The 47,265-nt window shown below is 71.6% G+C and carries 49 protein-coding genes, 1 tRNA gene and 1 pseudogene; 20 read left to right on the top strand and 31 right to left on the bottom strand.

The genetic code is table 11. From position 1 onward, the window contains the following. Nucleotides 1-45: 45 nt before the first annotated feature. From ACWD4A_RS23470 to ACWD4A_RS23480, 3 genes are all read right to left on the bottom strand, one after another. Nucleotides 46-234: a hypothetical protein gene (locus ACWD4A_RS23470; RefSeq protein ID WP_451196939.1), complete on the bottom strand. Its 189-nt coding sequence runs from the start codon at nucleotides 232-234 to the stop codon at nucleotides 46-48. Between the two features lie 99 nt (nucleotides 235-333). Next, complete coding sequence (locus tag ACWD4A_RS23475; protein WP_451196941.1) at nucleotides 334-1,221, bottom strand: SDR family oxidoreductase; 888 nt, start codon at nucleotides 1,219-1,221, stop codon at nucleotides 334-336. Continuing rightward, a complete protein-coding gene (locus ACWD4A_RS23480; RefSeq protein WP_451196942.1) occupies nucleotides 1,218-2,750 on the bottom strand; it encodes a flavin-containing monooxygenase in 1,533 nt (510 codons plus the stop codon). The genes ACWD4A_RS23475 and ACWD4A_RS23480 overlap by 4 nt, the downstream gene beginning before the upstream one ends. 158 nt (nucleotides 2,751-2,908) lie before the next feature. Here ACWD4A_RS23480 and ACWD4A_RS23485 point away from each other — a divergent pair, with 158 nt between their 5' ends. Then, entirely contained in the window at nucleotides 2,909-3,592 is a 684-nt protein-coding gene (locus tag ACWD4A_RS23485; RefSeq protein WP_451196943.1) for a MerR family transcriptional regulator, read from the top strand. Here ACWD4A_RS23485 and ACWD4A_RS23490 read toward each other — a convergent pair. Both ACWD4A_RS23490 and ACWD4A_RS23495 read right to left on the bottom strand, forming a co-directional pair. Further along, nucleotides 3,589-4,059, bottom strand: a complete 471-nt coding sequence (locus ACWD4A_RS23490) for an NUDIX domain-containing protein (protein ID WP_451196944.1) — start codon at nucleotides 4,057-4,059, stop codon at nucleotides 3,589-3,591. The genes ACWD4A_RS23485 and ACWD4A_RS23490 overlap by 4 nt on opposite strands. 4 nt (nucleotides 4,060-4,063) lie before the next feature. Continuing rightward, on the bottom strand, nucleotides 4,064-4,804 hold the full coding sequence (locus ACWD4A_RS23495) for a helix-turn-helix domain-containing protein (protein WP_451196945.1): 741 nt from the start codon (nucleotides 4,802-4,804) through the stop codon (nucleotides 4,064-4,066). A gap of 119 nt (nucleotides 4,805-4,923) precedes the next feature. On the opposite strand from ACWD4A_RS23495, the gene ACWD4A_RS23500 reads away from it, so the two are divergent. From ACWD4A_RS23500 to ACWD4A_RS23510, 3 genes are read left to right on the top strand one after another with little or no spacing between them, the layout of a single operon-like run. Further along, nucleotides 4,924-5,172, top strand: coding sequence for a hypothetical protein (locus tag ACWD4A_RS23500; RefSeq protein ID WP_451196946.1), 249 nt, complete (start codon nucleotides 4,924-4,926; stop codon nucleotides 5,170-5,172). Between the two features lie 54 nt (nucleotides 5,173-5,226). Then, nucleotides 5,227-5,361, top strand: a complete 135-nt coding sequence (locus tag ACWD4A_RS23505) for a hypothetical protein (RefSeq protein WP_451196947.1) — start codon at nucleotides 5,227-5,229, stop codon at nucleotides 5,359-5,361. Between the two features lie 3 nt (nucleotides 5,362-5,364). Further along, nucleotides 5,365-5,553: a hypothetical protein gene (locus tag ACWD4A_RS23510; protein ID WP_451196948.1), complete on the top strand. Its 189-nt coding sequence runs from the start codon at nucleotides 5,365-5,367 to the stop codon at nucleotides 5,551-5,553. Nucleotides 5,554-5,600: 47 nt separating this feature from the next. Here ACWD4A_RS23510 and ACWD4A_RS23515 read toward each other — a convergent pair whose 3' ends face one another. Further along, complete coding sequence (locus ACWD4A_RS23515; protein ID WP_451196950.1) at nucleotides 5,601-6,392, bottom strand: exodeoxyribonuclease III; 792 nt, start codon at nucleotides 6,390-6,392, stop codon at nucleotides 5,601-5,603. Between the two features lie 67 nt (nucleotides 6,393-6,459). On the opposite strand from ACWD4A_RS23515, the gene ACWD4A_RS23520 reads away from it, so the two are divergent. Continuing rightward, complete coding sequence (locus ACWD4A_RS23520; RefSeq protein ID WP_451196952.1) at nucleotides 6,460-6,948, top strand: GNAT family N-acetyltransferase; 489 nt, start codon at nucleotides 6,460-6,462, stop codon at nucleotides 6,946-6,948. Between the two features lie 229 nt (nucleotides 6,949-7,177). Here the strand turns inward: ACWD4A_RS23520 and ACWD4A_RS23525 are convergent, their stop codons facing one another. The 3 genes from ACWD4A_RS23525 to ACWD4A_RS23535 all read right to left on the bottom strand — a co-directional run bounded on the left by ACWD4A_RS23525 (nucleotide 7,178) and on the right by ACWD4A_RS23535 (nucleotide 9,432). Next, entirely contained in the window at nucleotides 7,178-7,675 is a 498-nt protein-coding gene (locus tag ACWD4A_RS23525) for a DUF1269 domain-containing protein (RefSeq protein WP_451196953.1), read from the bottom strand. A gap of 94 nt (nucleotides 7,676-7,769) precedes the next feature. Then, on the bottom strand, nucleotides 7,770-9,011 hold the full coding sequence (locus ACWD4A_RS23530) for an ATP-binding protein (RefSeq protein ID WP_451196955.1): 1,242 nt from the start codon (nucleotides 9,009-9,011) through the stop codon (nucleotides 7,770-7,772). 19 nt (nucleotides 9,012-9,030) lie between these two features. After that, on the bottom strand, nucleotides 9,031-9,432 hold the full coding sequence (locus tag ACWD4A_RS23535; protein WP_451196957.1) for a hypothetical protein: 402 nt from the start codon (nucleotides 9,430-9,432) through the stop codon (nucleotides 9,031-9,033). Between the two features lie 318 nt (nucleotides 9,433-9,750). Between ACWD4A_RS23535 and ACWD4A_RS23540 the strand changes: the two genes are divergently transcribed. Beyond that, on the top strand, nucleotides 9,751-11,931 hold the full coding sequence (locus ACWD4A_RS23540; RefSeq protein ID WP_451196959.1) for an alpha-N-acetylglucosaminidase: 2,181 nt from the start codon (nucleotides 9,751-9,753) through the stop codon (nucleotides 11,929-11,931). Nucleotides 11,932-11,985: 54 nt separating this feature from the next. On the opposite strand, the gene ACWD4A_RS23545 is transcribed toward ACWD4A_RS23540, so the two are convergent. The 8 genes from ACWD4A_RS23545 to galU all read right to left on the bottom strand — a co-directional run bounded on the left by ACWD4A_RS23545 (nucleotide 11,986) and on the right by galU (nucleotide 18,756). Then, nucleotides 11,986-13,119, bottom strand: coding sequence for a nucleotide disphospho-sugar-binding domain-containing protein (locus ACWD4A_RS23545; protein WP_451196960.1), 1,134 nt, complete (start codon nucleotides 13,117-13,119; stop codon nucleotides 11,986-11,988). A gap of 226 nt (nucleotides 13,120-13,345) precedes the next feature. Next, nucleotides 13,346-13,419 (bottom strand) — tRNA-Ala (locus ACWD4A_RS23550). 72 nt (nucleotides 13,420-13,491) lie between these two features. Then, nucleotides 13,492-14,541 (bottom strand): divisome protein SepX/GlpR, encoded by a 1,050-nt coding sequence (sepX, locus tag ACWD4A_RS23555; protein ID WP_451196962.1) that lies wholly within the window; start codon nucleotides 14,539-14,541, stop codon nucleotides 13,492-13,494. Between the two features lie 151 nt (nucleotides 14,542-14,692). Continuing rightward, nucleotides 14,693-15,316, bottom strand: a complete 624-nt coding sequence (locus ACWD4A_RS23560; RefSeq protein WP_451196963.1) for a GNAT family N-acetyltransferase — start codon at nucleotides 15,314-15,316, stop codon at nucleotides 14,693-14,695. Continuing rightward, nucleotides 15,313-15,918, bottom strand: a complete 606-nt coding sequence (locus tag ACWD4A_RS23565) for a MogA/MoaB family molybdenum cofactor biosynthesis protein (protein WP_451196964.1) — start codon at nucleotides 15,916-15,918, stop codon at nucleotides 15,313-15,315. The genes ACWD4A_RS23560 and ACWD4A_RS23565 overlap by 4 nt, the downstream gene beginning before the upstream one ends. Continuing rightward, nucleotides 15,915-16,448, bottom strand: coding sequence for a cyclic pyranopterin monophosphate synthase MoaC (gene moaC, locus ACWD4A_RS23570; RefSeq protein ID WP_451196966.1), 534 nt, complete (start codon nucleotides 16,446-16,448; stop codon nucleotides 15,915-15,917). Before moaC ends, ACWD4A_RS23565 begins: the two co-directional genes overlap by 4 nt. A 66-nt stretch (nucleotides 16,449-16,514) precedes the next feature. Beyond that, complete coding sequence (gene glp, locus ACWD4A_RS23575; RefSeq protein ID WP_451197005.1) at nucleotides 16,515-17,777, bottom strand: molybdotransferase-like divisome protein Glp; 1,263 nt, start codon at nucleotides 17,775-17,777, stop codon at nucleotides 16,515-16,517. Nucleotides 17,778-17,853: 76 nt separating this feature from the next. Further along, entirely contained in the window at nucleotides 17,854-18,756 is a 903-nt protein-coding gene (gene galU / locus ACWD4A_RS23580; RefSeq protein WP_451196967.1) for a UTP--glucose-1-phosphate uridylyltransferase GalU, read from the bottom strand. Between the two features lie 51 nt (nucleotides 18,757-18,807). On the opposite strand from galU, the gene ACWD4A_RS23585 reads away from it, so the two are divergent. Further along, on the top strand, nucleotides 18,808-19,434 hold the full coding sequence (locus ACWD4A_RS23585; RefSeq protein WP_451196968.1) for a 5-formyltetrahydrofolate cyclo-ligase: 627 nt from the start codon (nucleotides 18,808-18,810) through the stop codon (nucleotides 19,432-19,434). Nucleotides 19,435-19,643: 209 nt separating this feature from the next. Here ACWD4A_RS23585 and ACWD4A_RS23590 read toward each other — a convergent pair whose 3' ends face one another. Next, a complete protein-coding gene (locus ACWD4A_RS23590; protein WP_451196969.1) occupies nucleotides 19,644-22,598 on the bottom strand; it encodes a penicillin acylase family protein in 2,955 nt (984 codons plus the stop codon). A gap of 231 nt (nucleotides 22,599-22,829) precedes the next feature. Between ACWD4A_RS23590 and ACWD4A_RS23595 the strand changes: the two genes are divergently transcribed. The 6 genes from ACWD4A_RS23595 to mscL all read left to right on the top strand — a co-directional run bounded on the left by ACWD4A_RS23595 (nucleotide 22,830) and on the right by mscL (nucleotide 28,320). Next, nucleotides 22,830-24,329, top strand: coding sequence for a potassium/proton antiporter (locus ACWD4A_RS23595; protein ID WP_451197007.1), 1,500 nt, complete (start codon nucleotides 22,830-22,832; stop codon nucleotides 24,327-24,329). A gap of 201 nt (nucleotides 24,330-24,530) precedes the next feature. Beyond that, nucleotides 24,531-25,808 carry an MFS transporter gene (locus ACWD4A_RS23600; RefSeq protein WP_451196971.1) on the top strand — a complete coding sequence of 426 codons (1,278 nt, stop codon included), beginning with the start codon at nucleotides 24,531-24,533 and terminating at the stop codon, nucleotides 25,806-25,808. Nucleotides 25,809-25,874: 66 nt separating this feature from the next. Beyond that, nucleotides 25,875-26,195: an FmdB family zinc ribbon protein gene (locus tag ACWD4A_RS23605; protein ID WP_451196972.1), complete on the top strand. Its 321-nt coding sequence runs from the start codon at nucleotides 25,875-25,877 to the stop codon at nucleotides 26,193-26,195. Between the two features lie 88 nt (nucleotides 26,196-26,283). Then, the gene (locus ACWD4A_RS23610) at nucleotides 26,284-27,135 is read left to right on the top strand and encodes an S-methyl-5'-thioadenosine phosphorylase (protein ID WP_451196973.1); all 852 of its coding nucleotides are present in this window, start codon (nucleotides 26,284-26,286) and stop codon (nucleotides 27,133-27,135) included. A 492-nt stretch (nucleotides 27,136-27,627) separates the two neighbouring features. Then, the gene (locus ACWD4A_RS23615) at nucleotides 27,628-27,753 is read left to right on the top strand and encodes a hypothetical protein (protein ID WP_451196975.1); all 126 of its coding nucleotides are present in this window, start codon (nucleotides 27,628-27,630) and stop codon (nucleotides 27,751-27,753) included. 93 nt (nucleotides 27,754-27,846) lie between these two features. Further along, the gene (gene mscL / locus ACWD4A_RS23620; protein ID WP_451196977.1) at nucleotides 27,847-28,320 is read left to right on the top strand and encodes a large conductance mechanosensitive channel protein MscL; all 474 of its coding nucleotides are present in this window, start codon (nucleotides 27,847-27,849) and stop codon (nucleotides 28,318-28,320) included. Nucleotides 28,321-28,324: 4 nt separating this feature from the next. Here mscL and ACWD4A_RS23625 read toward each other — a convergent pair whose 3' ends face one another. Beyond that, on the bottom strand, nucleotides 28,325-28,510 hold the full coding sequence (locus tag ACWD4A_RS23625; RefSeq protein WP_451196978.1) for a hypothetical protein: 186 nt from the start codon (nucleotides 28,508-28,510) through the stop codon (nucleotides 28,325-28,327). 164 nt (nucleotides 28,511-28,674) lie between these two features. On the opposite strand from ACWD4A_RS23625, the gene ACWD4A_RS23630 reads away from it, so the two are divergent. Together ACWD4A_RS23630 and ACWD4A_RS23635 are read left to right on the top strand one after the other, a co-directional pair. Continuing rightward, entirely contained in the window at nucleotides 28,675-29,853 is a 1,179-nt protein-coding gene (locus ACWD4A_RS23630; protein ID WP_451196979.1) for a low temperature requirement protein A, read from the top strand. Between the two features lie 13 nt (nucleotides 29,854-29,866). Further along, entirely contained in the window at nucleotides 29,867-30,994 is a 1,128-nt protein-coding gene (locus ACWD4A_RS23635) for a P1 family peptidase (RefSeq protein WP_451196981.1), read from the top strand. A gap of 163 nt (nucleotides 30,995-31,157) precedes the next feature. Here the strand turns inward: ACWD4A_RS23635 and ACWD4A_RS23640 are convergent, their stop codons facing one another. The 9 genes and pseudogenes from ACWD4A_RS23640 to ACWD4A_RS23680 all read right to left on the bottom strand — a co-directional run bounded on the left by ACWD4A_RS23640 (nucleotide 31,158) and on the right by ACWD4A_RS23680 (nucleotide 38,979). Further along, on the bottom strand, nucleotides 31,158-31,919 hold the full coding sequence (locus ACWD4A_RS23640; protein WP_451197009.1) for a class I SAM-dependent DNA methyltransferase: 762 nt from the start codon (nucleotides 31,917-31,919) through the stop codon (nucleotides 31,158-31,160). 89 nt (nucleotides 31,920-32,008) lie between these two features. Continuing rightward, nucleotides 32,009-32,977: a transporter gene (locus ACWD4A_RS23645; protein WP_451196982.1), complete on the bottom strand. Its 969-nt coding sequence runs from the start codon at nucleotides 32,975-32,977 to the stop codon at nucleotides 32,009-32,011. 440 nt (nucleotides 32,978-33,417) lie between these two features. Beyond that, nucleotides 33,418-33,921: pseudogene (locus ACWD4A_RS23650) on the bottom strand (ATP-binding cassette domain-containing protein); the annotation flags it as partial. Next, complete coding sequence (locus ACWD4A_RS23655) at nucleotides 33,918-34,355, bottom strand: GntR family transcriptional regulator (protein WP_451196984.1); 438 nt, start codon at nucleotides 34,353-34,355, stop codon at nucleotides 33,918-33,920. The gene ACWD4A_RS23655 and the pseudogene ACWD4A_RS23650, both read right to left, overlap by 4 nt. 245 nt (nucleotides 34,356-34,600) lie before the next feature. After that, nucleotides 34,601-36,631, bottom strand: coding sequence for a PTS fructose transporter subunit IIABC (locus ACWD4A_RS23660; RefSeq protein WP_451196985.1), 2,031 nt, complete (start codon nucleotides 36,629-36,631; stop codon nucleotides 34,601-34,603). Between the two features lie 60 nt (nucleotides 36,632-36,691). Next, nucleotides 36,692-37,639: a 1-phosphofructokinase gene (pfkB, locus tag ACWD4A_RS23665; protein ID WP_451196986.1), complete on the bottom strand. Its 948-nt coding sequence runs from the start codon at nucleotides 37,637-37,639 to the stop codon at nucleotides 36,692-36,694. Then, entirely contained in the window at nucleotides 37,636-38,397 is a 762-nt protein-coding gene (locus ACWD4A_RS23670; RefSeq protein ID WP_451196988.1) for a DeoR/GlpR family DNA-binding transcription regulator, read from the bottom strand. Before ACWD4A_RS23670 ends, pfkB begins: the two co-directional genes overlap by 4 nt. A 133-nt stretch (nucleotides 38,398-38,530) precedes the next feature. Next, nucleotides 38,531-38,725 carry a hypothetical protein gene (locus ACWD4A_RS23675; protein WP_451196990.1) on the bottom strand — a complete coding sequence of 65 codons (195 nt, stop codon included), beginning with the start codon at nucleotides 38,723-38,725 and terminating at the stop codon, nucleotides 38,531-38,533. Beyond that, a complete protein-coding gene (locus tag ACWD4A_RS23680; RefSeq protein WP_451196991.1) occupies nucleotides 38,725-38,979 on the bottom strand; it encodes a hypothetical protein in 255 nt (84 codons plus the stop codon). Before ACWD4A_RS23680 ends, ACWD4A_RS23675 begins: the two co-directional genes overlap by 1 nt. Nucleotides 38,980-39,297: 318 nt before the next feature. On the opposite strand from ACWD4A_RS23680, the gene ACWD4A_RS23685 reads away from it, so the two are divergent. Then, nucleotides 39,298-40,149: a helix-turn-helix domain-containing protein gene (locus ACWD4A_RS23685; RefSeq protein ID WP_451196992.1), complete on the top strand. Its 852-nt coding sequence runs from the start codon at nucleotides 39,298-39,300 to the stop codon at nucleotides 40,147-40,149. Between the two features lie 14 nt (nucleotides 40,150-40,163). Then, entirely contained in the window at nucleotides 40,164-40,724 is a 561-nt protein-coding gene (cyaB, locus tag ACWD4A_RS23690) for a class IV adenylate cyclase (RefSeq protein WP_451196994.1), read from the top strand. A gap of 194 nt (nucleotides 40,725-40,918) precedes the next feature. Here the strand turns inward: cyaB and ACWD4A_RS23695 are convergent, their stop codons facing one another. Then, a complete protein-coding gene (locus ACWD4A_RS23695) occupies nucleotides 40,919-42,400 on the bottom strand; it encodes an MFS transporter (RefSeq protein ID WP_451196996.1) in 1,482 nt (493 codons plus the stop codon). A gap of 102 nt (nucleotides 42,401-42,502) precedes the next feature. On the opposite strand from ACWD4A_RS23695, the gene ACWD4A_RS23700 reads away from it, so the two are divergent. Beyond that, entirely contained in the window at nucleotides 42,503-43,465 is a 963-nt protein-coding gene (locus tag ACWD4A_RS23700; protein WP_451196998.1) for a helix-turn-helix transcriptional regulator, read from the top strand. A 246-nt stretch (nucleotides 43,466-43,711) separates the two neighbouring features. Here ACWD4A_RS23700 and ACWD4A_RS23705 read toward each other — a convergent pair whose 3' ends face one another. After that, a complete protein-coding gene (locus tag ACWD4A_RS23705) occupies nucleotides 43,712-44,731 on the bottom strand; it encodes a sigma-70 family RNA polymerase sigma factor (RefSeq protein WP_451196999.1) in 1,020 nt (339 codons plus the stop codon). Between the two features lie 419 nt (nucleotides 44,732-45,150). Here ACWD4A_RS23705 and ACWD4A_RS23710 point away from each other — a divergent pair, with 419 nt between their 5' ends. Beyond that, complete coding sequence (locus ACWD4A_RS23710; protein ID WP_451197001.1) at nucleotides 45,151-45,588, top strand: hypothetical protein; 438 nt, start codon at nucleotides 45,151-45,153, stop codon at nucleotides 45,586-45,588. Nucleotides 45,589-45,658: 70 nt separating this feature from the next. On the opposite strand, the gene ACWD4A_RS23715 is transcribed toward ACWD4A_RS23710, so the two are convergent. Further along, complete coding sequence (locus ACWD4A_RS23715; protein ID WP_451197003.1) at nucleotides 45,659-46,441, bottom strand: dioxygenase family protein; 783 nt, start codon at nucleotides 46,439-46,441, stop codon at nucleotides 45,659-45,661. Nucleotides 46,442-46,705: 264 nt separating this feature from the next. Between ACWD4A_RS23715 and ACWD4A_RS23720 the strand changes: the two genes are divergently transcribed. Then, nucleotides 46,706-47,134 carry a MarR family winged helix-turn-helix transcriptional regulator gene (locus ACWD4A_RS23720; RefSeq protein WP_451197010.1) on the top strand — a complete coding sequence of 143 codons (429 nt, stop codon included), beginning with the start codon at nucleotides 46,706-46,708 and terminating at the stop codon, nucleotides 47,132-47,134. Nucleotides 47,135-47,265 lie beyond the last annotated feature (131 nt).

Genomic DNA, 47,265 nt, shown 5'->3' on the forward strand with positions numbered 1-47,265 from the left:
GGCGGACTGCAGAACAGTCCGCCCGACGTGCTGTGGCCGTTTCCGCTAGGTGCGGTCGTCGAGGTCGTCCTGGATGTCGTCGAACGACTGCTGGCCCTTCTGCCGGGCTTCCTCCGCGCGCTGGCGCAGCCGCTCCTGCTCGCTCTGGGCGCGCTGCTTGGCCTCGTCCTGCTTGCCCTGCATCTTCTGCTTGGCCTGCTGCGCCTTGGCCTGCATCTCGTCCTTGATGCCCATGCTGTTCTCACTCCTTGGTGAGGGGGAATGGGGGGCGATCCGCCCCGAATCAGCCTGACACGCACCCCAATTCCCCGCACATCGGACGACTACCCTGCGCTACCCCCTCGCCGTCGCCGCCCGTGCCTTCTCGTCCGCCGCTCCCCCGGCGCCGACCAGCCCCGTCCGCGTCCCGGACAGCCTGGGTTCGAGGTGCCGCATCTCGCGCGCCCCGAACGTGCCGATGAGCGCGGGCAGCAGCCCCCGTACGGGCTGCATCGCACGCAGCCAGCCCTGCGCGTACACGTGCGCGGAGCGCCGCTCGATGCCCGCGACCAGCCGGTCGACGGCCGGGCCGAGGGGGTATGTACGGTTCACGGGCCACGGCAGCCGCTCGCGCGACTCCCGCATCACCGGGTCCTCGTCGGCCCCGCGCACCAGGTCGGTGTCGGTCCAGCTGAGGTAGCCGACCCCGACCCGTACGCCCCGGTGCCCGACCTCGGCGCGCAGGCAGTGCGCGTACGCCTCGACGCCCGACTTCGACGCGCAGTAGGCGCTCATCATCGGCGCGGGGCTGATCGCGGCGAGCGACGCGATCTGGAGCAGATAGCCGCGGCTCTCGGCGAGCACGGGCAGGAAGGCTCGGCCGGTGACGGCGCTGCCGATGAGGTTGACCTCGACGACCCGCCGCCAGGTGGCGAGGTCGCAGCCGTCGAGCGGACCGCCCGCGGCGACGCCCGCGTTGGCGACGACGATGTCCACCTTCCCGAAGCGGGCCTTGACCTCGTGGGCGACCCGCGCCATCGCCTCGTGGTCGGTGACGTCGGCGTACCAGTGCGCCGCGTCCTCGTGGAGCCCCTCCGCGACCCGGCGCAGCTCGTCCTCCTCCAGGCCCACGAGCGCGACCCGGGCGCCACGCGCGGAGAGCTTGCGGGCCAGCAGCGCGCCGATGCCCCGCGCGGCGCCGGTGACGACGGCGACCTGTCCTTCCAGCGGTATGCGGCTCATCGGGCGGCCTCCGCCACGGAAGCGGTGCGGACGGCGGCCCGGGGCACGCGCAGCACCTGGTACTCGGTGAGGTCCACCCGGCGGGTGACCTTGCGGAACTCCGCGGTGGTGCCGGGCCAGAGCGTGGTGTTGCGGCCGTTGGCGTCCAGGTACCAGCTGCCGCAGCCGGTGTTCCAGACCGAACGCGCCAGCCGCGCCTGGAGCTTGCGGTTCCAGGCGTTGACGGCGGACGGGCGGGGGGCGAGCGCGACCTTGTGCCGGGAGCCGCCGAGGAGCTCCAACTGCCGCATGTAGTCCATGAGGTAGTTGAGGTGCGATTCGATGATGAGGATCATCGAGCTGTTGCCGAGGCCGGTGTTGGGCCCGATGATCTGGACGAAGTTGGGGAATCCGGCGACGGTGGCGCCGCGCAGCGCCGCCATGCCGCCCTTCCACTCCTCGGCGAGGGTGCGGCCGTCGGCGCCCGTGACGCGCTCGCCTATCGGCTGGTCGGTGACCCGGAAGCCGGTGCCGAAGATGATCGCGTCGGCCTCCGTCTCCGTGCCGTCGGCGGCCACCAGCGTGGAGCCGCGCACCTCGGCGAGCCCGGACGTCACCAGGTCCACATTGGGCTTGGTGAGCGCGGGATAGAAGTCGTTGGAGAGCAGGATGCGCTTGCAGCCGATGCGGTACGAGGGCGTCAACGCGGCCCGCAGCACCGGGTCCTTGACGGACCTGCGCAGGTGGGACGCGGCCAGCCACTCCAGGAAGCGCAGGTCGGACGGCCGTTTGGTGAACATGCCGACCTGCAGCTCCCGCATCCCCCACAGCAGCCCGCGGCGCAGCAGGCGGGTGGCCGGCAGCTTGGCGTGCAGCCACTGTTCCGGCCGGCTGATCCCGCGGTCGGCACGCGGTACCACCCAGGCCGGGGTGCGCTGGAAGAGCGTGAGCCGCTCGACGTCCGGCTGGACGGCCGGGACGAACTGGATGGCGGAGGCGCCTGTCCCGATCACGGCGACGCGCTTGCCCCGCAGGTCGTAGTCGTGGTCCCAGCGCGAGGAGTGGAAGACCCGGCCGGGGAAGGTGTCCATGCCCGGCACGTCGGGGATCCTCGGGTCGGAGAGCGGGCCGGTCGCGGAGACCACGACGTCCGCGGTGAGCGGGCCGGTCGCGGTGTCGAGCTCCCAGCGCAGCCGCTCGGAGTCCCAGCGCATGCCCCGCACTTCGGAGTCGAGCCGCAGGTGCGGCCGGATGCCGAAGGTGTCGGTGACGCGTTCCAGGTAGGCGCGGATGTGCGGCTGGCCGGAGAAGTTGCGCGGCCATTCGGGGTTGGGGGCGAAGGAGAACGAGTAGAGGTGCGAGGGGACGTCGCAGGCGCAGCCGGGGTAGGTGTTGTCCCGCCAGGTGCCGCCGACGGAGCTCGCGCGTTCCAGGACCACGAAGTCGGTGATGCCCTCGCGGCGGAGCCGTACCGCCGCACCCAGCCCGCCGAACCCGGACCCGATCACCGCCACCCTCACATGTGTGCGCTGGCGTTCGTGCTCGGTCATGCCGCCGCCTCCCGAAGCCGCGATCGTGCCAGCGTTTACTGGCACGATCGGGAGCGTAGGGCAGCGGCAGGACGAACGACAGGGGTACGGCACAAGGAAGTTACCGTGGGTCGCACGGGGGTCCGCCGATCCGCGGCTCCGCCGCTTAGGCTGCGCGCGTGGACAAACAGCGGGAATACCGGGTGGCGGAGCTCGCCGAGGCGGCGGGGATCAGTGTGCGCACTCTGCGCTACTACCGCGAGCGGAAACTCGTGCAGCCGCCGCGCCGCGAGGGCCGCATCGCCTGGTACGGGCAGCACCACCTGGCACGGCTGCGGACCATCGGCGCCCTGCTGGAACGGGGCCACACGCTCGGCGGGATAGCGGAGTTGCTCACCGCCTTCGAGCACGCGCGGGACGCCGGCGAACTCCTCGGCCTGGGCGGCGCGCTCACCGCCCCCTGGTCCGAGGAGACCCCGGTACGGCTGACCCCGGAGGAACTGGCGGGCCGCTTCGAGGGCCAGGTCACCCCGGAGAACCTCGCCGTCTCGCTCGACCTCGGCTATCTGGCGGTCGACGGCGAGGAACTCGTCCACGTCAGCCGCCGCCTCCTCGACGCCTCGACGGCCTTGATCCGGCACGGCGTCCCCCTCTCCGCCATCCTCACCGCGGGCCGCGAGGTCCGCGCCCACGCCGACGCGCTGGCGGAAACGTTCACCACCCTGATCCGCGACCACGTCCCGGACACCCCCCTGGCGGAAGCCCTGGACCGCCTCCGCCCCATCGCCGGAACGGTGGTGGAGGCGGAGGTCGCCATGGCGATGGACCGGCGGCTCCGGAGGGAACTGGGGGAACGGGCCTAGCCCAGGTAGGGCGTCGCGCGATGCTCCAGGAAGTGCCGGAGCCGTAGCCGCTGCGTGTGGTGCATGGGCAACGCGTAGAGCTCTCCCGGCGCCACGAAGCGGAGCTCCGTACTCTCGTCCGAGACGGCCGGCGTCCCGCCGACGACGCGCGCCGTGAAACACACGTTGAACTGCCGCCGCACCTCGCCGTCGCTGTACGCGATGACGTGCCGGGGGTCGGTGTACGTCCCGACGAGCCCCGTGATCTCCACCTCCAGCCCGGTCTCCTCCTCGACCTCCCGCACGGCCGCCCCCGGCAACGAGTCGCCCATGTCCATCCCGCCGCCGGGAAGCGCCCACAGCCCGTTGTCCCGCCGCCGCTGCAACAGGATGCGGCCGTGGTCGTCGGTGACGACGGCGGAAGCGGCGACGACCAGGCTGTTGGGCTCGGGGGCGTCGGGGTCGTCGAAGTACTCGGTCCGTGACATGGGCTCAGCTTTCCAGGGAGCGGGCGGTTTCCCATACGGCGTCGAAGCTCTCCGCGTAGGCATCGAACATTCCCCCGTCACCGTTTCTTCGCAGGTGCCACACGGGCGCGCCATAGGCGTTGGCGCCCCATAGGTGAGCGTTGACCAACACCTGATCGTCTGCGCGATACAGGCTGTTGTAAAGGGTCGTTCCGTGCACCCGCAGTTCGATACCCGCAACGTCCTCCAGCGGCCGATAGTGCATGAGCGCAAGACGACAACGGGACTCGATCCCGTGGCCGAACCTCTCCTCCTGACCCCGCTGTTGGACGTTGGAGCTGTCCGCGTCACCTACCGCGATCCGGATTGCGCAGCCTTCGGCAGCTCGCTCCCGCAGCAGATCATTGAGGCGCGGGTATGCCTCGTGCAGGTAGACGGCCGCGTACACCAGCACGTCAATCCGCTGGTGGGCCTGGGAAAGGAGTTCGACGAAGGCCGACACGGGTACGTCCGCCCTCTGGTCGTACAGCGCGACGAGTTCGGGGCTGACCGCTCGCGCGGCGCGTGCTTGCCGGAGCGCCGGCCATAGCGCGTGCACGTCCTCCCCCAGCGCTTCGGCCGCCTTGTGAGCAGCGGGTCGCCGCGGCGTGCGCCCGAGATTGACCCACCGCTCAACGGACTTGGGGTCAACACCTGCCGCATTGGCCAAGTCGGCGTACGTCCACCCTCTGGACACCATGACGGCTCGCAGGCGTTCATTCGGCATGGCCCATCTCTCCCTGCATTACCGGACGTTGCCAGGGACGTTCTATCTCATGCAGGACGTCCCAAAATGAGAAACGTACGAGGTTCCCCCGTCCCGATGAACGACGGGACGATCACGGCATGACAGAGGTAGAGGTAGGCGCGTTGGCACTGGACGTCCGGAGCGACCGTGTCGGCGAAGTGATGGAGACGACACCGACACGGGTGTTCCTCCGGCCCTGCGGCGGCGGGCGCGAATGGGAAGCACGGGCCGAAGACGTACGGCCCGCCAGGGTGCTCGACGTGCTGCGCACGAAGGTGAAGGCAGTCAACGTTCAGCGATATCAGGGCGCGTGCGTGGACTACGCAGACGTGAGCCGCACCGAGTGATCCGAAGACACGCCCGTCGGCCATGTCTATGCAGCCACGAAGGAGTGCACGGAAATGGGCAAGCAGAATGATGACGAGTGGGACCCGAACGAGCACAGGGACGAGGTCACCGACCCCGGAACACAGGTCTCGCAGAACGGTAACGTCTACAGCAGCATGGCCGACGACGAGGAGCGCGAAGGGAAGTAGCGCATGATCCACGGCGAGCACCTGGCGAAAGACCTGCGGCGCAACCATGGGTTCGTGCACATCGGCCGTACCAAGGACGGCAATGCCGTGATCATGCGCAAGGGCGACCGGTGGACCGTCGTGCCGCTTCGGCTGCTCACCGGTGAGGCCGTGGACACCATCAAGACTCAGGCCGGAGTCGGCCCCGCCTGAGCCATCCCACCGCAGCCCCGCCCGCATGGGCGGGGCGCCCGCCGGGACTACAGCTCGTAGACCGCCGTCACCGGCGCATGGTCCGACCACCGCAGGTCGTGCGACGCGGCCCGCTCCACCACGGCCTTCACCGCGCGCTCCGCGAGCGACGGCGTCGCCACCTGGTAGTCGATCCGCCAGCCCGAGTCGTTGTCGAAGGCACGGCCCCGGTAGGACCACCAGGAGTACGGGCCGTCGACGCCGGGGTGGAGGGCGCGGACCACGTCCACGTACGTGTCGAAGACCGAGGTCAGCCAGGTCCGCTCCTCCGGGAGGAAGCCCGCGCTCTTGCGGTTGGCCTTCCAGTTCTTGAGGTCGGCCTCGGTGTGGGCGATGTTCCAGTCGCCGCAGACGAGCACCTCGCGGCCGTCCGCCGCCGCGCGGGCGCGCAGGTCGACGAGGTAGGGCAGGAACTCCGCCATGAAGCGTTCCTTCTCGTCCTGCCGCTCCGTGCCGACCTCGCCGGAGGGGAGGTAGAGGCTCGCGACCGTGACGCCCGGCAGGTCGGCCTCCACATAGCGGCCGCTGCCGTCGAACTCCGCCGAGCCGAAGCCGACGCGTACCGCGTCCGGCTCGCGCCGGGTGTAGAGGGAGACGCCGGCGCGGCCCTTCGCGGCGGCCGGGGCGTGCACGGTGTGCCAGCCGGCGGGCTCGCGTACCTCGTCGGGGAGCTGGTGTGCCTCGGCGCGCACTTCCTGCAGGCAGACGACGTCGGCCTCGGTGGCGGCCAGCCACTCGACGAAGCCCTTCTTGGCGGCGGCGCGCAGGCCGTTCACATTCACGGAGGTCACGGTGAGCATTCCGGCACGATACCGACTTCCGAGGCACCCCTGCCGCGGGCGTCCCTCCCGCTCGTACGATGCGTTGATGCGCATCGTGCCGCTCGCCTTCGACCACCCGGACGCCGTGAAACTCAGTGACCAGGTGCAACTGGAGTACGCGCAGCGCTACGGGGGAGACGGCGATCTCACCCCCCTGGACCCCGCCCAGTTCGCCCCGCCGCGTGGCCTATATCTCATCGCGTACGAGGACGACGGCACTCCCGTCGCCACCGGCGGCTGGCGCTCGCAGGAGACGAACGGCGAGGGGTACGCAGACGGGGACGCCGAGCTGAAGCGGATGTACGTGGTCCCGGCGGCGCGGGGGCGCGGGCTGGCGCGGCGAATACTCGCGCGGCTGGAGGCGGACGCGACGGCCGCCGGGCGCGCCCGGATGGTCCTGGAGACGGGCGACATGCAGCCGGAGGCGATCGCGCTGTACGCGTCCTCCGGCTACGTCCCGGCGCAGCGGAAGTTCGGCCTGTACCGCGACAGCGCGTCGAGCCGCTGCTTCACCAAGCCGTTGCGCTTGCGCTGAGCCGCCCTGCCCACCGCGGGCCGTCTGCCGCCTGTGGCGGGAACGCCCTACGGGCGCGACCGCGAAGCAGGCCGGTGACCGCGCCGCCGGATCACGTACGCCACAACCGTCCGCCGCGCAAACGCCCGGATGGGCGCCCGCGAAGCCCAGCCGATCGCCGGTCCGCCACCCGACGTGAGGCGCCTCATGAGCGCCCCGGAGAATCCCCCGGCGCCAGGAGGCACCCGGCTCAACCCCGCCCCGAGATCGCCTCCTCCACCGCCTCCCGTACGCGGTCCGTCGGGTAGCGCTCCAGCGCCGTGCCGAAGTGTGCCAGCGCGGCGTCGAGGACGGCCGGATCGTCCTCGACGACCTCGGCGATCAGTACCGTGCTCCCCGGCGGGACCTCCGCGGCCAGCATCTCGACGGCGGCGGTCGAGGCGGTGGCCTCGCGGGCGTCGCGCGCGCCGCCGATCAGGCCGCCCGCGCCGAAGCCGATCATGATGCCGAGGGGCCCGCCGAGGATGCCGACGAGCCCGCCCACGAGGCCGCCCACGGCGAACCCGCGCGCCGTGCCGGTGTTGTCCTCCGCGTCGGGAAAGTCGACGTTCCCCTCGGCGTCCCGGTTGATCACCACGGCCTCGCGCAGCTTGATGTCGCCGTCGTCGTCCGCCTTGCGGAGCGCTTCGAGGGCGCGGTGCCCCGCGTGGGGCCCGTCGACAGTCATGAACAGGACGTGCTCGTCCATCGTGGCCGCTCCCGTACGTCGCCGGAGGTGGTGGCTCACCCTGTGGCTCACCCCGTGGCTTCCACTGTTGCCCCTGCCGGGCCGCCCCGCACGTTCAGGCGCTCCCGTCGCCCGCGGCATCGCCCACGGCATCGCGTACGGCCTCCGTCAGGTCCAGTGCGGCCTCCGCTCCGCCGCCCTCCGGGTTGGCGAACGTCAGCCGCGCCCCGAGGACCCGGGCCTGCCCGGCGGCGATCGTCAGCCCCAGCCCGAGGCCGGAGCCCGAGCCCGTGCGGAAGCGCTGCGGTCCTCGGGTGAGCAGTTGCGGCGGGAAGCCGGGGCCGCCGTCCTGCACCCGGACGACCCCGCCGTCGACCTCGGCGACGACGGGCGCCACGCCGTGCCGGAAGGCGTTGGTGAGGAGATTGGCCAGGACGCGTTCGACACGGCGGGCGTCGGTCTCGACGAGGCTGTCGCGCACCACGCGCACGTCCACCTTCGCGCCGTCCGGGACGGCCGCGGCCCGTACGGACCGCCGGGTGAGCTCGGCCAGGGACCGTATGTCGGTGTCGGCGTGCTCGGTGGAGCCGTCGAGGCGGGCCACCTCCAGGACGTCCTCCATGAGGGCGCGCACCCGCTCCGCCCGCTCCCGCACCATCTCCGTGGGGCGGCCGGGCGGCAGCAGCGCGGCGGCGGCCACCAGGCCCGCGACGGGGGTGCGGAGTTCGTGCGCGATGTTCGAGGTGACCTCGCGCTCCGCCTGGAGGCGGGCGGCGAGCGCGTCGGCCATGGTGTTGACGGCGACGGTGAGCCGGGCGATCTCGTCCTTGCCGCCGCGGGGGCTGAGGCGGGCCGTGAGGTCGCCGTCGGCGATGCGCTCGGCGGTCCGGGCGGAGGCGTCGATGCGGCGGCCCGCCACGGTCGCGAGGGTGACGCCGACGAGGCAGGCGAACGCGGTGCCGAGGCCGCCCGCCAGCCAGAGGATCTCGTCGAGGTCCCGCAGGTTCTGCGCCTGCCGCGTGTAGGGGTGCTTGAGGACGATGACGTCGCGCCCGAGGCGGCTGCCCGCCCAGAGCGTCGGTTCGGGGCCGCTGCGGTCCAGATAGGTGGCTCGTCTGCCCCTGTCGATGGCCTTCCGCAGCGGCCCGGGTATCCGGTCCGGGTTGATGAGGGTGCGGGGCCGGTCGATCCCGGCGGCGTGGTCCTCGACGGCCGCGCCGAGCCGGGACTCCAGGCTGTCCCGGGCGGTGTCGAGCTGGGTGAGGGCGGTGCGGTGGTGCACGACGAGGCCCATGATGACGGCGACCAGGGCGGCGGTGGCGGTGATGGCCACGCCGATCTTCGTACGCAGTCCCATGCTTCAGGCTCCTCGGCGGCTAACGCTTGGGGACGTGGAGCCACAGGTCGCGCAGCTCCTCGTGCTGTTCGGCGGACAGGCCGTCGACGTCGACCGCGGCGTGGCTGTAGTAGGCGGAACGGTCCTGCCGGATGAGACCGCCGAGCGTGACCCGGGCGTCGTACGGCTTGCCGCCGCAGGACGGCAGGCACCAGCTGCCGCCGACCTTCCCGGTGCCCACCGCGGTCGACCCGCCCCAGCTCTCCCAGCGCAGGCCGGTGAGGCGGACGGTGCCGGAGGCCGTGAAGGCCTCGGGGCGGCGCAGCGGCGGCAGTCCGGCGCCCTCCGACACATAGACCGGGCTCGTGCCCGGCGAGGGGCTCTGCGCGGGGCCCGACACCTTGAGACCGCCCGGCTCGGCGCAGCCGCAGAGCACGCCCACGGTGAGGACCAGGGCGCCCAGGGTCGCGGCCAGCGAGCGGAGCGACCGCGGTGATCGCGGTGATCGCGGTGATCGCGGTGATCGCGGTGACGGCAATGATCGCGATGACCGCTGTGAGCGCGCCACGGGCTTCCTCGGGTCGGCGGGACGGGGGCGGTCTAGCAGGCGGGGTCGGTCCGATGGGGCCATTCGTGCCAAATCTAACCGGCGTGGCTGGTTCGCCGCCCGCGCCCTTGCCGTGTGGCGCTCGTCAGCTCGTAGGATCACCGCGCCCGAGCGGTCCGGTCCGCTCGCCGCGGTGCCACGGTGGAGGTCACCATGCCCATCGCCCGTCGTACGCTCCTGTGCGCTCTCGCCGGATCCGCCGCGCTCGGCGCGGCGGGGACGCCCTCCGCCGCGAGGGCCGCGGACGGTACGGGGGCCGCCGCCGCGGCCCTCGGCCGGCTGCTCCCCGGCCACCGCGCCCAGGTCGCCTTCCGCACCGTCCCCCGCAAGGACGGCGCGGACGTCTTCCGGGTCTCGGGCGGCACGGGCGCGCTCCTGGTGGAGGGCAGCACCCCGGCGGTCCAACTGACGGGCTTCCACTGGTACCTCAGACATACGGCCCACGCCCACTTCTCCTGGAACGGTGCGCAGACCGCCCTCCCCGACCGCCTACCCGGCGTCCGTACCCCTCTCGTCAGGGCCGCGAACGTCGCCCACCGCTTCGTCCTCAACGACACCAACGACAGCTACGCGGGCCCCTACAGAGGGTGGGACTACTGGGAGCACGAAATCGATGTGCTCGCCCTGCACGGCTTCAACGAGGTGCTCGTCTACGCGGGCGCCGACGCGGTCTACCACCGGACGTTCGCGGAGCACGGCTACAGCGACGCCGAGCTGCACGAGTGGCTGCCGGGGCCCGCGCACCAGCCGTGGTGGCTGATGCAGAACATGGCCTCCTTCGGCGGTCCCGTCTCCCCCGCGCTCCTCGCCCGGCGCACGGCCCTGGCGCGGCGGATCGTACGGCGGCTGCGCGAGCTGGGCATGACGCCCGTGTTCCCGGGCTATTTCGGCACCGTGCCGCCCGGCTTCGCCCGGCGCAACCCCGGCGCCCGCGTCGTCCCGCAGGGCGACTGGGGCGGCTTCCGGCGGCCCGACTGGCTCGACCCGCGCACCGACCATTTCGGCCGTGTCGCCCGGACCTTCTACCAAGTGCAGCAGGAGCTGTACGGGGCGACGTCGATGTACAAGATGGACCTGCTGCACGAGGGCGGCAACCCGGGGAACGTGCCCGTGGGCGACGCCGCGCGGGCCGTCGAGAAGGCCCTGCGCGCCGCGCACCCGCGCGCCACCTGGGCCATCCTCGGCTGGCAGACGAACCCGCGCCGCGAGATCGTCGACGCCGTCGACAGGTCCCGGATGCTGATCCTCGACGGGCTGTCCGACCGCTACGCCCGCGTCACCGACCGCGAGTCCGACTGGGGCGGCACACCGTACGCCTTCGGCTCGATCTGGAACTTCGGCGGCCACACGGCGATGGGCGCCAACACCCCCGACTGGGCCGGTCTCTACGACCGTTGGCGTACCAAGGCCGGCAGCGCGCTCTCCGGCATCGCCCTCATGCCGGAGGCCGCCGACAACAACCCCGCGGCCCTCGCCCTCTTCGGCGACCTGCCGTGGACGGACGGGCCGGTGGACCTGCCCGCCTGGTTCGAGGAGTGGCCGCGCTACCGGTACGGCGCCGCCGACGCCCACGCCGTACGCGCCTGGGACGTGCTCCGGCGCACCGCCTACGGCACCAGCCGCGCCGACGGCTGGAGCGAGGGCGCCGACAGCCTCTTCGCCGCCCGCCCCGACCTGGCCGTCACACACGCCGCCGCCTGGTCGCCGAAACAACTGCGCTACGACGCGGCCGAGTTCGCCCGCGCCCTGCCGGAACTCCTCGCCGTCGCCCCCTCTCTGCGCCGGAGCTCCGCCTACCGCTACGACCTCCTGGACGTCACCCGGCAGTGCGTCGCCAACCGCGCCCGCCTCCTGCTGCCGCGCCTCAAGGCCGCCCACGAAGCCGGCGACCGGGACCGTTTCCGCGCCCTGACCCACGAGTGGCTCGACTGGATGACGCTCCTGGAGCAGGCGGTCGCCACCGATGCCCAGCACCTGCTGGGCCGCTGGATCGCCGACGCCCGCGCCTGGGGCACGACCGGGGCGGAACGCGACCGCCTCGAATACGACGCGGTCTCCCTCCTCACCACCTGGGGCCCCCGCCCCTCGGCGAACAGCGGCAAGCTCCACGACTACGCGAACCGCGAATGGTCGGGCCTGGTCGGCGGCCTCTACCGGCTCCGCTGGAAGACCTACTTCACGTCCCTGGACACGGCCCTGACGACCCGCCGCGCCCCGAAGCCCGTCGACTGGTTCGCCCTGGAGGACCGCTGGACCCGCGACCGCCCCACGTACCCGACGAGACCGTCGGGCGACATCGTGCGGGTGGCCCGGACGGTGGCGGCGAAGCTGTAGGGACGCACGCCGACCCGTACGGCAGGGGCGACAGCGAGCCCGGTCGGAGGCCTGTCACCGCGCTGCGGATTCCCGGTGCACGGCTACTGCACGCTCGATCTCGCGCACCACGTCGGCGGCAACGGGCATCCGGTGCATCTCGTCCCGCAGCCGCTCGGCAGCGCTCCGGTACGACGGGTCGACGAGCATGTCCCGGATGGCGGCGGCGATGTCGTCCGCTCCGTCGCCCTCCGGCCCGATCATCCGCGCGGCGCCCTGGGCACTGATGCGCTCACCGTGATCCCGCAGCCCCGGGTTGTTCGGGACGAAGAGCTGCGGCACCCCGTGGGCCAGACTCGTCAGGGTGGTGCTGCTACCGGCGTGATGGACCATCAGGTCACAGGTGGGAGCGAGGACGTCCAACGGCAGCCATCCGGCACGCGCCCCGTTGGGCAGGGGGCCCAGCTTCTCCACGACGTCGTCGGGTGTGGCGATCAGCAACTCGGCATCGAGCGGAGCGACCTTCTCCACGAGGTCGCTGAGCAGATCGAACTCGAAGTCCGGGGTGACCCTGCTGCCGATGCTCACCAGGACCCGCGGCCGGTCCCCCTTGGTGCACATCCAGGGCTCCAGGGACCTCTGGGTGCTGTACGGGACGTGCCGCATCGGCAGCGCGACAGGCGCCGTCGCAGGCCGCACACTCGGCGGCATGACACTGATGGAGAAGGCCGGCGCGGGCATGTCCCGCAGCCCGAGGCGCTCCAGCTCCGGCGCGAGTTGCGCGGCGGCGGCGAGATCGATGACCAGGGGCTCGCCGATGTCGGTGGCGAACCGCACCCAGGGAACACCCGCGTAGTGCGCCGCGAGCGGGCCCGCGTAGGCGAGGACGTTGCTCACCACGACGTCCGGCCGCCACCGGTCCACCAGGTCGAGCAGACCGTCCAGGGAATAAGCTCCGAGCCGGCCGAACACGCGCCCGAGGGCGATGTCGCGCTCCGGCCCGCCGGGCGGAGTCGGCCCGCTCCGACAGTCGAAGAGCGTGCGCGAGGTCACCGGGAAGGCGGGTATTCCCGCGGCGATGACGGTGGGCATCGCCGCCTCGGGCCCCGTCATGATCACTTCATGTCCCGCGGTGCGGGCCGCCTGGGCCAACGGCACACCGGGGAAGATCGTCCCAGCACCGCTGCCCGCCACGAACAGTATTCTCATGCCGCGATCGTGCAGGCCCGCATTCGAAACAGACTCGAAGTCCGCACCGCACCGCAGAACGCGCCGAACCGTACAGCCCTCGCCGCGGCCCCATGCCGCGCCCGGAGCCGGGGAGTTCGGAAGCACTCGGGCGAACCCCGGAAACACAAAGATCCCGCCCGATCGGAACGATCGGACGGGATCTTTGTCAACTGCCCCTGAGCGAACTCAAGAACAGTCGTTGCGGTGGACCTGAGGGGATTCGAACCCCTGACCCCCTCGATGCGAACGAGGTGCGCTACCGGACTGCGCCACAGGCCCTTGCAACGAGTGAAACTCTAGCACCTCCGTCCGGGTGCTCAGAAATCCGCTCCCCGCTGGTCAGCGCGGAGGTCACTCGTTGGCCGCGCGGGGCCGGTGGTCGTCGGCGTACTGGTCGAACAGCGGCGTGCGGCCGCGCTCGCGCGGGCGCCGGCGGGGGCGGCCGCCGCGGCGGTCGTCGGCCGGGCGGCGGCCCGCCGGTTCGGCGGCGCTGGAGCGGGCGGAGCTCCAGGTGTCCGGGGCGCCGAGGTCGACGCTGTCCCCGGCGCGCGGGGCGACCGGCGCGGTGACGTACGTCGGCAGCGGCACGGGCACGGGCTCCCAGCCCTCGCCCGCGCCACGGTCGCGCTGCTGATCCACCCACTCCGCGTGGTCGGTCTGCTCGACCAGCGCCCGGCGGCCCGCCGTCACCGAGGGCTCGGACGGCGCGGGCGCCGGATGGGGGGCCGTGTCCTCAACGGGGGCGGCGGCGGTCACGGCCTCCGGCGCCGCCTGATGAGGGCGGGAGCGGCCCTCACGGAGCCGCTGCGCGGCCAGTTCGGCACGGCGCTGGTCCATGGTGAAGGCGAACCGGCGCCGCTCCTGCGTCCGCAGGTAGACGATGTACGTGCTCAGCAGCACCGCGGGCACGGCCGGGACCCACAGGAACGCCAGCCCGCCCACGCCCGCGACGATCGCGCCGAGCGTGAAGACGAGGAAGAGAACCACCGTGGTGCGCCGACGGCGCGCGAGAACCTTCGAGCGCCGGGCGCGCTCGGCGGCCGTCAGGGAGGGAACCGCGCCCGGGGAGGGCGCGGCCGGAGCCCCGGCCGCCCCCTGCTGCGCCGGTGCGGGCATGCCGAAGGGCCGGACGTCGACCGTTTCGGTCGGCGCTTCCGGCTCCGGCCCACGGTCGTCCGCGGGCTCGCCTGTTACCGGCGCGTCGTCGGTCGCACGCCCTTCCAGACCCTTGGCGTAACGGCGCTCCATGCCCGCCCGTCCGGACAGCAGCCGGATGGCGGTGCTGAAGCGTTCCGTCGGACGGGCTTCATTGAGCTCGTCCTGCCTACGGAGCCACATCGGCACCAAGTAGGCGGCCCAGGCCCCGACGATGACTGCGTAGATGAGGCCGCTGCTGCTCACGCTTCACACCGTAGAGGGGCGCACGCGAGGGATTCCGCCAATTGGCCCGGTGTGTCGCACGATCCGGCTGATATCTCGAACTTTTTTTGTGATTGTTGGGGCCGGAACCTCTCCAATACTGTCAATCGACAGTCAATTTCGAACGTTAATTCTATTTCTGTGGAGTGCCGGGCCGGGACCGGTGCCAGCGCGCCAGCAGCCCGTCCGGGACCTCCTCGGCGGTCAGGGCGTAGACGAGGTGGTCACGCCAGGCACCGTCGATGTGGAGATATCCGGGGCGCAGCCCCTCCTCCCGGAAATCGAGCTTCTCGACGACCCGGCGGCTGGGCAGGTTCTCCGGCCGGATGCACACTTCGACCCGGTGCAGCCCGACGGTGTGGAAACAGTGGTCGACGGCGAGGGCGACGGCGGTCGGCATGACGCCCCGGCCCGCGACGGCCGCGTCCACCCAGTAGCCGATGTGGGCGGAGCACATCGAGCCCCAGGTGATGCCCGCCACGGTCAGCTGCCCGGCCAGCCGCCCCTGGTAGTCGATGACGAAGGGCAGCATGCGCCCGGCGTGGGCCTCGGCGCGCAGGTGCCGGACCATCTGCCGGTAGGTGGGGCGCTGGGTGACCGGTCCGCCGGGGGCGGGCGGGGGGATGGTGGCCTCCCAGGGGCGCAGCCAGTCACGGTTGCGCCGGTTGACCTCCCGCCAGGCGTGCTGGTCGCGCAGCCTGATGGGGCGGAGGACGACGTCGCCGTCCCCCAGCTCGACGGGCCAGGCGCCGCTCATGCGGAGGTCCGGGGGCCGTCCGCGGGCGGGCGCGGCGGCCTGGGCGTGCCCCCGCCCGTGTCATCGCCCGTGCCGCCGCCCGTGGGGCCCGTCGCGCCCGGGGCCGGGTGGTCGCCGCCGTGGAGCTGGTCGACGGCGTGCAGGAGCAGCCGTTCCAGTACGGCCAGGCCGTCGCGGACGCCGCCGGTGGAGCCGGGCAGGTTCACGATCAGGGTGCGGCCCGCGACCCCGGCGAGGCCCCGGGAGAGCGCGGCCGTGGCGACCTTCGCCAGGCCCTCCGCGCGGATGGCCTCGGGGATGCCGGGGATCTCGTGGTCGAGGACGCGGCGGGTGGCCTCGGGGGTGCGGTCCGTGGGCGAGATCCCCGTGCCGCCGGTGGTCACCACCACGTCGTACGCCTGCCGCACGGCGTCCCGCAGGGCGGCCTCGACGGGGTCGCCGTCGGGAACGACCCGGGGGCCGTCGACAGCGAGGCCGAGGGCCTCCAGCCCGGCGACGAGCAGCGGGCCGCCCCGGTCGGCGTAGACCCCGGCGGCGGCGCGGTTGGAGGCCGTGACGACGAGCGCGCGGTACGGCCCCGCGCCCCCCGGTTCCTGCTTCACTCCCCCGCTCCTTCCCGCCCGGCTTCCCGCCCGGCGCGGAGCCACGGGCCCGACTTGCCGCCCGTCTTCTCCTCCACCCGCACGTCCGTGATCACGGCTGCCTTGTCCACGGCCTTGACCATGTCGACGACCGTGAGGGCGGCCACGGTGACGGCGGTCAGGGCCTCCATCTCCACGCCCGTGCGGTCCGTGGTCCTCACGGTGGCGAGGATCTCGACCGCGTCGTCGGCGACGATGAGGTCGACCTTGACGCCGGACACGGCGAGGGGGTGGCAGAGCGGGATCAGGTCGGGCGTGCGCTTGGCGCCCATGATGCCCGCGATCCGGGCGGTGGCGAGGGCGTCACCCTTGGGGACGCCCTCGCCGCGCAGCAGCTCGACGACGGACGGCGAGACCAGCACCCGGCCGCTCGCGCGGGCGGTGCGGGTGGTGACCTCCTTGGCGGAGACGTCGACCATCCGGGCGGCACCCGCGCTGTCGATGTGCGTGAGGCCGGTCGGCTGCGGAAGGGGGTCCTGGGCGCTGCTCATCGTTCTCCTGGTCCGGTCCGTTCGGGCAGACACCGTATCGGGCAGCGAGCGGGGCGCAGCGGCCGGTCAGCCGAGGAGGATCACATCGAGCTCGGTGCCCGCCTCGACGGAGGTGGTGTCCTCCGGGACGACTATGAGGGCGTTGGCGTCGGCGAGGGCCTTGACCAGGTGGGAGCCCGCGCCGCCGACGACCGTCACCCGGCCGTCCTCGTGGCGGGCGCGCAGGAACTGGCGGCGGCCCTTCGGGGAGGAGGCGATGGCGTCGGCGCAGACCGCGCGCACGGTCGTGCGGTCTGCGGGTTCGAGGCCCATGAGGGCGCGGACGGCGGGCCGCACGAAGAGCTCGAAGGAGACGTACGCGCTGACGGGGTTGCCCGGCAGGGCGAACAGCGGGACGCGGTCGGGGCCGATGCGGCCGAAGCCCTGCGGCTTGCCCGGCTGCATGGCCAGCCTGCGGAAGGAGACGCTGCCCTCCTCCCCGGCGAGCCCGGAGAGGGTCTCCTTGACCACGTCGTACGCGCCGACGCTGACGCCGCCGCTGGTGACGACGGCGTCGGCGCGGATGAGCTGGTCCTCCAGGGTGGCGCGCAGGGTCTCCGCGTCGTCGTCGACGGCGCCGACGCGGTAGGCGATCGCGCCGGCGTCGCGGGCGCAGGCGGTGAGGACGAAGCTGTTGGAGTCGTGGATGCGGCCGGGCGTGAGCTCCGTGCCGGGCTGGACGAGCTCGCTGCCGGTCGACAGGACGACGACGCGGGGGCGGGGGCGGACCTTCACGGAGGCCCGGCCGATCGCGGCGAGCAGGGCGATCTGGGGCGGCCCCAGGACCGTGCCCGCGCGGAGGGCGAGGGCGCCGGCGCCGACGTCGCTGCCGCGGTCGCGGACGTGGGCGCGGGCGGCGACGGGCCGGTGGACACGGACCTCGCCCGCGGCCCCGTCGGGGGCGGTGCTGTGGGCGGCCATGGTGGTGGCCGGGCCGCCGCCCGTACCGCCGTCGGTCCACTCGACGGGGACGACGGCCTCGGCACCCGGCGGCAGGGGCGCGCCGGTCATGATGCGGGCGGCCTCGCCGGGGCCGACGGCGGGCGGCTCACCGCTGCCCGCGGCCACGTCGCCGATCACGGTGAGCACCACCGGGAACTCCGCGCTCGCGCCCTCGACATCCGCCACACGGACCGCGTAGCCGTCCATGGAACTGTTGTCGAAGGGCGGGAGGGCGGTGGGCACGGTGACGTCCTCGACGAGCACGCAGCCCTGGGCGTCGAGCAGTTGCAGCTCGATCGGCTCCAGCGGGCGGATCCTGCCCAGGATGTCGTCGAGGTGCTCGTCCACCGACCAGAGGCGCTCCTCGCCCGCGGCGGTCTCGGGGGGTGTGCCGTCCGCTGTGTCGGTGGTTCTGCTCAAAGTGCTACATCTCCTCGGTGACGTAACGGCGAAGCCAGGCGCGGAAGTCCGGTCCTAGATCTTCACGCTCGCATGCCAGTCTGACAATGGCACGCAGATAGTCACCGCGGTCCCCGGTGTCGTAGCGACGGCCCTTGAAGATCACGCCGTGCACGGGTCCGCCGAGGCCGGGCTCGGCGGCGAGGGCCTGGAGGGCGTCCGTGAGCTGGATCTCACCGCCGCGGCCGGGCTCGGTCTCGCGCAGCACGTCGAAGACGGCGGGGTCGAGGACATAACGGCCGATGACGGCGTAGTTGCTGGGGGCCTCGGCGGGGTCGGGCTTCTCCACCAGGCCGGTGATCTCCACGACGCCGTCCACATCGGTGGGTTTGACGGCCGCGCAGCCGTAGAGGTGGACCTGGGAAGGATCGACCTCCATGAGGGCGATCACGCTGCCGCCGTGCTTGCGCTGGATGTCGACCATGTGGGACAGCAGCGGATCGCGGGCGTCGATGAGGTCGTCGCCGAGGAGGACGGCGAAGGGCTCGTCACCGACGTGCGGGGCCGCGCACAGCACGGCGTGCCCGAGGCCCCGGGGGTCGCCCTGGCGCACGTAGTGCATGGTGGCCAGGTCGCTGGATTCCTGCACCCGGGCGAGACGGGACTCGTCGCCCTTGCGGCGCAGCGCCTCCTCCAGCTCGTAGTTGCGGTCGAAGTGGTCCTCCAGGGGACGCTTGTTACGACCTGTGATCATGAGGACGTCCGACAACCCGGCGAGGACGGCCTCCTCCACCACGTACTGGATCGCCGGCTTGTCGACAACCGGCAGCATCTCCTTGGGCGTGGCCTTGGTCGCCGGGAGGAAGCGGGTGCCTAGCCCGGCGGCAGGGATGACAGCCTTGCTGATCCGAGGACGCGAATGAGTCATGAGCCGAACACTAACGGTTGAGATTGTGCGGAAGATGAGGCTCCACCGAGTATGACCCGAGACAGGGAGTTTGCACGAACAGTGATCAAAAACGAGGGTGGTAAGGCCGAGTTGCGGCGGGCTTTCCTCGCGGTGAGATCGGGGTTGACCGCCGGTGACCGGGAGGTCGCGGAGGCCGCTCTAGCCCGGCGGGCCCTGGAACTGCCGGAGCTCGCGGAGGCCGGAACGGTGGCGGCCTACGTCTCGGTGGGCAGCGAGCCGGGCACGCGCGCGTTGCTGGAGGCACTGCGCGAGCGGGGCGTCCGTGTGCTGCTGCCGGTCCTGCTGTCCGACAACGATCTCGACTGGGGCCTGTACCGCGGCCCCGATCACCTCGTACGGGCCTCCAGGGGCCTCCTGGAGCCGGACGGCGACCGGCTCGGGCCGTCCGCCGTGACCTCCGCCGACACGGTGCTGCTGCCGGGGCTGGCGGTGGACGGGCGCGGTCTGCGGCTGGGGCGGGGCGGTGGCTCGTACGACCGCGTCCTGGCCCGCCTCGCCCTCGCCGGGCGGGCTCCCGCGCGGGTGGTCCTGCTGTACGACACCGAGGTGATCGCCGAGGTCCCGGCGGAGCCGCATGATCAGCCGGTGGACGCGGTGGTGACGCCGCATGGCGTCCGCCGGTTTCCGGTCGGCTGACGGCCGTCCGCACGGGGCTCCGCCCCGGACCCCGGTCCTCAAACGCCGGACGGGCTGAGTTTCCGGACCGCAGTCCGCGAAATCCAGCCCGTCCAGGGGGCACCTCCCAGCGGTAGCTGGGGGAGTTTGAGACGCGCCCGCAGGGCGCTCCCGCCGCAGGCGGCGAACCGGCCCGCAGCCGGAGGTCCCCAAAGGCACAGCGCCCAGCGCTACGGCTTGAGCGTCAGCTCCGCATCCGTCGCCTTCTTGACCGCGTCGGGGCTGTAGGCCCACGGGAGCAGTTCGCCCTTGGCCCACTTGTCCGTCTGGTCGTAGTAGTGGGCGTTGTAGGCGTGGCCGGAGGCTCCGGTGAGGTTGATCCACCGGGACTTGTCGAGGTCGCCGAGGTTGACGACCATCCGCATCGACGGCACCCAGATCACGTCGTAGCCGCCCGCCGCGTTCCAGCCCGCGGCGTTGACCGCGGCCTCGCCGCCCGCGAGGTTCCAGGGACCGCGGTTGAGCAGCCAGCGCACGACGGCGGGGCCGTCCTTGCCGAGGGTCTGGTTCTTCAGGTTCAGCTGGTGCAGTCGGCCCCAGCTCCAGGAGTTGACGTCCTTGCCGAGCTTGGAGGTGAGCTCCCAGCGGGCGTCCTTCATGGCCTGGGCCAGCAGCTCGTCGCGGTTGCGGGCGCCGGTGTCGGGGTTGGAGCGGCTGGTGCCGGTCTTCCACCACGGGTCGTCCGGCTTGTCGAGGATGCCGCGGACGACCTCGAACCAGCGGTCGCCGCCGTCGGGCTGCGCCGAGTCGGGGTCGCGCTCGCCGCACTCCTGGACGAGCCGGGTGTTGCCGTCGAGGTCCTCCTGCGGACCGGAGTCGTTCGCCGGACGGACGCGCAGGCACTGGCCCTTGACCCGCAGCTCCTTCGGCAGCTTGTTGCCGAAGGCGAGCTTGAGGGTGTTGCGCCACACGGCGTTGAAGTACGCGGCGGCGGCCGAGTCGGCCTCCTGCGTGTAGTCCCAGCCCTCCAGGAGCTTCTGCGCCTCACGGACGTACTTCGTCTCGCGCTCGTTGTCGCCCTTGAGCTCGATCTTGAGCAGGTAGGGGGTCAGCAGCTTGGCGATCTCGCTGGTGTTGTCCATCTGCATCTTCTGCATGTCGTCCGTCGAGATCTTCCCCCCGTCCTTGATCTTCGACTGGATGAGGTCGTTGATGCGCTGGCTGCGGACGCCGTAGCCCCAGTCCGAGGTCAGCTGGTTCGGGTACTTCTTGTCGGCCACGGCCTGGTTGGCGGCGACGATGTAGCCGCGCTTGGGGTTGTACTCCCAGGGCAGTTCGGCCTGCGGGACGTAGGTGGTCCACTTGTAGGCGGATTCCCAGCCCGGGGCGGGGTTGCGGCCGTCGCCCTTGCGGACCGGGATCTTGCCGGGGGCCTGGTAGCCGATGTTGCCCTGGGTGTCGGCGTAGATCAGGTTCTCCGAGGGCACCTCGAACCCGGCGGCCGCCGCGCGGAACTCCTTCCAGTCCTTGGCCTTGTTCAGGTCCAGCAGGGCGTCCATGCTCTTGCCCGGGTCGAGCGCGGTCCAGCGCAGCGACACGGCGTAGCCCTCCGCGCGGTCGGGCGCGGGGTCCTGCACGGGCGCGTCCTGGCCGACCTTGCCCAGCTCGGTGTTGCGGTCGGAGACCACCGGGCCGTTGTTGGTCGTGCGGATCGTGAACTGACGGTCCTTGCCGCCCGCGACCTTGATGGTCTCCTTGCGGGTGGTGAAGGGGACCTGCTTGTTGTCGTAGAGGTACGTGTCGGTGGTGACCTTCTCCAGGTACAGGTCGGAGACGTCCGCGCCCATGTTGGTCATGCCCCAGGCGATGTCCTGGTTGTGGCCGATGACCACGCCGGGCATGCCGGAGAAGGTGTAGCCGGCCACGTCGTACGGGCACGCGGCGCTGACCTTGGTGCAGTGCAGGCCCATCTGGTACCAGAGCGAGGGCATCTGCGGTGCCAGGTGCGGGTCGTTGGCGAGCAGCGGCTTCCCGGTGGTCGTGTACTGACCGGAGACGACCCAGGAGTTCGACCCGATGCCGTTGCCGGAGGGACCGAGCAGCGCGGGGATCTTGTCGAGGGTGTTGGAGAGCGCGGAGAGGCCGTTGCGCAGCCCGCCCCCGGCGCTGCCGCCGGTGGTGGTGCCGGGCGTCCCGGTGGTGCCGCCCGTGCCCGTACCGCCCGTGCCCGTACCGCCGGTGCCCGCGGCGCCGCCCGTGCCACCGGTGCCACCGGTGCCGTTCGTGGTGCCCTGGCCGCCGGTGCCGCTCTGGCCGCCGGTGCCCGCCGCGCCCGTGCCGCCCGGGGTGCCGGGGGTGCCCGTGGTGCCGCTCTGGCCGCCGGGCTGCGGGTTCGAGGACGGGCTGAGCTTCGGGTTGAACTCATTGGCCGAGTCGACCGCGCCGCCCTCGACGATCGGCTTGTTCCGGTCGTACGGGTACGCCGGGTACAGCTGGTCGATCTGCTTGGGCGTCAGCCGGGTCGCCGCGAGGGAGCGGTCGATCTCGTCCTGCATGTTGCCGCGCAGGTCCCAGGCCATGGCCTTCAGCCAGGCCACGGAGTCGACCGGGGTCCACTTCTCGGGCTTGTAGTCGTTCTGGAACTCCAGGGCCGCGTACTCGACGGAGAGCGACTTGCCCTTGTGGTCCGCAAGGTAGGCGTTGACGCCGTCGGAGTACGCCTGCAGGTACTTCTTGGTGGCGGCCGACAGCTTGGTGTCGTACTCCTCCTGCGCGACCTTCCGCCAGCCCATGGTGCGGACGAAGGCGTCGGTCTCCACCTGGCTGTCGCCGAACATCTCGGACAGCCGGCCCGCCGTCATGTGCCTGCGGACGTCCATCTCCCAGAACCGGTCCTGCGCCTGGACGAAGCCCTGCGCACGGAAGAGGTCCTCGGCGCTGTCCGCGTAGATCTGCGGGATGCCGTTCCCGTCACGCGCGACCTTGACCTGTCCGGACAGCCCCTTGAGCTGAAGGGTGCCGCTGGTCTCCGGAAAAGAGGCCCGGACCGTACTGACGCTCCAGTACGCGCCGAAGCCGACGCCCGCCACGAGCAGCAGCACGAGAGTGATCACGAGCAGGCGTGCGCGGCGGCCTTTCTTCTTACCGGCTTTCTTGCCGGAAGGGCCGGTCTTGTTGGAGGGCATCGCTGTCCTTAGAGGGGCAGGGTGGTCCTGGAGTGCTGAAGCAACCATAGGCGCAGGGCCGTGGGCGCCCTGACGCGGAGTCCGGCGGGGCAGCGACGGAGGCCGCTGTGGCCACCGTCACGCGTTAAGAAACCGTAAAATGTTAGGTTAGGAAATGAAGTTGCGGTCGGCCGAAGGAACGTTTCGGCCGATGTCCGTCATCCGTGGAAAGACTCGTGAAGGGACCGGCCCCTGACTGTCCACCACCTCAACGAACTCCTGCTGATCTGCTCCCTCGTGCTGCTCGTCGCGGTGGCGGCGGTACGGATCTCCTCGCGCAGCGGGCTGCCCAGCCTGCTCATCTACCTCGGCATCGGCGTCGCCCTGGGGCAGGACGGCATCGGCGTCTCCTTCAACGACGTCGGCCTCACCCAGGTGATCGGTTACGCCGCCCTCGTCGTGATCCTGGCGGAGGGCGGTCTCGGCACCAAGTGGCACGAGATCAGACCCGCGCTCCCCTCGGCGGCCGTGCTCTCCACCGTCGGCGTCGCCCTGAGCGTGGGCATCACCGCGGCGGCGGCGCACTATCTCGCCGGCGTGGAGTGGCGGCAAGCCCTGATCATCGGCGCGGTGGTGTCCTCCACGGACGCGGCCGCCGTCTTCTCCGTCCTGCGGAACGTTCCGCTGCCGTCCCGGCTGACGGGTGTCCTGGAGGCCGAATCGGGCTTCAACGACGCCCCTGTCGTCATCCTCGTGGTCGCCTTCTCGGCGGCCGGGCCGGTCGACCACTGGTACCTGCTCGTCGGCAAGATCGCCCTGGAACTGGCGATCGGCGCGGCCGTCGGCCTCGCGGTCGGCTTCCTCGGCGCGTACGCCATGCGGCGCGTGGCGCTGCCCGCCTCCGGCCTCTACCCGATCGCCGTGATGGCCATCGCGACCGCCGCGTACGCGGGCGGTGCGCTGCTGCACGGCTCCGGCTTCCTGGCCGTCTACCTCGCGGCGCTGATACTCGGCAACGCCAAGCTGCCGCACTGGCCCGCGACCCGCGGGTTCGCGGAGGGGCTCGGCTGGATCGCCCAGATCGGCATGTTCGTGCTGCTCGGTCTGCTCGTCACCCCGCACGAGCTGGGCGACGACATCCTGCCCGCGCTCGTCGTCGGCCTGGTGCTGACCGTGATCGCCCGGCCGGTGTCGGTGTTCCTGAGCACAGCCCCGTTCCGTACGCCCTGGCAGGAGAAGGTGCTGCTGTCCTGGGCGGGGCTGCGCGGGGCCGTACCCATCGTCCTGGCGACCATCCCCATGGTGGCCGGGGTGAACGACAGCCGCACGATCTTCAACATCGTCTTCGTGCTGGTGATCGTCTACACCCTGGTGCAGGGACCGACGCTGCCCTGGCTCGCCAGGAGGCTGCGGCTGGGCGAGACGGAGCCCGAGGACCTGGGCATCGAATCGGCGCCCCTGGAGCGGCTGCGCGGGCACCTGCTGTCCGTCGCGGTCCCCGAGGGATCGAAGATGCACGGCGTGGAGGTCGGGGAGCTGCGACTGCCCCCGGGGGCCGCGGTCACCCTCGTCGTGCGCGAGGACGAGAGCTTCGTGCCGGGGCCCACGACCGTGCTGCGGCGGGGCGACGAACTGCTGGTGGTGGCCACCGACCCGGTGCGCGACGCGACCGAGAAACGGCTGCGCGCCGTCGGCGAGGGAGGCAAGCTTGCGGGCTGGCTCGGGACAGCAGGTACGCTGAAGGGGAAATAAACTCTTTATTTCGCAATCTTTAGACCGAACCAACTCTGCCTGATGCAGAGCTGGCGCGACCGCACGGCGGCCGCGGTCGCGCAGCACAAGGCGGCCGGGACGGCATCTACCACGGTCCTGCGCGAGAGGACAGCTCTCGGCGCGCTCCGTGCGGTGTGTTCCGTCCGGTACGCGCTACCAGGCGGCGGAAAGGCGCCGGCCGTGTCATCCACGGTCAACGACCACGCCGACGCACGACCCGGATACGGCCAGCTGCTGCGCACCCGCGGCGCCTGGACGTTCCTGCTGCCCGGCTTCCTGGCCCGCCAGCCGTTCGCGATGCTGACCATCGGCATTCTGCTGCTGGTCGAGCACACCACCGGCTCGTACGGCACGGCGGGCGCCGTGTCGGCGACCGCCGGTGTCGCGATGGCCCTGTTCGCCCCGCAGAGCGGCAAGCTCGCGGACCGCTTCGGACAGGGCAGGGTGCTGCTGCCCGGCGTCATCGTGCACGCCGCGGCGATCTCCCTGCTGATCACCCTGGCACTGGCGGACGCCCCGCTGTGGGCCCTGTTCGCGGCGGCGGTGCCCGCCGGTGCCTCCACCCCGCAGATCGGGCCGATGGTCCGCGCACGGTGGGCGGCGAAGCTGGACGGCTCGCCGCTGATGTCCACGGCGGCGGCCTTCGAGTCGGTCACCGACGAGTTCACGTTCGTGATCGGCCCGGTGCTGGCCACCGCGCTGTGCACCGGCGTCCACCCGGCCGCCGGTCTCGTCACCGAGGCCGTGCTGACGCTCGTCGGCGGCCTGCTCTTCGCCTCCCAGCGGCGCACCGAGCCCAAGCCCAGCCGCGCGGGCTCCGGCGGCCACGAGAAGAGCGCCTCGGCGCTCTCCGTGCCCGGCGTGCGCGTCCTGGCGATCGCCTTCCTGGGCATCGGCTCCGTCTTCGGCGGCATGCAGGTGTCGATGACGGCCTTCACCAAGGAACTCGGCGAGCCCGGCCTCAACGGTCTGATGTACGGCACGTTCGCGGCCGGAAACATGATCGCGGGCATCATCTGCGGCGCCGTCGCCTGGAAGGTCAGCCCGCAGCGCCGTCTGCTGGTCGCCTACCCGCTGCTGGCGCTGGCCACCACCCCCCTGTGGGCCGCGCACGCGATGCCGCTGCTGGGCGGACTGGGCCTGCTCGTCGGCCTGTGCATCGCCCCGGCGCTGATCACCGGCTACACGCTGGTCGAGTCGCTGGTCCCGGCGACGGCCCGCACGGAGGCGTTCACCTGGCTGACCGGCGCGGTCGGCCTCGGCCAGGCGGCCGGTGCCAGCATCGGCGGCCGGGTGATCGACGGCCACAGCGCGAACGCCGGATTCCTGATCCCGCTGGCCGGTACGACGGTGGCCCTGGTGGTCCTGCTCACGCTGCGCAAGGCGCTGACGCCGAAGGGCGAGTCGCGCATCGCCGCACGTGGGGTGGGTCACCGCGAGGCCGTATCGGTGGACTGACGCGCCGGAATACTGCACTATGGACCGTCGTTAGCACTCATCGAGTGAGAGTGCCAGGAGGAGCAAGTGCCGACTTACCAGTACCAGTGCACCGAGTGCGGCGAGGGCCTCGAGGCGGTGCAGAAGTTCACCGATGACGCCCTGACCGTCTGCCCAAGCTGTGACGGACGCCTGAAGAAGGTGTTCTCCGCGGTCGGCATCGTCTTCAAGGGCTCCGGCTTCTACCGGAACGACAGCCGTGGCACGTCGTCGAGCAGCAGCCCGGCGAAGTCCTCCGCGTCGTCCTCGTCGGCCTCGTCCGCGAAGAACGGCTCGGACTCCTCCTCGACTTCCACGGCGTCCGCGAGCGCCTCGACGTCGTCGAGCAGCAGCACGTCGGCCGCCTGACGCACCACCCCGGCGCATCGGAGCCCGTCGTCCCCCAGTGAGGGACGGCGGGCTCTTCGCCGTGCGGGCCGCCGTTAGGGTGGGCCGCATGGTCGACATGGGTACCGCACGGGCGGACATAGGCGTGATCGGCGGGTCGGGGTTCTACTCCTTCCTGGAGGACGTGACCGAGGTCTCGGTCAAGACGCCCTACGGGTCGCCGAGCGATTCGCTCTTCATCGGTGAACTGGCCGGGCGGAAGGTCGCCTTCCTGCCCCGCCACGGACGCGGCCACCACCTGCCGCCGAACCGCATCAACTACCGGGCCAACATGTGGGCCCTGCGCTCCGTCGGTGTGCGCCAGGTGCTCGGTCCGTGCGCCGTGGGCGGGCTGCGGCCGGAGTACGGGCCGGGCACGCTGCTCGTCCCGGACCAGCTCGTGGACCGGACGAAGAACCGGACGCAGACCTTCTTCGACGGCGAGCCGCTGCCGGACGGCACCGTCCCCAATGTGGTGCACACGACGTTCGCCGACCCGTACTGCCCCGCCGGGCGCGCGGTCGCCGTGGCGGTCGCCCGCGGGCACGGCTGGGGCCCGGTGGTGGACGGCGGCACGATGGTGGTCATCGAGGGCCCGCGCTTCTCCACCCGCGCCGAGTCCCGCTGGCACGCCGCACAGGGCTGGTCCGTGGTCGGCATGACCGGCCACCCGGAGGCCGTCCTCGCCCGCGAGCTGGGCCTCTGCTACACCTCCATGTCCCTCGTCACCGACTTGGACGCGGGCGCCGAGACCGGCGACGGCGTCTCCCACGACGAGGTCATGCGGGTCTTCGCCGAGAACGTCGGCCGCCTGCGGGAGGTTCTCTTCGCGGCGGTGTGCGCACTGCCGGAGTCCGCGGAGCGGAATTGTCTGTGCGCGGATGTGCACTCGGGATGGGACCTGGGGATAGAGCTTCCCTGACGCCCCTGCCCGGCTGCGGGCCGGTTCGCCGCCTGCGGCGGGGGCGGCCTGCGGCCGCGTCCTCAAACGCCGGACGGGCTGATTTTGCGGGCGTAGTCCGCAATCTGCGGGCCGCAAGCCTGCGGGTCGCAGGTCAAAGAGCCACGGTCCGCACATCCAGCCCGTCCGGCGATTGAGGACACCGCGCGGAGCGCGGTCGGGGGGCCGGGGGTCTCCCCGGTTTCGGGAAGGGGCGGGGCGCGAACCGCCCCCACGGACGGGTGACCGGGTTGTCCACAACGCCGTGGTCGTCCACAGGCCTCAGCGGGATCGGGCGAAGACCGGGATCGTGAGATGCGTCCCGGTCGAGTCCACACCAGGCGGTGATCCCCTATGTCCGTCATCCACCCGGCATACCCGGTATACCCGGCGCGCCCGAAGAGCCCCACCCCGCCGACATGCCCCCACACGCCCCCACCCACCTGCGGCCTCCCGCACTTCGACCCCGTCCGCGTGGGGAAGGCCCGCTACGGGCCATGGCGGGCCGTCCGGCGCCGCCGCCTGACGGCCGTGGTGACGGCGGCAGCGGGGGCGGTGACCCTGTGCCTGCCCACGCTCACGCACTACCGCTTCGCATGATCAACCCGACAGACCGCACAGACCTGGCAAAATCCTCCAGAGACCATAGAACGTTCCATTCCGGAACAAGTGGAGACAGAGAGAGGCTGCTCGGTGAGCGAGAAGAAGACAGGCGTGCTGGGCGGGTTCAAGGCGTTCCTGATGCGGGGCAACGTCATAGACCTCGCGGTCGCCGTGGTCATCGGCGCGGCGTTCACCAGCATCGTCAATTCGGTGGTCAAGGGCGTGATCAACCCGGTCGTCGGCGCCTTCGGCACCAAGGACCTGGGCAGCTACTCGATCTGCATCAAGGGCCCTTGCGCCACGAACGGCTCCGGGGAGGTGACCGAGGGCGTCGCCATCCTGTGGGGCGCGGTGCTCAGCGCCTCGCTGACCTTCCTCATCACCGCCGCGGTGGTCTACTTCCTGATGCTGCTGCCGATGAAGCGCTGGCAGGACCGTCAGGCGGCGAAGAAGCCCGCGGAGCCGGCCAAGGCGACCGAGGTCGAACTGCTGGAGCAGATCCGGGACGCGCTCATCGAGCAGCACCGCGGCCCGGAGGCGGAAAAGGTGCCTTCTCAGCGCTGAGGGCTCAGATGTGGTGGGGCGGCTTCTCGTCCAGGAAGCGGGCGAGATCGGCGGCACTGTCGCCGCCGGCCGGCCGCTCGCCCCAGCCGCGGTCCGTGTCGTCCGAGGACTGCTGCGCCAGCGGGTCGTCGAAGATCAGCGCGGCGGCGGGATCACGCGGCCGCGCGGCGGGCTCGGGGGCGGTACTCATGCCTCCAGGGTACGGGCGCCCGCCCGCGTCCCCGACGCGCGCCCGCTGGGGGCAGCGGCGAGAATCACGACATGACCGATGTGACGGTGACCACACCCCACCCCGGCTGACACATGGGCGAGACGTCACCGGAATCCGGGACCGGCGGAAACGTCATCCGCCGGATGACCGCGCGCGGCCGCGACGAAGCCCACCGCACCGCCACCCCCTTGGAGCTGTTCTTCGACCTCTGCTTCGTGGTCGCGGTGGCACAGGCGGGCAAGCAGCTGGTCCACGCCCTGGCCGAGAACCATCCTGGTACCGGCATTTCCGGCTATTTCATGACCTTCTTCGCCGTGTGGTGGGCGTGGGTCAACTTCAGTTGGTTCTCCTCCGCGTACGACACGGACGACGTGCTGTACCGCGTGGTGACGCTGGTCCAGATGGCCGGGGTGCTGGTCCTGGCGGCGGGCATCCCCCGTGCGTTCAACGGCGGCGACTTCACGGTGGTCTGGTTCGGCTACGCGGTGATGCGGCTGGCGCTGGTCTCCCAGTGGCTGCGCGCCGCGCGCTCCTCGACAGGCGAGGAGCGGCGCACGGCCCTGCGCTACGCGGTGGGCGTCAGCCTGTGCCAGATCGCCTGGCTGGGGCTCCTGTTCCTGCCCGGCCCCGTCAGGCCCTGGCTCTTCCTGGTCGCGGTGATCGCGGAGTTGTCGGTCCCGGCGATCGCCGAGCACCGGCACCAGACCGGCTGGCACCCGCACCACATCGCCGAGCGGTACGGCCTGTTCACGATCATCGTGCTGGGCGAGACGGTGTCGGCCGCCACGATGGCCGTGCAGTCGGCGGTGGACGAGCACGAGGCGCTGGGCACGCTGCTGCCGATCGCGGGCGGCGGGCTGCTGATCATCTTCGCCGCGTACTGGATCTATTTCGCGGTGCCCATCCACCTCCACCTGGCGTCCAACCAGCAGGCGTTCCTCTGGGGTTACGGGCACTACTTCGTCTTCGGTTCGGCGGCGGCCATCGGCGCGGGGATCGAGGTGGCCATCGAGGAGGCCGTCGGCAAGGCGCACATCTCGACGTTCGCGGCGTCGGGCGCGGTCACGACGGTCACCGCGCTCTTCATGTTCTCGGTGTGGGCGATCCACTCCCGGCACCACAAGCGGGACCTGGCGGAGCAGTTGGTCCTGCCCGTCTCCGCCTTGCTGGTGCTGGCCTGCACCTTCGCGGGGCACGCGGCGGTGCCGCTGGCGGGCGTGGTGGCGACGGCCACGGTGGCGGTGGGAGTCGCCCTGTCGTCCCGGACCACGACCGGAACGACAGGGGTCACGGCGACGGCAGACACGGCAGGAGGGAAGTGATACGCATGGGCGCATGACTGATACCGGTAGCGCCCAACAGCCTTGCCCCACCGGCCCTCTCGACGCGTTGACCGATGTCCCCGGGCTGCGGGTCGGGCATGCGCGGCGCATGGGCGACGGTGCCCTGACCGGCACCACGGTCGTGCTCACCGGTGCGGGCGGCGCGGTCGCCGCCGTGGACGTGCGCGGCGGCGGGCCGGGGACCAGGGAGACCGATGCCCTCGACCCGCGCAACCTGGTCCAGAACGTCGAGGCGATCGTGCTCTCGGGCGGCAGCGCCTTCGGGCTCGACGCGGCGGCCGGGGTGGTGGCCTGGCTGGAGGACGCGGGCCGCGGCTTCCGGGTCGGCCCGGACCCGGCGCAGGTCGTGCCCGTCGTGCCGGCCGCGGCGCTGTTCGACCTCGGCCGGGGCGGCGACTGGCGGGCGCGTCCCGATGCCGCGCTCGGCCGCGCGGCGGCGGAGGCCGCGTCCCGTACGGGCGTGGGAGCGCCGGTGGAGCAGGGCGATGTGGGCGCCGGTACGGGTGCGGTGGTCGGGGGCCTCAAGGGCGGCGTGGGGACGGCGAGCGTCGTCCTGCCGTCGGGGACGACGGTCGCGGCGCTGGCGGTCGTCAACGCGGTGGGTTCGGTGGTGGAGCCCAGGACGGGCGCGCTGTACGGGCAGTTGTGCGACGGCGTGGTCGACGTCCCCTCTCCCGCGCGGCACCGCGCCGCGCGGGAGAGGCTGGCGGCCGCCATGGAGGAGTCCGCGAAGCGGCAGGGCTCGTCCGTGCGTCCGTCGCTCAACACGACGCTCGCCGTGGTCGCGACCGATGCCGCGCTGACCCGTGCCCAGGCGCACAAGCTCGCGGGCACGGCGCACGACGGGTTGGCCCGCGCCGTGCGGCCGGTGCACCTGATGAACGACGGGGACACGGTGTTCGCCCTGGCCACCGGTGACCGGCCGTTGCCGGACGAGGAGTTGTTCGGCAGCACGGTCCTGCTCGCGGCGGGGGCCCTCAACGAGATCCTGGCGGCGGGGGCGGACGTCCTGACGCGGTCGGTGGTGAAGGCGGTGCTCGCGGCGGAGGGGGTGGACGGGCCGGGCGGGGTCTTCCCCTCGTACCGCGACCTGTACGGGGATCTGTACGGCGGCCTGTAGGGGGATCTGTACAGGTCCCTGTACAGGGACCTGTGAGACGGTCCGTACGGCGATCCGCACAGGGGGCCGTACAGCGATCCGTAGGGCGATCCGTACGGGGGCCGGCCCCGGGCTTCCCGAGCGGTGCGGGGCCCGGCGGCCCCGGCGGCCCCGGTGCAGGCGGTCAGTCCCGCGCGGTCACCCTGATCTTCGACTGGCCGTGCGGGCGCTTCTCCCAGTCGTCCATGAAGCGGCCGTGCAGTCCGTGCTTCTCGGCGAGCGCGATCAGGGTCTGGGTGCGGTAGTAGAAGTCCTCGCGCAGCACCTGGTGTTCGGTGCCCTCGGTGCGGTCGAAGGTGAAGTCGAAGAAGCCGCCGGGGGCGAGCACCCGCCCCACGTGGGCCAGGCATTCGTCGATGACCTCGATCGGCGAGTGCGAGAAGACGCTGTGCGCGTGCACCACGTCGAAGTGGCCGTCGGGGAGGAAGTCGAGGGTGAGGTTCTGGGTGATGGTGAGGTGGGGCAGCTTGTCCTGGAGACCGTAGGTCGTGAGGGTCTGCTTGGCCGCGATGAGGATGTCGGGCGAGATGTCGATGCCGTAGTAGTTGCCGGTGTCGAGGTGGTCGATGAAGAGCCGGCCCGCGCGGAGGTTGCCGCAGCCTATGTCGAGCATGCGGTGCTGCGGGGTGAGCCCGTGCTCCATCAGGTAGTCGAACTGCATCTTGCCGAGCGCGAGCCAGCGGTCGTGGCTGCGGCTGCCGACGGCCGCCTCGGGGTTGCGCGCGGTGTCGGAGGCCATGACCGCGCGGTAGTAGTCGACGTGGTCCGGGTGCTTGAGCCGGAGCCAGCCGTCACGGGCCGTGCGCTTCAGATAGGGCGCGATGCGCGCCGGGTTGGTCACCGCGTAACGGACCTTGTGGGTGAGGTTGCTGCGGTTTTTGAGCATGGCTTTGGACGACGTCACGGAAGGGACCTCCGACGTGTGCGTAGGCGTATGCGGGTGTAACGGGTGTGAGTACGGGGAGGGCGGTGCCGTCAGAGGACGGCGCGGCGGCGCAGGACGACGCAGACCAGTGCCATCAGCACGGCCGCGAGACCGAGGAAGATCGCCGTCTCGATCCACTGGAAGACCCAGAAGTCGCTTGTGGGGAAGACCTTGTGGAAGCGGCCGGTGTAGCCCTTCTGGGCCATGCAGGTCTTCAGGTCGGGCAGCCCCTCGCCCCACGCGCAGGCGTCGGGGATGTGCACCTCGCGCCCCGCGCGGTCGATGAAGCCGAACTGCCCCGTCGACCACGCGCTGCCGACGTACTCACGCGGCGCGGTGCCCTGGCTGATCCGCACGACGGGCGAGACCCAGTCGGAGCGGAAGGTGTTGAGGAGCACCCGTACGCCCGCGACCGCGACGAGGGTGGCGCCCATGGCGGCCACCGTGCGGCGCAGCAGCAGCCCGGCCGCCGTACCGGCGGCGAGGCCGAAGACCGCGCAGGCCACGGCGGCGGGGCCGGTGGCGTTGAAGATGTAGCCGTCGTGCCAGTAAAGGCTGTTGAGCATGTTGGAGACCGGCTCCCACCACCACACGACGAGGGCGGCGAGGACCGCCGAGCCGACGAGCGTGCAGCCGAGCGCCAGCGAGAAGCGGGTGAGGAACCAGCGGCGGAGGCTGACGCCCTGGGTCAGCGCCAGCTTCCAGGTGCCGCTCTCCAGCTCGCGTCCGAGCAGGGGCGCGCCCCAGAAGACGCCGATGAGCACGGGCAGCGCCGCGCTGAGGGTGCCGAGCGCGCGCAGGGGGCCGTTGGTGTCGTCGAACAGCTGGTAGGCGGCGTCGCTGCGGCAGTCGCCGTCCCAGCCCTTGCAGCTCTTCGTGTCGATGTGGTGGTCGCTGATGAACGCCAGCATGTCCGCGCGCTGGTACGCGACCCACGCCACGCAGGCGACGAGGAGCACGGCACCGACGAGGACCAGGGTGCGCTGCTGGCGCCAGGCCAGCCAGAGGGTGCCCTTCACGCCGCGGCCTCCTTGTCACCGGAGGGGGCGGCGGAACCGGCGGAAGCGGCGACGGGCGCGGAGCGGAGGTAGGCGAGCAACAGATCTTCCAGGGAGGGGACTTCGGTGACCCACCGGTCGTCGGCGCAGGCGTCGACCGGGCGGCCTTCCGTACGGAGGAGGGCGGAGACCTGGCGGCCGGTGACGTTCGACTCCACCACGGTCACCCCGTCCAGGCCGGGCGGCAGGCCGTCCTCGCGGGAGGAGTCGGCGCGGCCGGTGAGCAGGAGGTGGTCGTCGCACAGCTGCTGGGCGTCGCCCTGGAGGCGTACGCCGCCGTGCTTGAGCAGCAGCACGTGGTCGCAGACGTTCTCCAGCTCGGACAGGACGTGCGAGGACAGCACCACGGTGATGCCCCGGTCGGCGACCTCCGCCATGACCAGGCCCATCACCTCGATGCGCGCGAGCGGGTCGAGGTCGGCCAGCGGCTCGTCGAGGAGCAGCAGGTCGGGCTGTTTGGCGAAGGCCAGGGCGAGCGCGATGCGGGTGCGCTGGCCCTGGGAGAGCGTGCCGACCTTGACGTCGGGGGAGATGTCGCCGGCGCGGACGATGCGTTCGGCGGTGGCCGCGTCCCAGCGCTGGTTGAGCTCGCGGCCGAAGCGGAGGGTCTCGGCGACGGTGAAGCGCGGGTAGAGCGGCTTGTCCTGGGCGAGGAAGGCCGTGCGGTCGCGGGCCTCCGCGGTGACCGGGTCGGCGTCGAAGACGCGGATCTCGCCGTCGGTCGGGCGCAGCAGCCCGGTGGCGAGGTGGAACAGCGTGCTCTTGCCTGCGCCGTTGGGGCCGACGAGCGCGGTGATCCGCCCGGCGGGCAGGGCGAAGTCGCAGTCGCGCAGCGCCCATCCGCTCCGGAACCTGCGTCCGAGCCGTGTCGCCCGCAGGGCGGTGGCGGCGATCGGGTCGGTCACGAGTCTTCCTCCATGGGCTGCGGTGATCGTTGTGACGGCGGTGACGGTTGTGATGGGGGAAAGCGGTCGTCGAGGACGGAGCCGGTGAGTGCCGCGATGTCCTCCCGCTCCAGCCCGGCGTCGCGGGCCCGTGCCACCCAGTCGGTGAACTCGGCCCGCAGCGGCGAGTCCGCGGCGGCCGCGGGCCGCGACAGCGAGCGGCGCACGAACGTGCCCTGACCGGGCCGCGGCTCGACGAGCCCCTCCCGCTCCAGCTCCCGGTAGGCCCGCAGCACGGTGTTGGGGTTGATCGCGGTGGCCGCGACCACCTCCTTGGCCGTGGGCAGCCGGTCCCCCGGCTCCAGGACTCCGAGCCGGAGGGCCTGTCTGACCTGGTGGGCGAGCTGCAGATAGGTGGCGACGCCACTGCGCCGGTCTATCCGGAACACGATCACTCGTCACCCTCGTTTCACTAACGCCTTAGTGGAATGATGCGGAGGGGATCCCGGCCCGTCAAATCCCGACGCGATCCCGATGCGATCCCGACGCGAACCCGACGCGAATCCCGGCACGGCTCCGACACAACCTCGGCACGGCCTCGATGCGACCTCGATACAACCTCGGCACGGCCCGCACGACAGAGCCCCGCGCCGCCTGTACGACAGGCGGCGCGGGGCTCCGGGAGTTGTGTTCGCGCAGGTCAGGCCGCTGTTACGGGCTCCGGCCCGGGGGTGGCGCGCAGGCCCTTGAGGACGATCACCGAGAGTGCGCTCACCGCCGTGCCCGCGGCGATGGCGACGAGGTAGAGGAAGGGGCTGCCGATCAGGGGGATCACGAAGGCGCCGCCGTGCGGGGCGCGGAGGGTGCAGCCGAAGGCCATGGAGAGGGCGCCCGTCACCGCGCCGCCCGCCATCGCCGAGGGGATCACCCGCAGCGGGTCCGCCGCCGCGAACGGGATCGCGCCCTCGGTGATGAAGGATGCGCCCAGCACCCAGGCGGCCTTGCCGTTCTCGCGCTCGGTCCTGGTGAAGAGCCCGCCGCGCACGGTCGTGGCCAGCGCCATCGCCAGCGGCGGGACCATGCCGGCCGCCATCACCGCGGCCATCACCTTGAGGCTGCCCTCGTTGGGGTCGGCGAGGCCGCCGACGGCGAACGCGTAGGCGCACTTGTTCAGCGGCCCGCCGAGGTCGAAGCACATCATCAGGCCCAGGACGACGCCGAGCCCGACCGCGTTGGCGCCGGACAGGCCGCCCAGCCAGTCGGTCAGCGCCTTCTGCAGCGAGGCGACCGGCTTGCCGACCACGAGGAACATCAGGAAGCCGACCACCGCCGACGACACCAGCGGGATCACGACCACCGGCATGATGCCGCGCAGCACGGCCGGTACGTCGACCCGCTGCACGGCCATGACCGTCCCGCCCGCGAGCAGTCCGGCGATCAGGCCGCCGAGGAAGCCGGCGTTGACGGTCAGCGCGATCGCGCCGCCCACGAACCCGGGGACGAGACCCGGCCGGTCGGCCATGCCGTACGCGATGTAGCCGGCCAGCACAGGGACGAGGAACCCGAAGGCCGCGCCGCCGGTCTGGAACAGCAGCGCCGCCCAGCTCGCCGACTCCGTCCACACGAAGTGCTCGGCGACCGACGGCGCCTTGTCGATCTGGTAGCCGCCGACCGCGAAGGCGAGCGCGATGAGCAGGCCGCCCGCGGCGACGAATGGCACCATGTAACTGACGCCTGTCATCAGCCACTTGCGCAGCCGGGTGGCGTAACCGTCGTCGGCGTCGGTGCCGACGACGGTGTCCATGGGCGCCGCGGTCCGTACGGCGGCCGGGTCGGCGGCGGCCGTCTCCCGTACCTCGGCGATCAGTTCACCGGGACGGTTGACCCCGGCCTTCACCCCGACGTCGACGGTGGGCTTGCCCGCGAAGCGGGCCCTGTCCCGTACCTCGACGTCGTGCGCGAAGATCACGCCGTCGGCGGCGGCGATCACCTTCGGGTCCAGCTCTGTGTACCCGGCGGAGCCCTGCGTCTCGACGGCGATCTCCACCCCCGCGGCCTCGGCGGCCCGCGTGAGGGCTTCGGCGGCCATATAGGTGTGGGCGATGCCGGTGGGGCAGGAGGTGACCGCGACGATCCGGAAGGGGGTGGTGGGGGCGGCGGCGCCCGGGGCCGCAGCGGCGGTCGCGGCCGTCTCGGTACTCGGAGCCGTTTCGGCACTCGGAGCCGTCTCGCCGTTCGGGTCCGCGCCGTCGTCCGAGTCCGCGCCGTCGTTCGAGGTGGCCGCCCCGCCAGGGGTGCCCCGTATGAGCGCCGCCGCGTCGTCCGCGTTCCGCGCGGAGCGGAGCGCGTCCGTGAACTCCTGTCGCATCAGCTGACGGGCCAGCGAGGACAGGATCGTCAGGTGGTCGTCGTCCGCGCCCGCCGGGGCCGCGATGAGGAAGATCAGGTCGGCCGGGCCGTCCGGGGCGCCGAAGTCGATGCCCGCGGCGGCGCGGCCGAAGGCGAGCGTCGGTTCGGTGACGTGGGCGCTGCGGCAGTGGGGGATGCCGATGCCGCCGTCGAGGCCGGTCGGCATCTGCGCCTCGCGCGCCGCGACGTCCGCGAGGAACCCGTCGAGATCGGTGACGCGGCCAAGGGCCAGCATGCGCTCGGCGAGCGAGCGCGAGGCCGCCTCCTTGGTGTCGGCGGACAGGTCGAGATCGACCAGTTCCGCGGTGATCAGCTCACTCATCGCGGGCTCCCTTGCTCGCTGTGGGGGGATGCTGAGGGGGTGGTACCGGGGGGATGTGCGTCACCGCACCGGCTCCGTCAGGGCGCGGTCCACCGGTACGCCGGAGGTCACGGTCACCGCCGCCGGGTCCAGGTCCGACGGCACCGGCATGGCGCTGCCGGGCAGTTGGACGGCCGCGGCGCCGTGGGCCAGGGCGGAGGCGAGGGCCGCGGGGCCCGTGCCCCCGGCGGCGAGGAAGCCCGCGAGGGACGCGTCGCCCGCACCGACGTTGCTGCGGACGGCAGGCACGCGGGCGGTGCCGAAGTACGTGCCGGAGTCGTCCACGAGCAGTTGCCCGTCCGCGCCGAGGCTGGCCAGTACGGACCGCGCGCCCAGCGCCCGGAGCTCCGCCGCGGCGGCCGCCGCGTCCCCGACCGTGGTCAGCGGACGGCCGACCGCCTGCGCGAGCTCCTCCGCGTTGGGTTTGACGACGTCGGGGCGTTCGCGCAGGGCCGCGGTCAGGGACGGGCCGGACGTGTCGAGCGCGATCCGCGCCCCGGCGTCGTGCGCGCGGGCCACCAACTGCCCGTACCACTCGGGCGCGAGGCCGCGCGGCAGGCTGCCGCAGCAGGCGATCCAGTCGGCGCCGGCCGACCGCGCCCGCACCTGGGCGAGCAGCGACTCGGCTTCGTCGGCGGTGAGTTCAGGTCCCGCGGCGTTCACCTTGGTGAGGGTGCCGTCGGGTTCGGCGACGGAGACGTTGACGCGGGTCGAGCCGCCCACGGGCACGCCCGCGGCCTCGATGCCGTGCTCGCGGAGCAGCCGCAGCAGCAGCGCGCCCTCCGGCCCGCCGACCGGCAGGACCGCGACCGTACGGTGCCCGGCGGCGGCCACGGCGCGGGACACGTTGACGCCCTTGCCGCCGGGGTCGACGCGGTCGACGGCCGCGCGCAGGACGGCGCCGCGCTCCAGCCGCGGCACCTCGTAGGTGCGGTCGAGGCTCGGGTTGGGGGTGACGGTGAGGATCACGCGCGGACCACCGCCGGGCCCGCCGCCTCGATGGCGCGCGCGTCGTCGTCGGCGAGCCCCGCGTCGGTGATCAGCAGGTCCACGGCGGAGAGGTCGCCGAAGCGGGCGAAGTACCGCTGCCCGTACTTGCCCGAGTCCGCGAGCAGCACGACCCTGCGGGCGGCCGCGGCGGCGGCCCGCTTGACGGCGGCCTCGGCGAGGTCGGGTGTGGTGAGCCCGCCGTCGAGGGAGAAGCCGTTGGTCGCGAGGAACGCGACGTCCGCGTGGATCTCGCCGTACGCGCGCAGCGCCCACGAGTCCACGGCGGCCCGCGTACGGTGCCGCACGCGCCCGCCGATGAGGTGCAGCGAGATGCCCGGGTGGTCCGCGAGGCGCGCGGCGACCGGCAGGGCGTGGGTGACGACCGTCAGCGTGGAGTCCAGCGGCAGCAGCGCGGCGAGCCGGGCGGCCGTGGTGCCCGCGTCGATGATCACGCTGCCGTCGGCGGGCAGTTCGGCGAGCGCGGCGCGGGCGATGGCGTCCTTCTCGTCCGCGGCCGTGGTCTCGCGCTCGGCGAGATCCGGCTCGAAGTCGAGCCGCCCGGCGGGGATCGCACCCCCGTGCACCCGGCGCACCAGCCCGGCCCGGTCGAGCGCCTTGAGATCGCGCCGCACGGTCTCGGCCGTGACCTGGAACTCCTCCGCGAGCGACAGCACGTCCACGCTGCCGCGCTCGCGGGCCAACCGCAGGATTTCTTGCTGCCGCTCTGGGGCGTACATGTCTGTTTGCATCCGTTCGGAGCCCGAGTGTGTGGTTCATGGGCACGTTACCGCCAGTATGGCGAGAAAGTAAACGGATACGGGCAGGAAGTGGGCGCGAGTGGGCATTGCCGGAAGCTCTGCGGTACGCCGATCACCACGCTGCTTCGCGGTGCGCGGACTCCCAATGGGCGTCCATGCCCCACGCGAGGACTTGCACCCAGGCCCAGTCCTGGTCCTCCACGCTCTGATGCCGCTCGCTGCCGAGCCGGGCGCAGGTGGCGCAGCCGGGGTGCGGGTCGACGGCCCCCGGCCCGGCCGAATGCGGTACGGGAACCAGGCCGTACATCAGTGGGCCTCCCGCCGGTGCCGGTCCTTTTCCACGTCGGACGCGGCGACTTCCGCCACTTGACCTTCGCGCATGGCCACGGCACGGGCCAGGGCGAGACGCATACACGTCAGGCACGGCGCGGAGGCGCCCGCGGGCGTCGCCGCTTCCACGCGGCTCATCGCGTTGGCGGCGGCCACGCGGGCGCTCAGGTCGGTCGAGGCGGCGGGGTCTGCTTCGTCGTCGCGAGGGGCGGAACGTGGAGCTGCGGGCATGGGTGCACCTCTCGTGTCGTGGCCATGAGGCCCGACTGGGCCCCATCCGGCGGAACGGCCGGACTCAGTCCGAACGCGTTGAGCGATCAGGGAACGGAGAGGACAGGACTGTCCGGGTTGTCGAACCAGGGCGGGTGCATCCCGAACGCCGTGATGGTCGTCCCGAACCGTTCCCAACCCATGACAGCCTCCGCCCGGCCGCTTTGGTCGTTCTGGTTGTCGCAAGCATTCATCGACGCTCTGCTTCTGCTCGATACCCGAGCGGTAATCTCACCGTGGGATGGATTCCCATCTCACTTATGGATGGCGAGGCTTGGCATGACGACTCCGCTCGCATCGATCGAACTTCCCGAGTGCGCTTGGGAACGCGCCGAGATCCGGCAGACCCTCCGATCACGGGACATGGGAGCGACGTTCCGGTTCGTCCAGCAGTACGCCGGAGCTAGCCAAGCCCGTATCGCGACCGCCGTCGGCATGACCCAAGCGCGTGTCAACGAGATCATCAACGGGCGACGGGAAGTGTCCCGCCTGGACGTGTACGAACGGATCGCCGACGGGTTGAACATGCCTGACGACGCCAGGCACTTGCTCGGCCTCGCTGCCGGCCGCGCGAGGAGAACCGGCAGTGCCGCCTTTGACCTGTCCGCCTTCCCCGAGGTGGTCCGGGTGTATGCGTCACAGGTGTCCGCGCGCGAAGAAATCCAGCAGCAAGCCGGCTCGGCCCAGGAGCTCGACATTCTCGCCGTGCGCGGACTCGGCCTGATCGGGTTGAACGACTCGATGCTGCGTGCCTGCCTCGCTCGGGACGAGGGCCGTTGCAGTCCGAGGGTCCGGGTACTGCTCCTCGACCCCGATTCAGCGGCGCTCAGCAAGCGTGCAGCCGAAATCGGCGAGTCAGCCGAGTCGCTGGCAAGTGGTGTCCGGCTCGCCGAAACCCGTCTGCGCGAGCTGGCAGCGATGTGCGACATCAAGGTGTACCGATATGCGTCACTACCTACATGGCGCGTCATCCGCACCGACAGCACGATGTTCATCGGCGCCTTCGACGCCGGGTGGGAAGGACACGAGTCGGCCACGTACAAGATCATGGAGACTCCGCAGGGGCCGCTGTATCGCGGATTCCGCAGGATGTTCCAGGCGACCCTCAACGAGGCCGAACGCACGGTGTGAGGAGGACAGGACTCATGATCGAAGCGGAACTGAAAGCGCGTGTGCACTCGCCGGAAGAGGTGCTACGGCTCCTGGAAGGACGCGCGCCCGGTCGGCCGGAGGTGTACCGGGACACCTACTACGACAACCCGAAGAACGGACTCGGCTCCACGGACCAGGAACTTCGGGTCCGGACGGTGCACAGCCCTGATGAGACGCGCAGCGTACTCACGTACAAGGGTGCCCGGATCGATGAGGAGTCCGGTTCGAAACCGGAGCATGAGACGCGCATCGACGCACCTGATGCCGTTCACGCCATACTGCGCGGGCTGGGATACGTACCGGTCATCGCGTTCGAGAAGCGCTGCCGGAACTACGAATTCGTGGAGCGAGGACGGAAGATGCTCGCCACACTCGTTCGAGTCCCGGAGATCGCCGGAACCTTCCTCGAACTGGAGACCCTGGTCGAGCATGACGCCGATGTGACCGAAGCTCTCGACGACGTACGAGCGGTGCTCGGCGAACTTGGCATCGGACCGGACGACTTGACGGTCGAGCTCTATACCGATGCTGTGGCCGCCATGCGCGCCGTCTGACCCGACCGACCGCTCCAGCGCCGCATGGACGAATGAATGGAGCATGGCGGAGCCAGCTCCGGCCTTACCCGCGTCGGCTTCGCGGCGTTCGTCGATCATGTCCGCACACGGGGACCGAAACGGGAACCGAATACGCGAACGCCGGGCAGGTCGCTTTTACGGCAACCCACCCGGCGCTCACACGAACCACAGCCTTACGCCGTCACCAGCTCCTGCCCCGCGCCCTCCTCGGCGGCCGCCTCAGCGGTCTTCCGCTTCGGCAGCAGGAACATCAGCCCGAAGACCACCACGAGTCCGCCCGCGACCCACCACAGCGAGTGCGTGAACGCCTCGCCGAAGATGTCCGCGGCAGGCCGCTGTCGCGGATCGGCCTTGTCGACGACGCCGAAGAAGGCGACCGAGACCAGGCCCAGGCCCACCGCGTTGCCCAGCTGCTGCGTGGTGTTGATGAGGCCGGACGCCGAGCCCGCGTGTTCGCGCGGGACCTCGGAGAGGACCGCGTCGGTGATCGGGGCGACGATCAGGCCCATGCCCACGCCCATGACGACCAGCGGCAGGGCCATCTGCCAGGAGGCGATGTCCGCGCCGTAGCGGTCGGCCTCCCAGATGTAGGTGAGGACGCCCGCGGCCATCACCAGGGCGCCCGCCTGGAGCACCTTGCGGCCGAACTTGGGGACCAGCTTCTGGACGGACATGCCCGCGGCCGCGGAGACGGCGAGCGAGAACGGGACACCCGTCAGGCCCGCGTGCAGCGCCGACCAGCCGAGGCCGATCTGCATGTAGAGCGTCCAGACCAGGAAGAAGATGCCGGAGGTCAGGCCGAAGGTCAGCTGGACGCCGATGCCCGCGGCGAAGCTCTTGACCTTGAACAGGGACAGTTCGACCAGCGGCGAGCCGTCCTTGCGGGACTTGTGGCGCTCGTAGAGGACGAAGGCGACGAACATCGGCACGGAGAGCGCCATCGAGACGAAGCCCCACACCGGCCAGTCGTGCTCCCGGCCCTGCGTCAGCGGGTAGAGCAGCATCAGCAGCCCGGCGCTGGCCAGGGCCACGCCGACCAGGTCCAGCTTCAGCGCCCGCGGGGCCTTGGACTCGATGATGAAGCGGCGGCCGAGGAGCAGACCGGCGATGCCGACCGGGAGGTTGATCAGGAAGATCGGGCGCCACTCCAGGCCGAAGAGGTTCCACTGGGTGAGCAGGGCGCCCAGCAGCGGACCGGAGACCGCGCCGAGGCCGACGACCGCGCCGAACATGCCGAAGACCTTGCCGCGCTCATGGGCGGGGAACGTCACATGGATGATCGACAGCACCTGCGGCACCATCAGCGCACCCATCAGGCCCTGCAGCACCCGGGCGGCGACCAGCAGCTGGGGGTCGCTGACGACACCGCACAGCATCGAGGCGAGCGTGAAGCCGCCCATGCCCAGCAGGAATATCTTCTTCCGGCCGTAGATGTCGCCGAGCCGCCCGCCCGTGATCAGGCCGATCGCGAAGGCCAGCGCGTAGCCCTCGCTGAGCCACTGCAGCACGCTGAACGAGGCGTCGATGTCCCGCTGGATGCTCGGCATCGCGATGTTGACGATGGTGACATCGACCAGGTCCATGAAGGACGCGGTCATCACGACCGCGAGCGCCAGCCAGCGGCGGCGGTCGGCGGGTGGCGAATCGGTGGACATCAAGACAGGAGCCTTTCCTGGACGGGTGGGGGAGGGAACGGACTCGACGTTACGGCCCATGTAGGACAGCTCGTGTCCCACTGCGCTGGCAGGCTGGGTGACATGACCGACACCCCGGCACGGCTGCTGACCCTGCTCTCCCTGCTCCAGACCCCGCGCGAGTGGCCGGGCAGCGAGCTCGCCGAACGGCTCGGCGTCACCACGCGCACCATCCGGCGCGACATCGAGCGGCTGCGCGACCTCGGCTATCCCGTGCAGGCCACGATGGGCGCGGTCGGCGGCTACCGGCTGGCCGCGGGGGCGGCGATGCCGCCGCTGGTCCTCGACGACGAGGAGGCCGTCGCCATCGCGGTGGGGCTGCGCGCGGGCGCGGGCCACGCCGTCGACGGGATCGAGGAGGCGTCCGTACGGGCCCTCGCCAAGCTGGAACAGGTGCTGCCGTCCCGGCTGCGGCACCGCGTGGCCACGCTCCAGGCCGCCACCGTACCGCTCACCGGCGGCGACGGCGCGACCGTCGACCCACGGGCGCTGACCGTGATGGCCGCGGCCGCCACCGGGCACGAACGGCTGCGTTTCGGCTACCGCAAGGGCGACGGCACGGAGACCCAGCGGCTGGTCGAGCCGAACCGGCTGGTGAGCACGGGGCGCCGCTGGTACCTCGTGGCGTACGACCTCGACCGCGACGACTGGCGCACGTTCCGGGTGGACCGGGTCAGCGAGCCGTTCGCCACGGGGGCGCGTTTCACCCCGCGCGAGCTGCCCGCCGCCGACGCGGCGGAGTTCATGAGCCGTTCCATGGCGCGGCTCCAGCAGACGTATCGCGTCGTGGCGACGCTGCACGCGCCCGCGGCGTTCGTGGCGGGGCGGTTTCCCAGCGGGCTCGCCACGCCGGTGCCGCTCGGCGAGGACCGGTGCCGGCTGGAGTTCACGACGGCGGATTCGCTGGAGTGGGTGGCGATTCGGCTCGCCCTGATCGATTGCGAATTCGAGGCGCACGAGCCTTCTGAGCTGGTGGCTCACCTGGCCGAATTGGGTGCCCGGATTTCCCGGGCGGCGGCCCGGTAGCGCTTACGCCTGCCCGCCCCTTCCCGAACTGGGGCTCCGCCCCAGACCCCGAAGCACGCTTCGCGCGCTGTCCTCAAACGCCGGACGGGCTGAAATTGCGGACCGTGGCTCTTCGGCCTACGGCCCGCAGGCTTGCGGCCCACGCCAGCAAAATCAGCCCGTCCGGCGTTTGAGGACGCGGCCGCAGGCCGCCCCCGCCGCTGGGGGTCCCCCCGGACGGAGTCTGGGGGAGGCAACGGCGAGACGCTACGCCGCCGCGTCAAAACCGGTGGCATGCGCCATCTTCTTCAGTTCCAGAAGCGCATGCTTCTCGATCTGACGGATCCGCTCCCGGGTCAGCCCGTGCTGCTTGCCCACCTCGGTGAGCGTCCGCTCGCGGCCGTCCTCGATGCCGTAGCGCGCCTTGATGATGGAGGCGGTGCGCTGGTCGAGGCGGCTGATGAGGTCCTCCAGCTCCTCGCTGCGGAGGAGGGCGATCACGGACTGCTCGGGCGAGACGGCGGAGGTGTCCTCCAGCAGGTCGCCGAACTGGGTGTCGCCCTCGTCGTCCACGGACATGTTCAGGCTGACCGGGTCGCGGGCCCAGTCGAGCACGTCGCTGACGCGGGTCGGGGTGGTGTCCAGCTCGGCGGCGATCTCCTCGGGCTCGGGGTCGCGGCCGTGCTCCCGGTTGAAGTCGCGCTGGACGCGACGGATCCGGCCCAGCTCCTCCACGAGGTGGACGGGCAGCCGGATCGTGCGGGACTGGTCGGCGATGGAGCGGGTGATCGCCTGGCGGATCCACCACGTGGCATACGTGGAGAACTTGAAACCCTTGGTGTAGTCGAACTTCTCGACCGCGCGCACCAGGCCGGCGTTGCCCTCCTGGATGAGGTCGAGCAGGGGCAGGCCGCTGCGCGGGTAACGGCGGGCGACGGCGACGACGAGGCGGAGGTTGGACTTGATGAAGACGTCCTTGGCGCGGGCGCCCTCGGCGGCTATCGCCTCCAGCTCGGCGCGGTCCGCGCCCGCGGCCCCGGCACCCCCGTCCTCCATGGCGCCCTCGACGGCGCCGTCGAGGAGCTGCTGGGCGTAGACACCCGCCTCGATGGCCTGGGACAGCTCGACCTCCTTGGCGGCGTCGAGCAGGGGCGTGCGCGCGATCTCGTCGAGGTACATGCCGACCAGGTCACGGTCGGCGATCTCCCCGCCGGCGGCGCGGGCGCCGCGTGCCCCTACAGCGCCCTTTGCGGCGGTCTGACGACGGGCGACGGCACGGGTTGCCATGCGTGCTCCCTTGCGATGAGTCGGTCGCGGGACGAATGGGGCTCCACTGAGGGCGGACCCTGTCACGGAGCGCCCCATCCGAAGGAAAGAACGACTGGAATCCGGACAGAATTCCCATGGGGCGTCTAATTTTTTGCGATCATGCAGTACCCTGTCCCGCCACATCCCGGGGCACCCTCGGAGAACCCGTGGAAGCGCAGGTCAGACCGGGTACGGACGGGGCTCCGGGGGCTGCCCGGTACGCCGTCTCCCCACCTCAAGACGGCCTGCGGGCGCGCGCGGTTGCCCGAGAAGCCTGGTAGGTCGGGTTCCAGGGCGGGACCGCGGGGACCGCCGGGGTGCGTGTGGCGTGATCGAGTTGCCGTCACCCGTACGGGGGTGTGCGCTGGTGGTGACGCACGAGGCGAGAGGAGCTCGCGATGCCAGCGCACTCGATCATGCCCGGACGGCATCACGCCCACGAGGGTCCCGGCCCCGTGGCCCGCGGCACCCATCTCCCGCACACGGGCCGTACCGCCCGGTGGACCTGGGCCGTCCCGGTCACCGGTGGCATCGTGCTCGGTCTGTACGCCGTCTTCATCTCGGGCCAGAACGGCTTCTCCACGGCCGGTTCCTGGCTGCTGGGGCTCGCCACCGCCCTGGTCTCCGCGGGCGCGGGCTACGTCCTGATCCGCGAGCGCGCCAAGCTGATCACCGAGGTCCGCGCGATCGCCTACGGCTCCCTCTTCGGCGCCGGCATGGGGTTCCTCTACTCCCTGACGGGAGACTCCGTCCTACGGGCCATCGAGATCGGCCTGCTGCTGGGGCTGGGCATGGGGCTGGCCTCGTACTACGTCTTCTACTGGCACGAGCACTGACGGCCCGCGTACTGGCACGAGCACTGACGGTCCGCGCCGGGCCGTCGGTGCTCGCGTTGCCACCCGGCCGTCAGCCGAACTGGACCGACCGCTTCGCCAGGCCCATCCAGAACCCGTCGATGACCGTACGCGGCTGCTCCAGGTCGCCCTCGGCCGCGCCCAGCGTCACGAACAGCGGGGCGAAGTGCTCCGTCCGCGGGTGCGCCAGCCGCCCCGCAGGCGCCTTCCGCTCGAAGTCCAGCAGCGCGTCGACGTCACCGCCGGCGAGCGCCTCGCTCCCCCACGCGTCGAACTCCACCGACCAGCCCGGCGGCCCCGACCCGGCGTGCCGCAGTGCGGCCAGGTTGTGGGTGAAGAACCCGCTCCCGACGATCAGCACCCCTTCGTCCCGCAGCGGCGCCAGCTTGCGCCCGATCTCCAGCAGCCGTCGTGGGTCGAGCGTGGGCAGCGAGATCTGCAGCACGGGGATGTCCGCCTCGGGGAACATCTCGACGAGCGGGACGTACGCGCCGTGGTCCAGCCCGCGGTCCGGCATGTCCTGCACGGGCGTGCCCGCGCCGCGCAGCGTCCCGCGCACCCGGTCGGCGAGCTCGACCGCGCCTGGAGCGGCGTACCGGACCTTGTAGTAATGCTCGGGGAAACCCCAGAAGTCGTAGACGAGCGGCACCGTGGTGGTGGCGCCGAGGGCGAGTGGGGCCTCTTCCCAGTGTGCCGAGACGATGAGGATCGCGGTGGGCCTCGGCAGCTCCGCGGACCAGGCGGCGAGCTGACCGGGCCAGAGTTCGTCATCGGCGAGGGGCGGTGCGCCATGGGAGAGATAGAGCGCGGGCATGCGCCCGGCGGCGGCGGACATGAGTGCGGCCCTCCTGGTTCGACCATTTAGTTGAACTCTCAAGCTACCCTCACCTTAACTCTGCCTTATTTAAACTTCAAGAATCAGGACTGGAAGAAGCCGGTGGGTGAAACAGTGGATGTCATGACCAAACGACCTGTAGGGGACGCACAGGGCGGGGACCGGGCGACCGGCCCGGAGGGGCCCGCCCGTACGGAGCGATCCGAGCCGCGCTACGAGCCGCGCTGGCTGAGCGACGAGGAGCAGGCCACCTGGCGGGCGTACATGCACGCCACCACGCTCCTGGAGGACCATCTCGACCGGCAGTTGCAGCGCGACGCCGGGATGCCGCACGTCTACTACGGGCTGCTGGTCAAGCTTTCCGACGCGCCGCGCCGCCGGATGCGGATGACCGAACTCGCCCAGAGCGCCAAGATCACCCGCTCGCGCCTCTCGCACGCCGTGGCCCGGCTGGAGAAGAACGGCTGGGTGCGGCGGGAGGAGTGTCCCTCCGACAAGCGCGGCCAGCTGGCCATCCTCACGGACGAGGGCTTCGCGATGCTGAAGAAGACCGCGCCGGGCCACGTGGCCACCGTGCGCGGCGCCGTCTTCGACCGGCTCACCCCCGAACAGGTCACCCAGCTCGGGGAGATCTGCCGCACCATCGCGACCGGCCTCCAGCCGGCCCGCGGCGACCTGCCCTGGCTGCGCTGAGCCGCCCGTACGCAGCACGAAGGCCCCCTGCCGCGAGGCGAATTCCAGGGGTCGAAGCAACACAGTGATCAACTGGCTGTGGCCAGGAGCTTAGCGAGACGCTCGGCTGGGGTTTCCCAGCCGAGCGTTTT

This window comes from Streptomyces sp. NPDC002537, from assembly GCF_053594975.1.

What these genes read in the sequence shown, in the direction of transcription:
- ACWD4A_RS23470 (WP_451196939.1), bottom strand. Translation starts at nt 234, where the DNA reads ATGGGCATCAAGGACGAGATGCAGGCCAAGGCGCAGCAGGCCAAGCAG.
- ACWD4A_RS23475 (WP_451196941.1), bottom strand. Translation starts at nt 1,221, where the DNA reads ATGAGCCGCATACCGCTGGAAGGACAGGTCGCCGTCGTCACCGGCGCC.
- ACWD4A_RS23480 (WP_451196942.1), bottom strand. Translation starts at nt 2,750, where the DNA reads ATGACCGAGCACGAACGCCAGCGCACACATGTGAGGGTGGCGGTGATC.
- ACWD4A_RS23490 (WP_451196944.1), bottom strand. Translation starts at nt 4,059, where the DNA reads ATGTCACGGACCGAGTACTTCGACGACCCCGACGCCCCCGAGCCCAAC.
- ACWD4A_RS23495 (WP_451196945.1), bottom strand. Translation starts at nt 4,804, where the DNA reads ATGCCGAATGAACGCCTGCGAGCCGTCATGGTGTCCAGAGGGTGGACG.
- ACWD4A_RS23500 (WP_451196946.1), top strand. Translation starts at nt 4,924, where the DNA reads ATGACAGAGGTAGAGGTAGGCGCGTTGGCACTGGACGTCCGGAGCGAC.
- ACWD4A_RS23505 (WP_451196947.1), top strand. Translation starts at nt 5,227, where the DNA reads ATGGGCAAGCAGAATGATGACGAGTGGGACCCGAACGAGCACAGGGAC.
- ACWD4A_RS23510 (WP_451196948.1), top strand. Translation starts at nt 5,365, where the DNA reads ATGATCCACGGCGAGCACCTGGCGAAAGACCTGCGGCGCAACCATGGG.
- ACWD4A_RS23515 (WP_451196950.1), bottom strand. Translation starts at nt 6,392, where the DNA reads ATGCTCACCGTGACCTCCGTGAATGTGAACGGCCTGCGCGCCGCCGCC.
- ACWD4A_RS23520 (WP_451196952.1), top strand. Translation starts at nt 6,460, where the DNA reads ATGCGCATCGTGCCGCTCGCCTTCGACCACCCGGACGCCGTGAAACTC.
- ACWD4A_RS23525 (WP_451196953.1), bottom strand. Translation starts at nt 7,675, where the DNA reads ATGGACGAGCACGTCCTGTTCATGACTGTCGACGGGCCCCACGCGGGG.
- ACWD4A_RS23530 (WP_451196955.1), bottom strand. Translation starts at nt 9,011, where the DNA reads ATGGGACTGCGTACGAAGATCGGCGTGGCCATCACCGCCACCGCCGCC.
- ACWD4A_RS23540 (WP_451196959.1), top strand. Translation starts at nt 9,751, where the DNA reads ATGCCCATCGCCCGTCGTACGCTCCTGTGCGCTCTCGCCGGATCCGCC.
- ACWD4A_RS23545 (WP_451196960.1), bottom strand. Translation starts at nt 13,119, where the DNA reads ATGAGAATACTGTTCGTGGCGGGCAGCGGTGCTGGGACGATCTTCCCC.
- ACWD4A_RS23560 (WP_451196963.1), bottom strand. Translation starts at nt 15,316, where the DNA reads ATGAGCGGCGCCTGGCCCGTCGAGCTGGGGGACGGCGACGTCGTCCTC.
- moaC (WP_451196966.1), bottom strand. Translation starts at nt 16,448, where the DNA reads ATGAGCAGCGCCCAGGACCCCCTTCCGCAGCCGACCGGCCTCACGCAC.
- galU (WP_451196967.1), bottom strand. Translation starts at nt 18,756, where the DNA reads ATGACTCATTCGCGTCCTCGGATCAGCAAGGCTGTCATCCCTGCCGCC.
- ACWD4A_RS23585 (WP_451196968.1), top strand. Translation starts at nt 18,808, where the DNA reads ATGACCCGAGACAGGGAGTTTGCACGAACAGTGATCAAAAACGAGGGT.
- ACWD4A_RS23590 (WP_451196969.1), bottom strand. Translation starts at nt 22,598, where the DNA reads ATGCCCTCCAACAAGACCGGCCCTTCCGGCAAGAAAGCCGGTAAGAAG.
- ACWD4A_RS23610 (WP_451196973.1), top strand. Translation starts at nt 26,284, where the DNA reads ATGGTCGACATGGGTACCGCACGGGCGGACATAGGCGTGATCGGCGGG.
- ACWD4A_RS23625 (WP_451196978.1), bottom strand. Translation starts at nt 28,510, where the DNA reads ATGAGTACCGCCCCCGAGCCCGCCGCGCGGCCGCGTGATCCCGCCGCC.
- ACWD4A_RS23630 (WP_451196979.1), top strand. Translation starts at nt 28,675, where the DNA reads ATGACCGCGCGCGGCCGCGACGAAGCCCACCGCACCGCCACCCCCTTG.
- ACWD4A_RS23635 (WP_451196981.1), top strand. Translation starts at nt 29,867, where the DNA reads ATGACTGATACCGGTAGCGCCCAACAGCCTTGCCCCACCGGCCCTCTC.
- ACWD4A_RS23640 (WP_451197009.1), bottom strand. Translation starts at nt 31,919, where the DNA reads ATGCTCAAAAACCGCAGCAACCTCACCCACAAGGTCCGTTACGCGGTG.
- ACWD4A_RS23660 (WP_451196985.1), bottom strand. Translation starts at nt 36,631, where the DNA reads ATGAGTGAGCTGATCACCGCGGAACTGGTCGATCTCGACCTGTCCGCC.
- ACWD4A_RS23670 (WP_451196988.1), bottom strand. Translation starts at nt 38,397, where the DNA reads ATGTACGCCCCAGAGCGGCAGCAAGAAATCCTGCGGTTGGCCCGCGAG.
- ACWD4A_RS23675 (WP_451196990.1), bottom strand. Translation starts at nt 38,725, where the DNA reads ATGTACGGCCTGGTTCCCGTACCGCATTCGGCCGGGCCGGGGGCCGTC.
- ACWD4A_RS23680 (WP_451196991.1), bottom strand. Translation starts at nt 38,979, where the DNA reads ATGCCCGCAGCTCCACGTTCCGCCCCTCGCGACGACGAAGCAGACCCC.
- ACWD4A_RS23685 (WP_451196992.1), top strand. Translation starts at nt 39,298, where the DNA reads ATGACGACTCCGCTCGCATCGATCGAACTTCCCGAGTGCGCTTGGGAA.
- cyaB (WP_451196994.1), top strand. Translation starts at nt 40,164, where the DNA reads ATGATCGAAGCGGAACTGAAAGCGCGTGTGCACTCGCCGGAAGAGGTG.
- ACWD4A_RS23695 (WP_451196996.1), bottom strand. Translation starts at nt 42,400, where the DNA reads ATGTCCACCGATTCGCCACCCGCCGACCGCCGCCGCTGGCTGGCGCTC.
- ACWD4A_RS23700 (WP_451196998.1), top strand. Translation starts at nt 42,503, where the DNA reads ATGACCGACACCCCGGCACGGCTGCTGACCCTGCTCTCCCTGCTCCAG.
- ACWD4A_RS23705 (WP_451196999.1), bottom strand. Translation starts at nt 44,731, where the DNA reads ATGGCAACCCGTGCCGTCGCCCGTCGTCAGACCGCCGCAAAGGGCGCT.
- ACWD4A_RS23710 (WP_451197001.1), top strand. Translation starts at nt 45,151, where the DNA reads ATGCCAGCGCACTCGATCATGCCCGGACGGCATCACGCCCACGAGGGT.
- ACWD4A_RS23715 (WP_451197003.1), bottom strand. Translation starts at nt 46,441, where the DNA reads ATGTCCGCCGCCGCCGGGCGCATGCCCGCGCTCTATCTCTCCCATGGC.
- ACWD4A_RS23720 (WP_451197010.1), top strand. Translation starts at nt 46,706, where the DNA reads ATGCACGCCACCACGCTCCTGGAGGACCATCTCGACCGGCAGTTGCAG.